The organism is Salimicrobium humidisoli (genome assembly GCF_002295105.1).
Taxonomy (GTDB): Bacteria; Bacillota; Bacilli; order Bacillales; family Halobacillaceae; genus Salimicrobium; species Salimicrobium humidisoli.
Genome location: NZ_NSGH01000001.1, coordinates 1 through 56,809 on the forward strand (window position 1 = coordinate 1; position 56,809 = coordinate 56,809).

The 56,809-nt window shown below is 44.6% G+C and carries 61 protein-coding genes (1 of these 61 cut by a window edge); 40 read left to right on the forward strand and 21 right to left on the reverse strand.

Annotation, left to right across the window (positions count from 1 at the left end):
* Positions 1 to 427: 427 nt before the first annotated feature.
* Entirely contained in the window at positions 428 to 703 is a 276-nt protein-coding gene (locus tag CKW00_RS00005) for a hypothetical protein (protein ID WP_095820812.1), read from the reverse strand.
* 18 nt (positions 704 to 721) lie between these two features.
* Entirely contained in the window at positions 722 to 1,255 is a 534-nt protein-coding gene (locus CKW00_RS13545; protein WP_143544206.1) for a hypothetical protein, read from the reverse strand.
* A gap of 525 nt (positions 1,256 to 1,780) precedes the next feature.
* Here CKW00_RS13545 and CKW00_RS00015 point away from each other — a divergent pair.
* Positions 1,781 to 2,353: a type II toxin-antitoxin system PemK/MazF family toxin gene (locus CKW00_RS00015; RefSeq protein WP_233129677.1), complete on the forward strand. Its 573-nt coding sequence runs from the start codon at positions 1,781 to 1,783 to the stop codon at positions 2,351 to 2,353.
* A 394-nt stretch (positions 2,354 to 2,747) separates the two neighbouring features.
* On the opposite strand, the gene CKW00_RS00020 is transcribed toward CKW00_RS00015, so the two are convergent.
* Entirely contained in the window at positions 2,748 to 2,960 is a 213-nt protein-coding gene (locus CKW00_RS00020; protein WP_095820813.1) for a hypothetical protein, read from the reverse strand.
* A gap of 157 nt (positions 2,961 to 3,117) precedes the next feature.
* Between CKW00_RS00020 and CKW00_RS13550 the strand changes: the two genes are divergently transcribed.
* Positions 3,118 to 3,576 carry a hypothetical protein gene (locus CKW00_RS13550; RefSeq protein ID WP_143544207.1) on the forward strand — a complete coding sequence of 153 codons (459 nt, stop codon included), beginning with the start codon at positions 3,118 to 3,120 and terminating at the stop codon, positions 3,574 to 3,576.
* A gap of 433 nt (positions 3,577 to 4,009) precedes the next feature.
* Here CKW00_RS13550 and CKW00_RS00025 read toward each other — a convergent pair whose 3' ends face one another.
* Together CKW00_RS00025 and CKW00_RS00030 are read right to left on the reverse strand one after the other, a co-directional pair.
* The gene (locus tag CKW00_RS00025) at positions 4,010 to 4,222 is read right to left on the reverse strand and encodes a hypothetical protein (protein ID WP_095820814.1); all 213 of its coding nucleotides are present in this window, start codon (positions 4,220 to 4,222) and stop codon (positions 4,010 to 4,012) included.
* 382 nt (positions 4,223 to 4,604) lie between these two features.
* Entirely contained in the window at positions 4,605 to 5,342 is a 738-nt protein-coding gene (locus tag CKW00_RS00030) for an ABC transporter ATP-binding protein (protein ID WP_008592142.1), read from the reverse strand.
* A 265-nt stretch (positions 5,343 to 5,607) separates the two neighbouring features.
* Between CKW00_RS00030 and CKW00_RS00035 the strand changes: the two genes are divergently transcribed.
* The 8 genes from CKW00_RS00035 to CKW00_RS00075 all read left to right on the forward strand — a co-directional run bounded on the left by CKW00_RS00035 (position 5,608) and on the right by CKW00_RS00075 (position 12,100).
* On the forward strand, positions 5,608 to 5,847 hold the full coding sequence (locus tag CKW00_RS00035; protein WP_008592141.1) for a hypothetical protein: 240 nt from the start codon (positions 5,608 to 5,610) through the stop codon (positions 5,845 to 5,847).
* A gap of 107 nt (positions 5,848 to 5,954) precedes the next feature.
* Positions 5,955 to 6,227 carry a hypothetical protein gene (locus CKW00_RS00040; protein WP_008592140.1) on the forward strand — a complete coding sequence of 91 codons (273 nt, stop codon included), beginning with the start codon at positions 5,955 to 5,957 and terminating at the stop codon, positions 6,225 to 6,227.
* Between the two features lie 947 nt (positions 6,228 to 7,174).
* On the forward strand, positions 7,175 to 7,675 hold the full coding sequence (locus CKW00_RS00045) for a DUF4825 domain-containing protein (protein ID WP_008592139.1): 501 nt from the start codon (positions 7,175 to 7,177) through the stop codon (positions 7,673 to 7,675).
* A gap of 413 nt (positions 7,676 to 8,088) precedes the next feature.
* A complete protein-coding gene (locus CKW00_RS00055) occupies positions 8,089 to 8,352 on the forward strand; it encodes a hypothetical protein (RefSeq protein WP_008592137.1) in 264 nt (87 codons plus the stop codon).
* 128 nt (positions 8,353 to 8,480) lie between these two features.
* Positions 8,481 to 9,041, forward strand: a complete 561-nt coding sequence (locus CKW00_RS00060) for a rhomboid family intramembrane serine protease (protein ID WP_095820815.1) — start codon at positions 8,481 to 8,483, stop codon at positions 9,039 to 9,041.
* Between the two features lie 69 nt (positions 9,042 to 9,110).
* Complete coding sequence (locus CKW00_RS00065) at positions 9,111 to 9,317, forward strand: hypothetical protein (protein WP_008592134.1); 207 nt, start codon at positions 9,111 to 9,113, stop codon at positions 9,315 to 9,317.
* A gap of 393 nt (positions 9,318 to 9,710) precedes the next feature.
* Positions 9,711 to 10,493, forward strand: a complete 783-nt coding sequence (locus CKW00_RS00070) for a hypothetical protein (protein WP_095820816.1) — start codon at positions 9,711 to 9,713, stop codon at positions 10,491 to 10,493.
* Positions 10,494 to 10,792: 299 nt separating this feature from the next.
* On the forward strand, positions 10,793 to 12,100 hold the full coding sequence (locus tag CKW00_RS00075; RefSeq protein ID WP_095820817.1) for a lipopolysaccharide biosynthesis protein: 1,308 nt from the start codon (positions 10,793 to 10,795) through the stop codon (positions 12,098 to 12,100).
* A gap of 208 nt (positions 12,101 to 12,308) precedes the next feature.
* Here the strand turns inward: CKW00_RS00075 and CKW00_RS00080 are convergent, their stop codons facing one another.
* From CKW00_RS00080 to CKW00_RS00090, 3 genes are all read right to left on the reverse strand, one after another.
* On the reverse strand, positions 12,309 to 13,520 hold the full coding sequence (locus tag CKW00_RS00080; RefSeq protein WP_095820818.1) for a cytochrome P450 family protein: 1,212 nt from the start codon (positions 13,518 to 13,520) through the stop codon (positions 12,309 to 12,311).
* A gap of 186 nt (positions 13,521 to 13,706) precedes the next feature.
* A complete protein-coding gene (locus CKW00_RS00085; RefSeq protein WP_095820819.1) occupies positions 13,707 to 14,285 on the reverse strand; it encodes a DUF6036 family nucleotidyltransferase in 579 nt (192 codons plus the stop codon).
* Positions 14,269 to 14,490 carry a hypothetical protein gene (locus CKW00_RS00090; protein WP_143544208.1) on the reverse strand — a complete coding sequence of 74 codons (222 nt, stop codon included), beginning with the start codon at positions 14,488 to 14,490 and terminating at the stop codon, positions 14,269 to 14,271. Before CKW00_RS00090 ends, CKW00_RS00085 begins: the two co-directional genes overlap by 17 nt.
* A gap of 392 nt (positions 14,491 to 14,882) precedes the next feature.
* Here CKW00_RS00090 and CKW00_RS00095 point away from each other — a divergent pair, with 392 nt between their 5' ends.
* Positions 14,883 to 15,302: a YrvL family regulatory protein gene (locus CKW00_RS00095; RefSeq protein ID WP_008592124.1), complete on the forward strand. Its 420-nt coding sequence runs from the start codon at positions 14,883 to 14,885 to the stop codon at positions 15,300 to 15,302.
* A gap of 465 nt (positions 15,303 to 15,767) precedes the next feature.
* On the opposite strand, the gene CKW00_RS00100 is transcribed toward CKW00_RS00095, so the two are convergent.
* Positions 15,768 to 16,418 carry an HAAS signaling domain-containing protein gene (locus CKW00_RS00100; protein ID WP_095820820.1) on the reverse strand — a complete coding sequence of 217 codons (651 nt, stop codon included), beginning with the start codon at positions 16,416 to 16,418 and terminating at the stop codon, positions 15,768 to 15,770.
* Between the two features lie 9 nt (positions 16,419 to 16,427).
* Positions 16,428 to 16,766 (reverse strand): PadR family transcriptional regulator, encoded by a 339-nt coding sequence (locus tag CKW00_RS00105; protein ID WP_008592121.1) that lies wholly within the window; start codon positions 16,764 to 16,766, stop codon positions 16,428 to 16,430.
* Between the two features lie 199 nt (positions 16,767 to 16,965).
* Between CKW00_RS00105 and CKW00_RS00110 the strand changes: the two genes are divergently transcribed.
* From CKW00_RS00110 to CKW00_RS00150, 10 genes are all read left to right on the forward strand, one after another.
* Positions 16,966 to 17,712 (forward strand): SDR family NAD(P)-dependent oxidoreductase, encoded by a 747-nt coding sequence (locus CKW00_RS00110; protein WP_095820821.1) that lies wholly within the window; start codon positions 16,966 to 16,968, stop codon positions 17,710 to 17,712.
* 57 nt (positions 17,713 to 17,769) lie between these two features.
* Positions 17,770 to 18,006 carry a DUF1659 domain-containing protein gene (locus CKW00_RS00115; RefSeq protein WP_095820822.1) on the forward strand — a complete coding sequence of 79 codons (237 nt, stop codon included), beginning with the start codon at positions 17,770 to 17,772 and terminating at the stop codon, positions 18,004 to 18,006.
* Between the two features lie 135 nt (positions 18,007 to 18,141).
* A complete protein-coding gene (locus CKW00_RS13620; protein ID WP_158221248.1) occupies positions 18,142 to 18,309 on the forward strand; it encodes a hypothetical protein in 168 nt (55 codons plus the stop codon).
* 117 nt (positions 18,310 to 18,426) lie between these two features.
* Positions 18,427 to 18,747, forward strand: coding sequence for a hypothetical protein (locus tag CKW00_RS00120; RefSeq protein ID WP_095820823.1), 321 nt, complete (start codon positions 18,427 to 18,429; stop codon positions 18,745 to 18,747).
* Between the two features lie 67 nt (positions 18,748 to 18,814).
* The gene (locus CKW00_RS00125) at positions 18,815 to 19,747 is read left to right on the forward strand and encodes an NADP-dependent oxidoreductase (protein WP_095820824.1); all 933 of its coding nucleotides are present in this window, start codon (positions 18,815 to 18,817) and stop codon (positions 19,745 to 19,747) included.
* A 265-nt stretch (positions 19,748 to 20,012) separates the two neighbouring features.
* Positions 20,013 to 20,243: a DUF1659 domain-containing protein gene (locus tag CKW00_RS00130; protein WP_008592118.1), complete on the forward strand. Its 231-nt coding sequence runs from the start codon at positions 20,013 to 20,015 to the stop codon at positions 20,241 to 20,243.
* Between the two features lie 14 nt (positions 20,244 to 20,257).
* Positions 20,258 to 20,470, forward strand: coding sequence for a DUF2922 domain-containing protein (locus CKW00_RS00135; protein WP_008592117.1), 213 nt, complete (start codon positions 20,258 to 20,260; stop codon positions 20,468 to 20,470).
* A 48-nt stretch (positions 20,471 to 20,518) separates the two neighbouring features.
* Positions 20,519 to 20,653: a YvrJ family protein gene (locus CKW00_RS00140; protein ID WP_008592115.1), complete on the forward strand. Its 135-nt coding sequence runs from the start codon at positions 20,519 to 20,521 to the stop codon at positions 20,651 to 20,653.
* 181 nt (positions 20,654 to 20,834) lie between these two features.
* Positions 20,835 to 21,884, forward strand: coding sequence for a 2,3-butanediol dehydrogenase (locus CKW00_RS00145; protein ID WP_095820825.1), 1,050 nt, complete (start codon positions 20,835 to 20,837; stop codon positions 21,882 to 21,884).
* 134 nt (positions 21,885 to 22,018) lie between these two features.
* Positions 22,019 to 23,362, forward strand: a complete 1,344-nt coding sequence (locus tag CKW00_RS00150) for a DUF2254 domain-containing protein (RefSeq protein ID WP_095820826.1) — start codon at positions 22,019 to 22,021, stop codon at positions 23,360 to 23,362.
* A gap of 64 nt (positions 23,363 to 23,426) precedes the next feature.
* Here the strand turns inward: CKW00_RS00150 and CKW00_RS00155 are convergent, their stop codons facing one another.
* From CKW00_RS00155 to CKW00_RS00165, 3 genes are all read right to left on the reverse strand, one after another.
* Entirely contained in the window at positions 23,427 to 23,777 is a 351-nt protein-coding gene (locus tag CKW00_RS00155) for a DUF2200 domain-containing protein (RefSeq protein WP_095820827.1), read from the reverse strand.
* Between the two features lie 56 nt (positions 23,778 to 23,833).
* Complete coding sequence (locus CKW00_RS00160) at positions 23,834 to 24,349, reverse strand: DUF421 domain-containing protein (protein WP_095820828.1); 516 nt, start codon at positions 24,347 to 24,349, stop codon at positions 23,834 to 23,836.
* Positions 24,350 to 24,517: 168 nt separating this feature from the next.
* A complete protein-coding gene (locus CKW00_RS00165; RefSeq protein WP_095820829.1) occupies positions 24,518 to 25,015 on the reverse strand; it encodes a DUF1097 domain-containing protein in 498 nt (165 codons plus the stop codon).
* 321 nt (positions 25,016 to 25,336) lie between these two features.
* On the opposite strand from CKW00_RS00165, the gene CKW00_RS00170 reads away from it, so the two are divergent.
* The 6 genes from CKW00_RS00170 (at position 25,337) to CKW00_RS00195 (ending at position 32,809) form a co-directional block, all read left to right on the forward strand.
* Positions 25,337 to 27,055 (forward strand): hypothetical protein, encoded by a 1,719-nt coding sequence (locus tag CKW00_RS00170; protein ID WP_095820830.1) that lies wholly within the window; start codon positions 25,337 to 25,339, stop codon positions 27,053 to 27,055.
* Positions 27,052 to 28,068 carry a membrane dipeptidase gene (locus CKW00_RS00175; RefSeq protein WP_008592107.1) on the forward strand — a complete coding sequence of 339 codons (1,017 nt, stop codon included), beginning with the start codon at positions 27,052 to 27,054 and terminating at the stop codon, positions 28,066 to 28,068. Before CKW00_RS00170 ends, CKW00_RS00175 begins: the two co-directional genes overlap by 4 nt.
* A gap of 2 nt (positions 28,069 to 28,070) precedes the next feature.
* Complete coding sequence (locus CKW00_RS00180; RefSeq protein WP_008592106.1) at positions 28,071 to 28,844, forward strand: hypothetical protein; 774 nt, start codon at positions 28,071 to 28,073, stop codon at positions 28,842 to 28,844.
* A 21-nt stretch (positions 28,845 to 28,865) separates the two neighbouring features.
* On the forward strand, positions 28,866 to 30,332 hold the full coding sequence (locus CKW00_RS00185; RefSeq protein ID WP_095820831.1) for an aldehyde dehydrogenase family protein: 1,467 nt from the start codon (positions 28,866 to 28,868) through the stop codon (positions 30,330 to 30,332).
* 31 nt (positions 30,333 to 30,363) lie between these two features.
* Entirely contained in the window at positions 30,364 to 31,137 is a 774-nt protein-coding gene (locus tag CKW00_RS00190; RefSeq protein ID WP_008592104.1) for an IclR family transcriptional regulator, read from the forward strand.
* Between the two features lie 283 nt (positions 31,138 to 31,420).
* Positions 31,421 to 32,809, forward strand: coding sequence for an alkaline phosphatase (locus CKW00_RS00195; protein WP_158221249.1), 1,389 nt, complete (start codon positions 31,421 to 31,423; stop codon positions 32,807 to 32,809).
* A 170-nt stretch (positions 32,810 to 32,979) separates the two neighbouring features.
* Here the strand turns inward: CKW00_RS00195 and CKW00_RS00200 are convergent, their stop codons facing one another.
* Entirely contained in the window at positions 32,980 to 33,276 is a 297-nt protein-coding gene (locus CKW00_RS00200) for a hypothetical protein (protein ID WP_095820832.1), read from the reverse strand.
* A 117-nt stretch (positions 33,277 to 33,393) separates the two neighbouring features.
* Between CKW00_RS00200 and dcm the strand changes: the two genes are divergently transcribed.
* On the forward strand, positions 33,394 to 34,386 hold the full coding sequence (dcm, locus tag CKW00_RS00205; RefSeq protein WP_095820833.1) for a DNA (cytosine-5-)-methyltransferase: 993 nt from the start codon (positions 33,394 to 33,396) through the stop codon (positions 34,384 to 34,386).
* Complete coding sequence (locus tag CKW00_RS00210) at positions 34,373 to 35,542, forward strand: type II restriction endonuclease (RefSeq protein ID WP_158221250.1); 1,170 nt, start codon at positions 34,373 to 34,375, stop codon at positions 35,540 to 35,542. Before dcm ends, CKW00_RS00210 begins: the two co-directional genes overlap by 14 nt.
* Before the next feature lie 17 nt (positions 35,543 to 35,559).
* Here CKW00_RS00210 and CKW00_RS00215 read toward each other — a convergent pair whose 3' ends face one another.
* Complete coding sequence (locus CKW00_RS00215; RefSeq protein WP_095820835.1) at positions 35,560 to 35,970, reverse strand: very short patch repair endonuclease; 411 nt, start codon at positions 35,968 to 35,970, stop codon at positions 35,560 to 35,562.
* Between the two features lie 323 nt (positions 35,971 to 36,293).
* Between CKW00_RS00215 and CKW00_RS00220 the strand changes: the two genes are divergently transcribed.
* From CKW00_RS00220 to CKW00_RS00245, 6 genes are all read left to right on the forward strand, one after another.
* Positions 36,294 to 38,981: a Z1 domain-containing protein gene (locus tag CKW00_RS00220; RefSeq protein ID WP_158221251.1), complete on the forward strand. Its 2,688-nt coding sequence runs from the start codon at positions 36,294 to 36,296 to the stop codon at positions 38,979 to 38,981.
* A 5-nt stretch (positions 38,982 to 38,986) separates the two neighbouring features.
* On the forward strand, positions 38,987 to 41,005 hold the full coding sequence (locus CKW00_RS00225) for a hypothetical protein (RefSeq protein ID WP_095820837.1): 2,019 nt from the start codon (positions 38,987 to 38,989) through the stop codon (positions 41,003 to 41,005).
* 145 nt (positions 41,006 to 41,150) lie between these two features.
* Positions 41,151 to 41,936, forward strand: a complete 786-nt coding sequence (locus tag CKW00_RS00230; protein WP_143544209.1) for a hypothetical protein — start codon at positions 41,151 to 41,153, stop codon at positions 41,934 to 41,936.
* Positions 41,936 to 42,625 (forward strand): hypothetical protein, encoded by a 690-nt coding sequence (locus CKW00_RS00235; RefSeq protein WP_095820839.1) that lies wholly within the window; start codon positions 41,936 to 41,938, stop codon positions 42,623 to 42,625. The genes CKW00_RS00230 and CKW00_RS00235 overlap by 1 nt, the downstream gene beginning before the upstream one ends.
* A complete protein-coding gene (locus CKW00_RS00240) occupies positions 42,606 to 43,994 on the forward strand; it encodes a DNA cytosine methyltransferase (protein ID WP_233129679.1) in 1,389 nt (462 codons plus the stop codon). The genes CKW00_RS00235 and CKW00_RS00240 overlap by 20 nt, the downstream gene beginning before the upstream one ends.
* Positions 43,994 to 44,914: a PD-(D/E)XK motif protein gene (locus tag CKW00_RS00245; RefSeq protein WP_095820841.1), complete on the forward strand. Its 921-nt coding sequence runs from the start codon at positions 43,994 to 43,996 to the stop codon at positions 44,912 to 44,914. Before CKW00_RS00240 ends, CKW00_RS00245 begins: the two co-directional genes overlap by 1 nt.
* Before the next feature lie 528 nt (positions 44,915 to 45,442).
* Here the strand turns inward: CKW00_RS00245 and CKW00_RS13625 are convergent.
* A complete protein-coding gene (locus tag CKW00_RS13625; RefSeq protein ID WP_158221252.1) occupies positions 45,443 to 45,616 on the reverse strand; it encodes a hypothetical protein in 174 nt (57 codons plus the stop codon).
* Positions 45,617 to 45,797: 181 nt separating this feature from the next.
* Between CKW00_RS13625 and CKW00_RS00250 the strand changes: the two genes are divergently transcribed.
* Positions 45,798 to 46,025, forward strand: coding sequence for a hypothetical protein (locus CKW00_RS00250; RefSeq protein ID WP_143544210.1), 228 nt, complete (start codon positions 45,798 to 45,800; stop codon positions 46,023 to 46,025).
* Between the two features lie 17 nt (positions 46,026 to 46,042).
* On the opposite strand, the gene CKW00_RS00255 is transcribed toward CKW00_RS00250, so the two are convergent.
* A complete protein-coding gene (locus CKW00_RS00255) occupies positions 46,043 to 47,977 on the reverse strand; it encodes a DUF2075 domain-containing protein (protein ID WP_095820843.1) in 1,935 nt (644 codons plus the stop codon).
* A 283-nt stretch (positions 47,978 to 48,260) separates the two neighbouring features.
* Here CKW00_RS00255 and CKW00_RS00260 point away from each other — a divergent pair, with 283 nt between their 5' ends.
* Genes CKW00_RS00260 through rbsK form a run of 3 tightly spaced genes read left to right on the forward strand, consistent with a single transcriptional unit; the run spans position 48,261 to position 51,385 of the window.
* Positions 48,261 to 49,493 carry a NupC/NupG family nucleoside CNT transporter gene (locus CKW00_RS00260; protein WP_095821040.1) on the forward strand — a complete coding sequence of 411 codons (1,233 nt, stop codon included), beginning with the start codon at positions 48,261 to 48,263 and terminating at the stop codon, positions 49,491 to 49,493.
* 24 nt (positions 49,494 to 49,517) lie between these two features.
* A complete protein-coding gene (locus tag CKW00_RS00265) occupies positions 49,518 to 50,462 on the forward strand; it encodes a nucleoside hydrolase (RefSeq protein ID WP_095820844.1) in 945 nt (314 codons plus the stop codon).
* Between the two features lie 38 nt (positions 50,463 to 50,500).
* A complete protein-coding gene (rbsK, locus tag CKW00_RS00270) occupies positions 50,501 to 51,385 on the forward strand; it encodes a ribokinase (protein ID WP_095820845.1) in 885 nt (294 codons plus the stop codon).
* A 55-nt stretch (positions 51,386 to 51,440) separates the two neighbouring features.
* On the opposite strand, the gene pstB is transcribed toward rbsK, so the two are convergent.
* The 4 genes from pstB to CKW00_RS00290 are packed head-to-tail and all read right to left on the reverse strand — an operon-like array spanning position 51,441 to position 55,104.
* Positions 51,441 to 52,262 (reverse strand): phosphate ABC transporter ATP-binding protein PstB, encoded by an 822-nt coding sequence (gene pstB, locus CKW00_RS00275; protein ID WP_095820846.1) that lies wholly within the window; start codon positions 52,260 to 52,262, stop codon positions 51,441 to 51,443.
* An 18-nt stretch (positions 52,263 to 52,280) separates the two neighbouring features.
* Positions 52,281 to 53,159 (reverse strand): phosphate ABC transporter permease PstA, encoded by an 879-nt coding sequence (gene pstA, locus CKW00_RS00280; RefSeq protein ID WP_095820847.1) that lies wholly within the window; start codon positions 53,157 to 53,159, stop codon positions 52,281 to 52,283.
* Between the two features lies 1 nt (position 53,160).
* Positions 53,161 to 54,087 (reverse strand): phosphate ABC transporter permease subunit PstC, encoded by a 927-nt coding sequence (pstC, locus tag CKW00_RS00285; RefSeq protein ID WP_095820848.1) that lies wholly within the window; start codon positions 54,085 to 54,087, stop codon positions 53,161 to 53,163.
* Between the two features lie 45 nt (positions 54,088 to 54,132).
* The gene (locus tag CKW00_RS00290; RefSeq protein ID WP_095820849.1) at positions 54,133 to 55,104 is read right to left on the reverse strand and encodes a PstS family phosphate ABC transporter substrate-binding protein; all 972 of its coding nucleotides are present in this window, start codon (positions 55,102 to 55,104) and stop codon (positions 54,133 to 54,135) included.
* Positions 55,105 to 55,441: 337 nt separating this feature from the next.
* Between CKW00_RS00290 and CKW00_RS00295 the strand changes: the two genes are divergently transcribed.
* Positions 55,442 to 56,809 carry the 5' portion of a cobyrinate a,c-diamide synthase gene (locus CKW00_RS00295; RefSeq protein ID WP_095820850.1) on the forward strand. Its footprint extends 45 nt past the window's final position, so the window shows 1,368 of its 1,413 coding nt (coding positions 1-1,368); its start codon is at positions 55,442 to 55,444; its stop codon lies beyond the right edge, outside the window.

Consider the following 56,809-nt stretch of genomic DNA (forward strand, 5'->3'; position numbering starts at 1 on the left):
GTTTACGGTAAAATTAAGTTGGGTCATCATCAAACCTCCTGTGTTGGTTTTTCGTGGTTGAAAACATTGTAACACAGGGTTGATGAGGCCCTTTTTTTCTTTTTACACAATTATATGGACTCAATCTATACATGACTAATTTCGGCCTTCATGCACGATGGGCGATTCTTTTTTTATACTTTTTCGCTCACGAAATGTTGTGAGAAAGACATAAAGTAAACCAGGTATAGATTATGTTCACAGTTAGGAGGGTTTCTACACCTACAAATAAATCGAAAATGGGAGTCATCTTCGGAGTTTTTGGAGGGTGGGGGAACGACTGCCTACCTATTGTGAAAAAAGAAATAAAAATAAGCTACTCCGATTTAATATAAAAAAAGGATATGCCTTAAAGACATATCCCAAATTAACTTATAATTCTCACTTTCTATTGAGTTGAGGATTTTATGGACCGAGTATAAGTTTTCATTTTAAAGGCTACTACTAGTGCAACCAACAACGTTAGAAAACCAATACCATAGAAAACCAGAGCCCACGTGCTATTGAAGAAGACTAATCCCAATGAGTTTGAAGAAATGCTTACAAATATAAAGCTAATTACTTCATTCGATTTTTTCTTTTTGTAATTCTTATTCTTTAAAGTTAAGACACTTACTGCGGCGATTAAAATAATAATAAACGCTAAAAGCGATACTTCTAACATTAGACTGTGCCCCCTTTATTAGAAGTCTACGTTACCTCCGACACACGCAGCTACAGTACCGGTTCTAACCCCTAGGAAAGTGGCAGCACAGACAATGCAGGCTGTTCCAGCAGTGAAGGCACATGCCACCGCGCATGCTCCAGCTATAACACTTGCTCCAACTCCAGTAATACCTAAACAATCAAGTAAGCCGCCCCAATTCATTCCCAAAGTTGAAATTGGTGAATTAGCTTGCTGCTGCTGATAATCTTTAGCTGTAGTAAAAGTTTCATTTGTAACTTCATCAGTGTGCGTTTCTCCATTTAAGTATAACACAATGTGGAAAGTATTTTTGACTGACTTTTTAACGATTAATTCAGTATACGATTCGATTTCATTAGTATTATTAAAGTAAAAAGCAACATTACTAATCTCATGATGATTCTCACTAATAACCGGTACTACTAAAGTTTTAATTTCACTATCATTAACTTCGAACAATTTTGCTTCATCGTACTCTAATTTTTCCGTGTGTATTTCAGCTTTACCTTTTTTAATCTTATTCTTAGTCAAAGTACTATACTTTTTAAGTTGACCAGTGAGCCGAGGGCGGTTCAGGTGGCCTTGAGGTCCATATGTATGACAAGCTGTTTCGAGCGCTCGGTATATCGCCGCGGGAGTACGCGGCTCTCTTTGGCCATTCGTAAGTAGATACGTAAGCATATAAAGGCATATACATGACTAATTTCGGCCCCTTCTCTTTAGAGGTGGCCGTTTTTTATGAGGAGAATACCGACCTATTAAATTGTTGAAATTTTTGCTCGGGAAACTAAAAAGTCTTTATCATAAAATTTTACAGAAAGCTTTTTCACATGGTGATATAATAAGGGAAAGTTCTCTGAAAAGAATATTTAGGAGGAGAGAAAAATCAAATATAAAATCCTTGGTGTTGTTGCTGTAACTGTTATCTCTATTTCTTTTTACAACACTTTTCTTGGTACTCAAAACCATTCTTCCTCCCCGCCATCCACGGAAGTGTAACTGCTAGACTAAAGTGAACAGTTTTTGATTGATAGAAATGAACAGGGGAGATGAGTAGTGAACAAGAAGAAAGTTCATGAAGACGCAGATTTAATAGCGGATATGAACAAAACCATGCAAAAGTTAGAAGGCGTCATCGAACATATGGACGAGAAACGAGGGAAGATTTTCATCGACTGGCTAAACACTCAGAGTACATATCTCCAATGGGAAGAAGGGTTCGATCCGTCTTACTTAAAAGCTTATAAACGCGGGGAAATTGTATTTGCTCACTTCGGTTTCAATGTAGGAGCGGAATATGGCGGGATGCACTACGCCGTCGTTGTAAGTGACAGTTCAAAAATGAACCCCAACGTGAATGTAATCCCTATGTCTTCGTTAGAAGAGGGGCAGACCGAAGAAGATATACATAAAAGCAGAGTGTTCCTGGGGGTCATCAATGGACTGAACGACAAGAAAGCTATGGCCATTCCAGATCAATTGAGACCTATTAGCAAAATCCGGATTGTTCGACCGAAGAAAGCAAAGGAGACCGTCTACAAGCTAAATTCTGAGCAAATGGATGCTATCGACGATAAGGTAAGAAGAATGTTTACGCGGCTCAGAAGCGAAGATAAAAAAGAGAAGTAACCTACGAATTCGCTACCGATAAAGCACGATTACGAGCGCAGTGGTTCACAAAAACGGTGAAATGTTATATACTAAGTATAGAAATCAAAGAAGTACTAAAAATAATATTGCCCTTTGAGTCTTGACTCAAATGCGGCCCTAAAAACTTTAAATGATCACCTTAGCGTGATCCGAAAAGGAAAAGCCACTCCAATTACGGGGTGGCTTTTTACGTTCTTTAATTTTTAGGAATCCTCGGTGACCCTCTGGTTCTGCCACTTGTGGCAGACATCACCCTGTACTTTTGCAGAGTGCCCATTTACACATTCACTAAACTAAGTGTTACGTAAGTACATCCAACAATAAAATAATTTGTTTTGACGATTTGAGCCAAGTTTTTAAAAAGGATAACCGTTTAATCTTTTTCTCTCTGAGCATTATTTCTTTTGATATTTCTAAATTTAAAAAAGACCAATATAAAAAATACTATGTAAAAAATCCCGACTAAAAAATACTCATAGCCTTTAGGTTGCTGCCCTAATATTACTTGGTAAACAATCGTTCCTGAAAATATTAAAAAAACGATCAGCGCAATCACATTAAACTTCAAGCTATTCTTCAGTTCCACAAGTAATTCTCCTTTCGACTATTTTTCTTAAAAGTACAATAACATTTTATATTTAAAGAAAAAATAATTATAAATATTTACTTTTTTTAAAAAAATCGTAATATTCATTTAAATCCATCCGGAAATCATGGTAAAGTATCCCTGTAAAATATTTTACATGAGGCTAGCTATCAAGCTACATAAGAAATTTTTGTCAGTTATTTCAGTTTTGCTAATGGTGATGTTACTACCGATTTCTGGAACAGTATCAGCAGCTACTGTCGGTACAAATGCGTATGTCCCTAGTGGCCCCGGAACAAGTTGCCCAAATAGTTACTACTTAACAGAAAATGAAGTCGAGGAAATGTACCATAGTAAATCTAATTACGAATCCGCCGCCGGTTGGGCTTCATTGATTTTCGGAGGAGCTAGTTATTTTGTTGCTTCCGGAGCATTAGCAGTAAGTTCGGGACTGTTGGGTGGAGCGAGTTTAGGTAGCTCATCCACTGCTAATTGGATAAATGAAGCTTACTATAAAGACACAGGCGTTTTGTTTTGTCATGAAGGATTAGAAAAAGATACTTCAACAGTTATTAATGATGCTTATTACGAAAATCCACATAGGTATTATTACTAAAATAAGTTCCCCCCTCTCGATCTTCGAAGGGGGGATTTTAACTGTAAAATTAAATTTTGGATAACCCACCATTTCTTTTTTTATCTGAGTGCCCATTTATACCCACCCCCAAACGGGGAGGGGACATAGGAAAACATCCTTGACGACCTAACTTCAAGTTAGACCGTTCACTTTCATCCGGATTTAGCAATTAAGCGCAGCTGATAACTCTTCGAGAAGGACGGCGCAAAATTGCGCTGTGAAAATGTATTCCGAAAAGTTAAGTTTTCGGAAATTCTTTTAAAGTTAGTGAGAAAGTGTGGCTTGGACCATGTTGCGTTAAATGCACGGTGGTTTCTTATCTTCATCGAGAAGTCTTAATGGATACGAGGTGACTAAGTTAAACGTAGGAGGCCTCCACACTCAGAAACGTTCTATTCCAGGACAGATAGGATCAGTAATCTTCGTTCGGCACCCATACTAACTCTTCATCCATAACAGCAAAGAAAACAGTCACTTGCTGAACTGCATACTCCATAGCTTCCGTTTCTGTGTCGAGCCTTTGCGAAGAAGAAATATATGGTCCAGCCTGAGTAGAGCTTTTGCAGTAATGACTGGTATCGTAATGATACTTCCCTTCATGGTCTATTTTAATTTTGACTTTCACTTTCTGCTCTCCTACGTTATTTATCAAAAAATATATTATGGAACTTCTTTCCGTTCATTGCTTTCGGTCAAGTAACTGGTCACCAACAACAGTGCAGTGGTGGCAAGATTATTGAAATGACTCAGCTAGTGCTGGAACGCGATTTAATAAAAGGGGTGTGAACTTTTGAAGAATTTGCCTATCGGTTATTTATGAAAGCCTTAAAAAAAGAAGGAAAAAGGCTTAACGAGTTGAAAGGGTGAGGTTGTTGTAACGGTAGCCCCTTATTAAATACCGGCAGATTACAGTGAAAATAACATACATTTGATTAAAAAATACCAAGTGCCGGTTTTCTTAAATCCCGACGCTTGGTATTTTTCTATTTGCATCCCCACAGATGCTCCTATGCCTTTTGTTTGTCCCGAAACTTCTTAACAACCGTAATGATGGCCACAACTACCAGCACGATACTGGTGATCAGCAGCGTTATATTCAAACTGCTATATGCACTGTCATTGACTACATAAATACCGTAGAACGGCCAAAGAATGACGAGCGGATAGAGCCAGTCGCTATAGCGGAAGGCGACGATACTCCCGATGAGGGTTGCCGCCGCAAGCATGATAAGCGTCCAGTCCAGCTCGCCGAAACCTAGGATGGTCTCTACCTTCATGCTGGCTGTCACCGCGAACACGTTGACGATCGTCGCAACGGTCACCCAGGCGAAATAAATGGAGAACGGCAACCGGTCGAACCAGTTATAGTCAGCCTTCGTGATTAATGTATGCATGAGGACAAGGGTAGCGAGAAGGCCCGCAATCACCAGGGTCGATGCAATCAGCCACTGCTGGGTAAATACGACGATCCAGAGCCCGTTCAAGAGAAAATTGAGAATCGGCCAGAAGGTTAAGCGCGACGCTAATGATCCTTCCCACGTGTTATCAAAAAACCGTTTGATAATCCAGATAAAAAGCAGGACGTAAATCAGCCCCCATATAGAAAAGGCGAACCCTGCGGGCTGGATAATCGCCTGGTTATTGTCGGCTACGATACCGACATTCGTGGCGCTCCAGTAGTTCAAAAAAATCATAAGACCAAAAGCTATCAGATAGGCGATAGCACATATCCGTTGTTTCGGCATCGATATCCACTCCTTTTTCCCGTCACCAATCGTTGTGTTTTGTTGTGTGCATTATTTTGGGTTTTCCTTTTCTGGAATTTTTAAAACTCTTTTCCGTTCTGCAATGATTTGGCAGGGAAACCAGTAGTTTACTAGAAGATAACAAAGACAGTCGTTTACGCGGTTTAGAAGAAGTCATAGACATTCATTCTCTAAGAACAGTAAATGTAGCGTGAGAAGTGTTATTCCCTTTTCTTTTATTTACGATGTAAAAAGGAGAGATAAAATGAATCAAAGTAATATTTATGATTTTCTGAACGTCGACCAGGACCCTTTATACCAAAGCCTCCAATCGTTACAAACAGGGGATCGTTACCGTCTTGATGACCAAACAGAAATTCACTGTAATGTTCATGGTCTGTATGAAGTTATAGCAGAAGAAACGGAACAAGCATTTTCTTCTCTTGAAGATTGTTATTCTTATATTTCTGCCTGTGGCTTTGAAGTAAAGTCCGATCGTTTATAAAACGTTTGATACAATGGCATTATCTAGCCGAATTGTGATAATACAACAAAACGAGCCATTTTGTTACATAATTTATGTTGAGATTGAAAATATGGGAGGCAACTGTCTTGCCAAGTAAACGTAGTGTGGGAATGCTTTCTTTTTTTATTCTGATTGTTGGGCTTGTTTTTCTTGGTGTCTATATTTTTACAGGTGATTCGTTTATTGACGACGGCATAACAATGCCACTCGGTTTTATCTTCCTGGCACTTTCTTTTGTTTTATCCTTGTTCAGCAGAAAGGACAAGTTCGGAAGGGTACCACTTTTCGTTTTTCCGATAATTGCGGTCATTTATTTATTGTTTTTCGGAATTATTTCTTTATTTTGGAATACATCCTAATAATACAATTACACAGAGGGGCGCGTTTGTTACAAAGCAGAGTTGGAAGATGGTCATTCGTAAACAAGTGACAATCCCTTTTCAACCAATGACTCAATGATTTTGGATATACATTAAACCGGCATCAGTTTGAGTTATTGCGACATTGAGTTACTAATGGCTTAACGAACAAAGAAGTAGATGACTAGGATCTTTTGCACAAAACCTCCATTTGGTAAAAACAACAAATAGTTACCATCTTGAGACTAAAGCAGAAATTCGCTCTAACGCTTGTGGTCTATACGTGATTATAGTAGAGGAGCGGTTACACTCCTATATTAAAGTTCGAACAGTTAAACACAATGTACTAAGTGTATACATTGGTTTCGCAATAGGACTAAATTGCAAGAAAGGGGCAATTTAAATGTTATACATAAAGGTTAGTTCCTTACTCTTTTTAATAAGTTTATGTCTTTTGCTTATAGGTTTATTTTTGGGAGGTATAAATGCTTCTTTGATTATTTCAGGTGTGATTATGAACTATGCAGGACTTGCTATATTATTTAGTGGGGCAATTAAAAAGCATAGCAAGGCTGAATAGGATTGTACTTCAATCACGTCCTCGACAGAAAGACCAGTTATTCACAAACGAGCGCCTGCTGCAAATGACTAGGTGATTTCAGATCTACCCTGGCAGCCTATGCTCCAAGAACATTCGCACAATATTAAACTGTATGGAGGTATAGAAAAAGAAACCTCGAAGATTGTTATTCTTATATTTCTACCCATGGCTTTGGAACAAAGTGCGATTATTTATAAAAACGTTCGATATAATAGCATTATCTAGCTGGATTATGATAATGCAATAAACAAACCATTACGTTTTATAATGCGAGAAAGATTGGTGAAGTTAGTAATAATAATTTTAAGCTAAAACAGAAAAGTTTTTGTGTAAAGGGGGAATGAAAATGCCAAAAATAACAAGGTATCTATTTTTTTCAATGCTAATATTACTTTTCCTAAATGGATGTGGTTCTATTGGTGACGAAAACGTTAATAGCAGTGAAGATATATTTCAATACAAGGAATCTATGATTGGTGATAACAGTGCAGTAGCCAGTATTATCAGGCAATTAAAACACAATGAAGAATTTCAAGAAGTTTCACTTGATACAAAAGAAAAGCCTTATGGAATGACTTTAAAGTATGGAAATATTGATGTAGCAGAGATAGAAAAAGAGTACAAAGAAACAGCCATTAATAATGCTACCTGCCTATTTGCGTTAATTAATAATGCGGAATGGGTTACATTTGATTTCGAAGACAATAAATATAAAATTACTAAATCGAAATTGCAGGATTTTTATAGTAAAGATTTAAGTGGATTTTCTAATGAGAAGGAGTTGAAAGCCTTAGTACAAGAACAGTTGAAAGATGAAAGTAAAGTGAACCAGCTTTTTACACGATAGAATTTTTGTTCAACTAACGGGCGCGATTGCTGAATAATACCATTTGCTTCAAGGCTTAGGGGTCTTCATGAAGGTAGCCTCTTTTTTATTAGGAAAAAAACAGATAAAACAAAGGAACTGTTTACTAAGCAGAAGAAATGGAACAAGCATTTTGTTCTCTTGTAGATTGCTATTCCTATATTTCCACCTATAGGTTTGAAGTGAAACCTGAGCGTTTATGAAAACGTTTGATATAATAGCATTACCTAGCTGGATGGGCATAGATATCTCTTTATTTGCGGGGATAAGTGTCATATTTATAAAAACAAAAAGATAATAATAAAAATAGGATAGTTAAGCAATCGGGTGCGTTAATTTAACAGTGCATCCTTGTAGGATGTATTTTTGATAAAGATTAAAAAGGAGCGAAAAAAGTGTTTAATGATATTAAAGTCGAATTCGAAATAAAAGCTTATGGAGAAGAAAAAACAGATGATTATAATGATTCATTTAAGGGATACGAAGTTGCGAGAAATAAGGTTTTATCAAAAGAAATAACATTGGGGGAACTTGAAAATTACGTATCAACCATCTTTGAAGAGGTAAAGGGTGATTATGGACAACCACCTGAACAACTAACTGCAAAAATCACCATTAGAGCAAAAGAAAAAGAAGGCGAAATTACTTATCTCGGTTGAGCCTTATCTATTCTTCAATCGGGTGTGATTGTTGTAAAACAGAGTTAGAAAACGATCAACCTTATCTATAGAAATCGTTCCGCACTCCATAAAAGAAGAATTAAACTTTAAAGGGGTGGTACAATTTCGTGAAAAGTATTCCGAATGTTTACATAATACTTATTACCCTATACGTGTCATTTTTTATATTAGATAAATTAATATTCAAAAATACGCTTCTAGAGTGGGCTGGCGGGAAGAGTTTTAATAATATGCAGGAGAGAGAATGGTACCGACTACTTACAGGGTCATTTTTTCACCAAAACATATTACATTTGTTAGGGAATGCTTACGCCATATATTTTGTCGGAGTTATCCTTGAAGATAACATTGGAAGTTGGAGCTTTTTAGCGATTTATTTAATCGGAAATATAGCAACATATACTGCTTACTCTACCTTCTCAAACTATTCGAATGGAACAGGAGCCTCTCCAGGAATATATGCGCTCATAGCTTGCGTAATTATCTTACACCTATACGATCCATCATTTCTTAATTTGGAATTTGGGGGTTGGCCTGTAAATTATACATTTGCTTATTTAATTTTAGGGAATCTTTATGGAATGGGCGCATTTATCGTACATATTCCGGGTTTCGGTTTTGGTTCGATTATCACGTTACTACTTTTACTCTTTAAAATTATAATTTAAAGCAAAACTCGTTAACAAAGTATAATAATCGGCGCATCAAGAGCATTAAGTGAATAGAGGGGACTTAAAATGCAACAAGGTAATGCTTATAAAAAATTCGATACTATTTTTCACTCAGGTTTTTTAATACTTGGTTTAGCTATGATCATCGGATTTGTTTTCGATATCTTGGTTCCCGTTTACTTTGTTGTATTAGGGGTTTTGAATTTGATAGCCGGTATAGCTGGCATTTTCCATACTAAGAAAGATAGATATGATGAAAAGTATACATCTTAAGTAATTGGGCGTAGTCGTTGAATAAGCAACGTTCCTGAATATGGGGGGGTCTTGGAAAAAGATTTAACTAAGGTTATCTCTGTATATCTGTAACTGTTGTAAGTTCGCCTATGGTAAAAACAACACTTTTTTTGGAAAAATAAGCGTTTCTGAAGCGATGTCCATACGTCAGGCATCGCTTTTTTTTGGAGTAAATCATTCTTTTTAAAGAATGTACGTTTCTTTTAATGTTGTACTGGTGTATAATTTATTGTAGTTAATCATAATGCTATGTTCCATCATCAATAAGATATCCGAAGAATTGAAAGCATCGATAGGGAGCGAGGACAAGAACACCGGCTTCCGAATCGATAAAGGGTATGGTCATCACACTACAAAGGATGAGGTGGGGTTATGATTGAATGGAAAGTATTGATACCGTTCTACTACACTGTGTATACCAGATTGAAGGATACGATGAACAGAATATCTTATATTACTACATTCTTCATACCGGTCCTCTTTGTTATATATTATTTTGATAGGAATATCGATTTTGCAGCTGTTCTCTCAGGTTTTGTCGCATTGTTCAGCGTATACGAAATCGGCTATTTAAAAAATGACATAGTAACGACGAAATTCGAGAAGAACCCGACCCTCAGGTTAGACAAAGAATCATATAGCATTCTTGATGAAAATCTGAAACGAATCGTTTTATCAAAATATATTATTGCTTTAGTTTCTCTCGTTGCGATCTGGCTGATGGGATACCAGGTGCTCATTCTCGGTGCTTTCTTGTTACTGATCGATGTAACTTACAGAATCCATAACAGAGTCAGAGGGAGAACAGCTCTTATTACATTTATGGTTTTAAGTGTTCTGAGGTATTCTGCCGTTCCTGTATTGTTCGTATCTGATTTATTTTCCGTTTTAATGATTTTCACTGTTACTATCGGTATCCTGAGGTTCATTGAAAAAGGTTCGAGGAAGAAATTTCATCTCAAATGGCTGCAACATTTGTGCAAGGAAATAAATCAGTTCAGGGTTCTATATTATCTGTCTCTGGTTATAGTGGCTTTTGTCATCGATTTGAACAGCGTTTATTCTATTCTGGCTATGTATTATTTAATATACAGAACAATTATTTACCTGATGATAAGGATTAAAGCGAATAAGAATCAGATCGGCTACACGTAATAGACCGATGTCTTATAGTTAAACGGAAGGTCACTCCTTGCAACGTATCGTACTGCACTGCAGGGAGAATTTCATCGCAGTGAAGGGAATTAACTTGTTCTTAATAGAATAAAAGTAAACATTATTTAAAACAAAAGCTGGGATTATACAGGTTATTGTTGTATAATCCTAGTAAGAAATCAAAATTATTTACCTTCAACTTCAATAATGAATAAAAAGAAGCGTATTTTTTTATCCTTTTACGTTCTTTAAAAAGAACAAAAAGATATTTATAAAAAGTTTGTTGATAGGGGATGCCTATGGAAAACATATTAGTCAGAATCTCACGGAAATCGTTCGTAAGAAATGTAGCTATAGTGGCTTCCGGCACCGCTTCTGCACAAGTGATCATGGTTGTCAGTTCACAGTTTCTTACGAGAATCTATGGTCCGGAAGCTTTTGGGATGTTCGGTGTATATTCTTCAATTATTGCCATTATAACTCCGGTAGCTGCCCTGACATATCCGGTAGCTGTCGTTTTACCTAAATCGAAAGAGACAGCTATGGACCTGATGCGTCTTTCTTTTTACATTACTTTACTGGTAACGATGGTTACGGCGGTTTTTCTGATGTTATTCAGTGACGTGGTAGTGTCTGCCTTCAATTTGGAGGAGGTCGCTTCCTTTCTTTACTGTCTCCCTCTAGTTATTTTTTTTACCGGGTGTCTTCAGATTATAGAACAATGGCTCATCCGTAATGATCAGTTCAAAATTACCGCTCGTGCCACCCTGGGACAGACGGCTATCATACAGACGGGTATGGTGGGAGCTGGTCTATTTAATCCTCTGGCTGCAATACTTATACTATTCACTTCGATGAACCAGGCCTTACGTTCTTTTATCATGATGGTAGGGGCGGGATACTTTAAACCGGTCAAGGTGATAAGTTTTTTAACAGAGATTAATGTACAAAAGATGCAGAAACTGGCGAAAAGATACTATGATTTTCCGGTATTCCGGAGTCCTCAACTGCTGCTGAACGGATTTTCGCAAGGGTTTCCTGTCCTTATGTTAAGCAGCTTCTTTTCTCCAGTCGCAGCAGGCTATTATGCTATAGGAAGAATGGCCCTGGATATGCCGACCAACCTGATCGGGAAAGCTATATCGGACGTTCTTTATCCCAGGATCTCACGAGGAGCAAATAATTTTGAAAAAATCACCCCGATACTGCTGAAGGCGACAGCGATGATGGGAGGAATCGGGCTCTTACCTTTTGGCCTTGTCATCCTGATCGGCCCCTGGCTATTCGAACTTGTTTTCGGGGAAGGCTGGTCGATGGCGGGAGAATATGCTGTATGGATCGCGGTCTGGGGCTGGACCAGGTTTCTGCGGGCGCCAAGTGTCAGTACGCTTCCCGTTTTGTCGGCGCAGGGATTTCATCTTGGATTCACCATCTGTTCGCTGATTGTCCGGATCGCTGCGATGTTTGCAGGATACCGGATATTCGGGGACGACCTTACAGCTGTAGCATGGTTCTGTATAAGTGGAGCATTCATGAACATCCTTCTCGTATTGATTACCTGGAAACGAACCCGTAGATTTGATGCACAGCAGAAGGAGACGGTATGAGAAGGGGAATGGCTGCTAAAGAATATATGAAGCGGAATAATAGGAGAAAAGGAGCGGAATTTATAGATATAGCTGGAGGGTTCCAAAGAAAGTGAAATTCATCCGGCTATAAAAAACAGGCTTGCGGGGACGGGCAAGGAATTAAAGGACTGCCGGCGATTTAGCCGACAGCCTTTTTTCTTCTATATACACGTACTGTCGATACGACTTACTTCAGACGGACGGGGAGTTCCGTAAGTCCGCGCATAAGTATGCCGGGACGCCACTCGAGATCGGAGGCGTCTGTACTCAGCTGCAGGTCAGGGAAGCGTTCCAGTAGCGTCTGCAGGGAGACTTCGGCTTCCACCCTGGCAAGCGGAGCTCCGAGGCAGAAGTGCATGCCTTTCCCGAAAGCGAGGTGCTTGCTCCGGCCGCGTGTGATATCGAAGACGTCCGGGTCTTCAAATGCTTCCGGGTCACGGTTGGCTGCATCAAGAGCTACGAGTACATGCTCGCCCCTTTGTATCGTCTGCCCCTGCAGCTCGACTGTTTCAGAAGCCCAGCGGTCGGTACTGAATTCGACCGGTCCTTCGAAACGGAGCATTTCTTCGATAGCCGGGCGCAGAAGACCAGGCTGTTCCTGAAGCTTGCGCATCTGTTCAGGGTGAGTCATTAGGGCGTACATACCGTTCGAGATAAGGTTCACCGTCGTTTCGTGCCCGGCGATAATTAACAGCGACACCACGCCGTACAGCTCCTGTTCGGAGAGGCGATCCCCGGATTCCTCTGCCTGAATGAGCTTACTAATCATGTCGTCCTGAGGGTTTTCCTGTCTGGATGTCATCCACTCCTGAAGATAAGCGGTGAATTCCTGCATATGCTGCTGCACTTTTTCAGCTTTCTCCGGATCGTTGGATGCTTCCACGAGGGTGTTGGACCAGGTACGGAATTTATCCCTGTCCTCACTCGGTACGCCGAGCATTTCACAAATAACGATAATAGGGAGCGGAAAAGCGAAATCATCGATCAGATCGATCTGGGAACGGTCCTGCATATCGTCGATAAGCTCGTTCGCGATTTCTGTAATTCTGCCACGGAGCTCTTCAATCATTCGCGGAGTAAAGGCCTGCTGCACGAGGCCGCGCAGACGTTTATGGTCCGGCGGATCGGCAAATAGCATATTCCGGGAGAAAATACTCTGATGCGCCTGGGCACGACTTTCTTCATCCAGAAAAACGGTGAAATCCTTAATAAAGCGCTGGTCTTTCAGAACTGTTACAGCATCTTCATACCTCGTTACAATCCAGGCATAATGCCCGTCCGGCATCAAGGTCCGGTGCACGGGAGCGTGCTGCTGGAGAGAATGGAAAGCGGGGTATGGATTCTGATTGAAAGCGTGGGTAAATAAATCGGCTTCCTGAGAGTTGGAATGATTCGTCATCTTGGTAGTCTCCTTTGTAGAAAGCGTTCTCATAATTGTTTGAAAAAATACAGGAACATCCATTCCTGGTGAAGATACTGCAAATAATAGTTGATGACGGGGTGATTGTAAAAGAAAGGGGCTTGAATTAAATAAAATTTGCAATAGGAGACAAAATAAAAAACGAACTAACCAGACCTTTATCTGTCAGTTCGTTTCCTGCCACCACTTTTCTATAAGGTAGTATATATTTTTCTGTTTTGCTTGTTCAATTAGATAGTCTATATCCATATCCTCTTTATGAATCAGGAACATTCTATAAGCCCATTCATAATCTTCGTCCTCTTCAGGAAATTGTACAGAGAAGGCTACCCCTTCGAGCCGATGAATAATAATATCCTCTACTCCTATTACATAGATATTCTTACCATCAGGGAGAATGATTTCATAAACCCGGTCTTCATTTCCTTCAAGATAATTTGAAGGAATTTCCACTGCAATTTCTGTATCCAAATGATACCATGCTCTTTCTGTTCGAGTGAAACCCAGATTTTGAGTAAGAAGATGATCAAACAAATGCCACCCATCACTTACAAAATCTATATCATGGGTATGATAATCATTTCTTGTATAAATTTCAACAGATAATCCACCTACGATTATAGGTTTTATACCTTTTTTTTTAAAATAATCAGTGAGAAGTGCTGCAAATTCTAATTGACGTTCAAATTTGGGTTTATTCTCTAAAGATTTAAGGGCTCTTTTAAGGTTATTCACTGTAGTCATAATATAACTTCCTGTCTCCGAGTCTGGAGATTTTACCGGCTCTTACAGCCTTCTGCCAACGAGCCACAGATATTTCGTTCAGTGCCTGGACTTCACCGGGGGCACGGGTACGGGATTTCTTTTTTCTTTTTGAGGTGGAAGAAGTACGTATTGCAGCGTCAGCACTTTTAGAATGTTTTAAGATATTTTCATTAATCCGTTCCAAAGTAATAGTCCGCATTAATCTCAACACCCCTTTCCTCGATAAGTTTCTTTTCCTTTATGATACAATACTTTTCAGTTATTTAGAAGTTGTGAGCCTTTTGTTCACTTGAGTATATCGGCGTTTCTTATTGATTGAAGGGAGCCCGCCGTTTTGTGAATAATTAAGTGGTTTCCGGTCTTTATGTCAAAACGTATATTCATTCAAACCTTTTTTGATATTCTAGGAGCGGTTTTATTGAGTTTATTTCCTGTCTTGCTGGTCGTTTTCACTATATTTTATCCGTTTTTAGTCGAAGTAAGCAGCAGAAAAACCGTATGACTTTTTAGGAGAAGCAGTAAAAGAACATTCCGGGAATAAATTGCTATTGGCATAGTAAGGAGAAGATTCATTTTATGGAGAAAAAAACAAAAAATATCATTGGACCAACACTATTTGCCTTAGTAATAGTTGGAATGATCATAGGAATGTACTTCCTTGGAATAGTGGGCTTGTTTGAAATACTTGGTGTCCAGTATCAATCGAGCTGGTCTTTACTCCTTTTTGTAATAAGTATATTTATTCTGGGGTTGCCAATTGACCTGGTTTCAGGGGCTATGGCTGATTTATCTGTTGAAAAGGTAAGGGGAAAGACATCGGTGTTTGTCGTGCGATTTCTTTTTGGTTTTGCAACAAACTGGATCGCTATTTACATAGTGGATGTGTTCATGAGCAGTGTGGAACTGGCACTTGGGACAAGGTTGGTCATTTCCCTGATGTTAACGCTTTTTGAGATGGTAGTGGGGGCGGAAGAAATAAATGAAAAGAAGAAATAGGCTGAAATAAGATTCCCTCCCTGTTTATTCATTTTCGTATAAACCATTCCGAAGATAAGAAGGTGAAAAATGCTTATAAAAACAACAACAGCCTCTTTCATAGCTGGAATAATTCACATGATAATTATGGGTATCTTTGCCAGAAGGGATAATATAAACACTACTAGAGTATGAGGGAGCCGAATAATGTTTATTGTTTTAGTTACATTCTTATTACTGGAAGTATTCTAAAGAACATATCAAAATCAAATTAACAACCGGTTCTATCACTTATTGACTATGCGTGATAATGAGTCAGTTTAGTGCTGGAACTTACTTCCATACGAAGGTATCTTCGTATAGAAAACAATAACCGAAGTACCACTCGTTAGGAATGCCCTGTTAAAGAAAAATTTTTAATAAGTGCTTATCTTCTTCAATAAGATATTCTCCTTTTCAATAATAACTAAATGAAGCATGTAAGCCTTAATCTTGTTTATTCCTCCTATACATCATCGTCAGGAAAAACAAATAACAGCCTGTTACTGTCAAATATGCTATTAAGTAATTTAGAGTAAACAGCTCAATCTTGCTGGTTATTATTATTCGAATAGCGAAAAAAGCAAGTGGGAGAGCTACCAGTGCAGAAGCACAAAAACGAATCATTTTCTGGAAGTAGTGCAGTAAGTGATGATTCCATAATATTTTTCTGTTCGAAACAAACCATATATTGCTGCCCAGAAAAAAAAGAATCAATGGAAGGGAAGAGGAAATATTCATCTCTCCGAACAATATCGGAAGAGAGAGACCTCCCAAAGTAGCTATCGAAAACACTGTGTAGTATTTAATTAAATTATTATTCGACTTGTGATAATAACCAAGCTCGTCTTTATACTCTTCTGTTATTTCGTCTGCAATGACTTTAGGAGGAGCGAAATTATTTACGACGTCCTCAGGTATTTCTCTATCATTTACACTTTTTGAAGCGTCCAATTCAAGAGCATATTCATACAGTTCGGATTTTATTTCCTCGATATGTCGATAACGGTCGTCATTAGGCAGGCTCTTGAGATAGTAGCTCAATTTGTTTAGAAAGTTTTTTACTGTACTGCTTGAAAAAAACACGTCTTTGTTCATAGCTCGTAATTATTCTCCTTCCTCTAATAAGCTGACCAGTGCTTCATACACAGACTTTTGACTACGAAATCGATAGTCTAGTACTTCGCTCCCTTCTCTTGTAATACGATAATATTTTCTCTTCGGCCCATCTTCAGAGTCTTCCCAATAAACGTCCGCCCACTTGTTATTTGTGATTCTCCTTAGAATAGGGTAGATAGATCCATTTGGAATTTCAAAAACGGATGTTCTTTTTAACTCTCTGATAATTTGATACCCATACATCGGACGTTTACTGATCAAAGCTAGCACAGCGACTTCAAATACACCTTTTCTTAATTGAATAACCCATTTGTCATTTTCATCCATAATTTAATTTTACAATGAACTTAACTATATTTCAATGATATATAGTAAGCAGTTATGAGGTCATTAAGATGAGTATGTAGATGCTGTGGATTTCTTTTCAATTCACGTTTTATCTCCCCTTGTTTCCATTATTATAAAAAATCTCGTACTCAACCGCGTCGATGCTATAATGGATACCAATTAAAAGGGAGGGATCCTGATGCCGGATTTAACGGATAACGTCGTACTCGTCACAGGCGCAAACCGGGGGCAGGGACTGGCGATCGCCGCTCACCTTGCCGACCTTGGTGCCATAGTGGGCGTCGGAGCAAGAAATTATGAGGAAGCGAAAGAGAAAGCGCGGGAAATTGGCGAAGAACGGGCTTTCCCTGTCCGGCTCGATGTTACGAAGCAGGAAGACTGGAGAGACGCCGTTGATTACATAGTGGATGAATACGAGCGGATCGACGCTCTCGTCAACAATGCAGGGCTACTGATACGCAAACCGCTGGAAAAGCTCACTATGGAAGAATACGAGCAGATGATTCAGGTGAACCAGCTCGGCGCTTTTATGGGAATGCAGGCGGTCATTCCACAGATGGAAAAGCAGAAGAAAGGCTCGATTGTAAATAACGTATCGATTTCGGCATTTGCTCCTATCAGCCAGTCTTCTGCCTATGCAGCTACGAAGGCGGCGGTCGTGGCCATGTCGAAAGCGGCCGCTATCGAGCAGGGGCCAAAGGGAATAAGGGTAAACATGATCCATCCCGGAGGCGTTGAGACAGAAATGGCTACGGAAGGAAAAGGCGTACCTGCTTTCTACGATTCGGTACCGCTCGGGCGGATCGGTCAGCCTACAGAAATCGCCCGCGCCGTCGCCTATCTGGCTTCGGACGACAGTTCCTACTGCACGGGAGCGGAAATTACTGTCGACGGAGGCATGACGCTCGGTACCGCGGACAGGTAACGCCGACACCGGAGATCCCCTCTCTTTCGATTATAAAGAAGAAGGGAGGGATTAAATATGGTGATTACCACAACACGTACCGGTTCAGCGTTGAACATCCAGTTCCGTACAGGCAGAACCGAAGAAGGGAAACCCACGTACAAAACGAAGTCTTTCCGAAATGTACGTACCGATGCCACGACGCAGTCGCTTTACGAAGTAGTGCTTAAGCTGAAAGATTTACAGCAGCACTCCATCATCAAAGTGACGAGAGAAGATGAATCTCTTCTCCGCGAAGCAGAACAGCAATCGTAAAAGGAGAAGTCGTCCCTCGGGGCGGCTTCTTACTTTGAAGAAATAGCCTGGACAAGGTGTCCCTTGTGCATTTATGTTCGAACAAATCATTGATTCTACTATATAAAATGCCATTTCCAGGATAAGGAGGTAACCATGATTATAAAAACAGTTGCAGCCTCATTGATAGCTGGAATATTTTACACAATATTTATGAATATATTTGCTAAAAAGAATAATATAGATACTTCCAGAGTATATGTGAGCGGAATAGCATTTACTGTTATCGTTTTCGCTGCATTCCTATTACTGGGAGTGTTTTAAAGTGCTCTCTTGATTCAGCATCTGTAATCTATTTATGTTGCCAACGGCTGCGTGCTTCACTATGATGGTCATATTGCCAACTGAAATACGAAAATAGCATAAGTGGAGGGACGAACAATGAGAAACATGATGAAAGCAATGATTACATTGTTTCTGGCTGCTGGAGTGTTAGCTGCTTGCGGAGGAGACGATAAAGAAAAAGCTGACGTTTTTGCCGAAAAAGATTGGCCGGAGCTCGAAGTGGTTAAGGAAGAAATAGGTACCGATTTCGAATCTGCAGATGTGGAGAATGACGAAGGAAACAGCAGAGTGATTCTTTATGAAAACGAAGGAAAGCCGGAATATAAGTCTGTATACATTTTAGATGAAGAGCGTTTGAAAATTATCAGCACTCAGGATGATGGCGAAGGGCAAATTTATAATGAAGTGATCCGTTAATTCTTTTATAACCGCTATGTTTCCGTATCAAATCACTGCTTATACACATACGGCAAGGAGGCCAAAGATGGAAACGATGAAAGCTTTCGTTCGAAAGAATGCACGGAATGATGATGTTGAATTGGAAAACGTAGCAATCCCCTCTATAGACAAGGGGGAAGTACTGGTGAAGATTCAGGCGTTCGGGGTCGGCGTTCACGACCGGTATTTTACTCCGCCCGATGTCCGGTTCCCTTACCCGATCGGCATAGAAGGGTCCGGCATTGTCACGAAAACCGGCAGTGATGTCTCCGGTCTTCAGGAAGGGGACAGGGTGATACTTTCAGCCAGTATGCAGCAAAAAGGGGGAAGCTGGGCCGAGTACGCCACTGTTTCATCGGAAATGGTCGTTCCGTTTCTGGAGGAGATTGATTTTCTTCAGGCAGCTGCTCTTCCGGTGGCCGGTAAGACGGCCGTTGAAAGTATGGAGTCCCTGGATCTTAAACAAGGAGATACGTTGTTTGTAGCTGGGGCTTCCGGTGCCATTGGTACGTTACTTATACAGTTGGCAAATAAGCAGGGAATCCGGGTGATCGGCTCTGCTTCTGCCAAAAACCACGAGTACATGCTCTCTCTGGGAGCAGAAGAGACAGTCGATTATTCAAATCCTCAGTGGAAAGATAACGTTACGGCATGGGTGTCAGGCGGTGTCGATGCGGCTTTAGCCATCCAGCCCGGTACAACGAGAGACAGTATAGACGTGGTGAAAGAGGGCGGCAAAGTTATTACGGTTTCCGATGATAGTGTTGAAACGGAAAGAAACGTCACGGTTCACCAATTGCAGCACAAGTTAAGTTTTCCCTATGCTATCAACGTACTTGTTAAAGCCATTCTTGCAGGAGATATACGCCCCGTTCTCGAGAACGTGTACGAATTTAAACAAGCGCTGGACGCGTTGAAAAAGACTGAGACAAGACACGCTCGAGGAAAGCTTGTCGTTTCTGCAATGAGAAACTGCTAGACACCGGAGACTTCTTCCCCTGCGATTATAGCGTTGAGGGGGAATACGGCGGTTACGACCACACGTACCGGTTCGGCGTTAAATATCCAGTAGCAGCACCCCATCGTCACAGTGATAAGAGAAGATGAATCTCTTCTCTATAAAGCAGCAGAATAATAGTTAGAGTCGTCCCTCAGGGCGGCTTTTTTTTTCAAAAAATATCCGGCAGAACTGACACCGGATGCGGTAGCGTTTCGATTATAGGTGTGAAAGGAGGGAAACGCTGATGGCTCTTATGACACAACGAATCAACTCGACATTGAAACTGGATTTTGAAACAGGAGTGGACGAACTCGGCCAGCCGGTCTACAAGACGAAATCGTTCCGTAATGTCCGCACAGAAGCTACGGCCGAAGCACTTTACGCCGTTGCCGAAAAACTCGAATCACTGCAACAGTATCCGCTTTACGAAGTAACAAGAGACGATGAATCATCGATCGTCCATATCCAGGACTAAGGAGGAAGTAGAAAATGAAGAAATTAGAATTGAAGTTTCTTAATGAAGAAGAAAAAGTCGTCACCGTTTCTCTGGATGCCCCGGCAGAACCGGCGGACCCCGTGGCTATCAACGCTGCGATGGACGAAATCATCGCCCAGGACTGTTTCTTATCCTCAGGCGGCGGTCTCGTTTCCAAGAAACAGGCCCGCATTGTAGAACGTAACGTCAACGATATTCAAATCTAACACTGGGAAGCCGCCGTACAGGCGGTTTTTCCTGTAGGAGGGACCATTATGGACATGGGGGTACAGTTTCTGACGGACGTCGGTTTCCCGATTGCGGTCACATTTTACCTGCTGCACCGCATCGAAGGAAAACTGGACGTTCTCATCGAAACGATCCATCAGTTGCCGGGAGATAAAGCCTGATTGAACTATTCAATAGTAAAACCCGCCTCTTTTCCACCGCGTTTATACGACGTGGAGGAAAGGCGGGTTTTTCACATTTAATCATCTAAATTTTTAGATTATAATGGTTCTTAGCGGGAAGACTGTATATATATCGGGATTATTCCCGACATTCATTATTCTCAAAGGAGGAGTATCACCCATGAAAGCAGCAGTATGGTATGGAAAAAAAGACTTGCGTGTAGAAGAGAGGGAAGAGAAACCTCTGAATGATGATGAAGTGAAAGTCCGGGTCGGCTGGGCAGGTATTTGTGGAAGTGACCTTCATGAATATGAAGAAGGTCCTGTCTTCGTACCGAATGAAGAGAAAGATGAGCTTACAGGAGAACAGGCACCTCTTACCATGGGCCACGAGTTTGCCGGGGTCGTTGAGGAAGTTGGTGCGAATGTAAAGAATGTTAAAAAAGGGGACCGTGTAGCAATAAATCCTACGTTGACTCACGGCGATAAACCGGAAGACGTGGATATCTATGATGGGTTCAGTTTTATAGGCCTCCACGGTGATGGAGGATTTACGAAGTATGCCAACGTTCCGGAAGAAAATGCTTATCTTTTACCGGAGTCCATGACCTTGCAGGATGGCGCACTCGTAGAACCAACCGCAGTAGCTGTACAGGCAATAAAAGAAGCAGATATGTCGTTCGGTGATACGGTTGCTGTGTTTGGAGTCGGACCTATAGGTCTTGCTACGATTCTGGCTGCGAAGGCTGCAGGAGCTACAAGGATTATTGCTCTGGACCTTTCTGAAAAGCGTCTTCAGAAAGCGGCAGAGGTCGGGGCGACAGACGTTATCAATTCCGGAGAGAAAGATCCCGTAGAAGCAGTTCATGAACTGGAGTCGGACGGAGTAGACACAGCTTTTGAAGTAGCCGGAGTAGAACCTACCTTCAATCAGGCCATAAGCGTAACGAAGGCAAGAGGAACAATGGTGATTGTGTCTATTTTTTCTAAGGCTATTGAGTGGAACCCGATGCAGTTAACTGGAAGTGGTGTGAAACTGACCTCAACTATCGCCTATTCGCCGAGCACATTCCAGCGAACTATTGATCTTATGGGAACCGGACAGTTAAACCCTCGCGGAATAATTACGGATAAGATTAAACTCGATGATATTGTAGACAAAGGATTCGAAGCTTTGAGCAACGATAAATCTCAGGCGAAGATTCTTGTAGAATTGAGTGGAGAAAAATAATAAGAATATCTGAATTCTATAAATCACAGGGCGTCTGATGCTCTGTGATTTTTTGTGTACAGTCGGAATTGGTAGGTGTAACCGCGAAGAGTGTGTATAATGAAAGGTTAGATGCAAAAAAAGGAGTTCTGATGATGAATAAAATGCAGTTATGGATGAGAATGCGGGACAGCTTCTGGTTCCTTCCTACGGTTTACAGTTTACTGGCACTCGTAGTAGTGACGATGACCAATACGATCGATACTTTTCTCGTGCCGGTTATTACCGACAACGTGCCGTCCACTTTTTTCCTCAGTAAATCGACCGCCTCATCTATGTACGGCTCCCTCATCACAGCTGTACTGACGATGACGACGATCAGTTTTTCGACTATTATGGTTGTACTTACGACGTATACTACCCAGTTCTCTCCGAGGACGCTTCAGGACTTCATGAAAAGCAGAGTCACCCAGCACGTGCTCGGTGTGTTCTCGTTCGGGTTCGTCTTTACGCTGATCAACCTGTTTCTGCTCGGAAGCAGCAGCAAAAAAGAGTTTCTCGGACCGTTCTTCACCGTTCTGGTCGCTATCATATGTCTCGGTTTCTTTATTCTGTTCATCCACCACTCTTCCCGTTTCCTTCAGGTGAACAGCCTGATCGGTAAAATACGAGGAGATGCTTCTGCTCTTATTGCGAATACGTTCCGGGAAAAAGAGTACAAAGAGGCTGTAGAGTGGGACGAACAGGAAATCGCCAAGTGGGAGGATAAAGAGCCTTACGTCATTAAAGCGAAACAGTCAGGTTACCTGCAGGGGATAGAAATCAAGAGTCTCCTGACATACGCGAGAAATCACGACGTGCTGTTCGCGGCTGTCTTCCGTACCGGTGACTACATTCAAAAAGGTGCCCCTTTGTTTTACTACTGGGAAAAGAATGAGACAGAAGAGGAGACGGATGTGGAAGCAGCCACGGATTACGTTCTGGTCGGAAACGAGCGGACGGACGTGCAGGACATCGAGTTTTCCATACAGAAGCTCGTGGAAATCGCGGTTCGCGCTATTTCCCCGGGAATAAACGACCCTCATACAGCCGTAAACTGCATTAACCGTATCGGATCTCTGATGGCAGAACTTGCAAGCGTCCATCGCCCGGTGCGTTATTATGCGGATCGGGACGATGAACTCAGGTTCATGATGGAACCGAAGAAGTTCCGCGACTATCTGTACAAAGGTTTCTATCAGATCCGTCTGTACGGAAAGCAGGATCTCACCGTCATGGATGCAATGCTTGAAGGACTCTATAAAATAGCGATCGTCCATCACGGCCACATTAAAGAAGAGACGTGGGAGTTCGCGAAGTATATCATCGAGTCGACCGACACTGATGAAATGCACGAAATCGATTATGACCGCTTCTATGAAACGTGCAAAAAAATGGCGGACGAGTGCGGGAAAGAATTACCTCTCGAGCGTGTAACAGGAGGTCGCCCGGCCATCTAATAAAGACAAAGTTTAAAAAGTCCTGAACGGCCGAACGCCTTCAGGACTTTTTAAATGAATATAACTAATCCCGCAAAATCTTCTCCATCGCTTTCCCTTTCGCCAGCTCATCCACCAGTTTGTCCAGGTAGCGGATTTCCTGCATGACCGGTTCTTCGATATCCTCTACACGTACTCCGCAAATAACGCCCGTAATCATTTTCCTCGAAGGGTTAAGAGCGGGGGCTTCCTCAAAGAACGTTTCGAAATCTGTTCCCTGTTCGAGCTGCTCGTCGAGCTGTTCCTGACTGTATCCTGTCAGCCAGCGGGTGATTTCATCGACTTCTTCCCTGGAGCGCCCCTTTTTCTCCGCTTTCGTAATGTAATGGGGATACACTTTCGCAACACTCATAGTATAGATTTTGTGCTTCGCCATCCTCCCGCCTCCTTTTACCGTTTCTTATTCTTATCATATCACAGCACACCGGGGTGCTATTCCTTCAAAATTTTTACGTTCGCCAGTACGTTCAACGGATGACCGTCCACTTTTTTGATGATGGAGAGTCCTCCGTTCGTCTCAAGCACGACGGCTTCCACGAGGGAGAGCGAGCCGATCCCGTTCTGCCGCGCTACCTGCAGAACCTCGACTTCGGCGATACGTGTTTTCCGCAAAGCTTCCGGATAAAATTCTCCTTCGTAAAAAAGCAGGACCGGCTGCGATTTGACCAGCTTCGCGAACGTTTTTGACCTCACGCTTATCCACGTTACGAGGAACTGCAGCAGGTTAAGCAGGCCGAGTGCCAGAAAACCTTCGGCAAGCGATATGTCTTTCGTTATTAAAAACGAGCCCACGAGCGTACCGAAAGCGACCGTGATGATCCAGTCGAATATATTGAACGTCGACGGGGTCCGTTTCCCCGTAAGCCGGAGGAGAAGAATGACGGAAGGGTAGATGATGATTCCTTTTAATAGTATATTCCAGAGTTCGGTCCAGTTGTCGAAGAACATAGTACATCTCCTTTTGATAAGTCATGCTCACGTATTTTTTCCATTCCCGTCTAAAAAGAAGAAAATCCGTATATTTCATGACAGATAAAAAATCATGCAGTCTCTATCCGCCCCTCAGCGCTGAGCTGATACGACAAAGAGTACCGCATGATTTTTTATTTTTTCCCGTTATCGCAAAGCCTTCGCTTTCTTCTTTTCATCCCCGGCCAGAGCCTTGCCGGGGGCGAGTTTCCGGTAGAGCGCTGCAAACTTCATACCGAGTTCCGCACTGAAGAATCCGAGGAAGACACCGCACAACAGGGAAATCGTTATGACGGACCAGTCCCCGCCGGAAGCGAAAGTGGAGAAGGCTCCGACGAAGATTCCGGGTGTGTAGTTCATAGGTTTTACGGAACCGAGCAGGACCATAATCGTCGTGACGATACCGCTCAGTATTGCCATCCCGGCGGAAAAGTCGGCAGCCGAGGCGAGCACGAGAATGACCATGCCGCAGGCGACTCCCGTTATGTTCGTGATGGTGGCAGTGGCAAGCGCCCGCCATCTTCCTGTCCCTACCGCGAAAAACGTGGTGCATCCGGCAAATCCTGCCCAGATCAGCAGGCCGAACAGAGGTGCTATATATGTCCAAATTCCACTCAGCAGGCCGGTAGCCAGTGCAGTGGCCATAGTTCTCATCTCCTTCTTTATCCAAACCGTAAATTGCTGATGCAAAACTATAATATATAACGCTTCCCTCCGGTTGTAAATCATTATTTATTACACCTTCCGTCACGAAGAAAAAATAAATGGACGATATCGCACGGACCCCTGCCATGAAAGGAAAAAAACGGACGATGAATTATCGATGCAGAGGGAACGATTCGTTCTATTTAAAATAATCAGAAAAATAACACAATATCTATTGACGTATCTTTAGTTACCTCCTATTCTAGAGTTAATTCATATATCGAAATCGAATTTCGTATATTAGAAAAAGGTGGTGAAGTTATGACCTTGTCAAAACCTCGCGTGCGCTACGGAATAGAAGATGCCATCCGGCCGGCCCAGGAAGTGATGAGTCCGGAACGGATCGGATCGTTCCGTATAACCAGTCTGAGTTTCTCCCGAAGTATTCTGCGACGCATGAAGAAGGAAAACTGGAAAGTGGAGCAGTCCCGGTTCAACTTGAACGGAGACGGGCACGGCGAAGCTGTTTATCATATAGAAACGTCTCACGGTACGTTTTCTTTCATAGCGGTTTCGCAGGATCTCGAGGAACATGAGCGCAGCGACCGGGTGATTTCCGAAAAATGGGATATTACGTTCGCTTTATGTGAAGGAGAGCTTTCCGAGGAGAAGATTGAGCACCTGAAGCAGGAACTTCCGAAACAGGAAGCGGGAAGAGGGACGGTCCAGGACCTCGTATGGTCGAGGGCGAACCGCAGCTCACGAATTTTCGACTATATTTTGAAGGCGCTTACAAAAGAACGGCAGCCAGATCCTGATTCGCTTGCCGAAGTCGGGTACATTCTGCGGACGACCGCTTTTTACGGGAACGGGAAGTTCGGACTGGCCCCATTTGAAAAAATGATGGAGGACCACCCTTTCGAAGGTGCTTTCCGGGCCCAGATGTTCGCTGCATTCATGCTGCGGCAGTTCAGTTTCGATATGGTCGAGCATATGGCCAGAAGCCGGAATCCGGACGCTCCTCCGCTCGACAGCCGTCTCAAACGTTATCTCGGTATCGGCAATGCCACGGGCCTCGGGATGGTACCTTTTCTGATTTTCCACCCTAAACTGATTCATCAGTGGGTGTATTTGCGGGAACTGGCGCTGGCAAGGTCCAAAGTCGAGGAGATCACGCTTATGAAGGTGGACTCCCTGCTGGAGTGGCTGCGCCCGGCGATCGACTACTTCACTCACTATCCGGTGAAAGAGACGGGCATTTTTGAAAGCGGGGATACGATAGCGGAAGAATTGAGAACGGTCGAACGGGAACTGGTTCTCCTTAAAGAAGAGCTTCCGTTCCGGGAAGGGCGGCAGTGGGTTCCGTTCATAGAGAGCCTGCTCCCCGGACTGTCCGCGGAGACTCAGGAAGTTCTGAACTCCCTGATGATCGAAATCTATCCGGAGAAGAACGAGGAACTGGAAAACTATACGGTCGTCAGCGAAGAGATGGAGCTGGATCCTGCGATGAAAATAGGTCAGCTGCTGGCTCTTATCAAATATCAGTACGAATGGTGCTTCCAGTATGATTTCGCAAAGCGGGACGAGAAACATTTCTTCTGGTACCGCTCCATAGAAAAAGAAGAACCGCGCATCGCGGTACGGGGCGAGGAGCCGGGGGATGAACACGAGATGAGGATGAACATCGCCGAGCTCGTCCAAAAGGTCACGGTGCTTTTGGAGGAGTGGAACCGGGAAGATAAAGTGGCGAAATTCATTTTCCGCTACCCGGAATTCAAAGGCGTCATCCGCCGCGTCCAGTCCCTGGAAAACCACGACTATGCGGAGATCCACGGTAACCTGCTTCAAAAGGACATGATTCCTATTTATCTGATGAGATGCAAACTGTCCTTTTTCGGCGGGGAACGGTTCGATCCGAAATCCAACCGGTGGGTGCGGATCACCCTCTTTCAGGGGGCGCCGTTAGTGGAAGATGTGGAAAACGACGAACCGGTGGAATGGATGTTTCCGAAACTACCAGCATTGGAGGAAGAAGCATGACGTTGATAAAAGAAGAAACGGCAACGGGAACGATGATGGTAATCGATGGTCTGGAGCTGAGTAACTGGGACAGGGATTTTCTTCTGGAACTTCAAAAAGGCGGCGTCACCTGCGTGCACGCCTGCTGCGGGCTATGGGAGAACGCCCGGGAAACGTTGAGCAAAGTATCCGAGTGGTACCGGTTTTTCCGCGAGCATGACGATCTCGTTCTTCCCGTGAAAAGGGGAGAGGATATACGGAAGGCACAGGATGAAGGAAAGATAGGCATCATTCTCGGTACGCAGAACACTTCCGCTCTGGAAGATGAACTCGGCCTCGTGGAAGTGTTCGAACAGCTCGGCATCAAGATCATGCAGCTGACGTACAACAACCAGAACCTGATTGGGAGCAGCTGCTACGAGGAAAACGATGCCGGTCTTTCGCGGTACGGTAAGCTCATCGTGGAGGAGATGAACCGGGTGGGTATGGTGATCGATCTTTCTCACGTCGGCGAACAGACCTCACTCGATGCCATCCGTCACAGCGAGCGGCCGGTCGCTATCACCCACGCCAACCCCGACTGGATTTATCCGAGCCGGAGGAACAAGTCGCGTGAGGTGCTGCAGGCGCTGAAAGATAATGGAGGCGTCCTCGGTCTCTGCGCCTACCCGCACCTGATCAACGGACCGGAAACGAGTATCGATGAGTTCGTCGATCTGATCGTAGAGACGATCGATTTCATGGGCGTCGAGCACGTCGCCATCGGAACGGATCTGACCCTGAACATGTCCGACGATTTTCTCCACTGGATGAGGATGGGACGCTGGACGCACGACATGGACTACGGCGCAGGATCGAAAAGTAACCCGTCCTGGCCGACGTGGCCGTCCTGGTTCAAGGGACCGGCCGACTTCCCGAATATATCCGACGCTTTACTGGACAGAGGGGTGAGCCGCGAAGATGTAGCATCCGTGATGGGCGGGAACTGGTATCGTTTCTTCGACGAAAGTTTCCGCCGCCAAAAGGAGATGTAAGTATGAGAGTAACATTTCAGGAACTGTTTGATTTATGCCGGAAGGTGCTCGATTCATGCGGACTGCCGGACGGGTGCCGGGAAGACTGTGCGGAGCTGATCACCTGGTCCGAATGTGTCGGGTACGGCGGGATGAAAGTACTGTGTGAGGACATCGACAGGCTGAAAGCGCGGGAGATCCACCAGATCGACTACAGGGATGTGACGGAAGAACTTATAGAAGTGGAGGGGGCGGGATTTCCGGATTACGTACTCGCCAAGATCTCCCTCGACCTTGTCGAGTCTCAGATAAGTTACCGTCCGCAGACGGTGCACGGGGTGATCCGCTCCTCGAGACCGACGGCCCTTCTCTGTTATGAAGCCGTCCGGATAGCCAAGCGGGGCAAAGGGGGGCTCGTTCACTGGAAAGAGGGAGGGGAATCCTGGTGGGCTTTCGCGTTCCCGGGAGACGCCCATCCGATCGTCATGAGCGGGGAGGCGGTCCACGACTCCCTGCCGGCCTGTCATCACATTACGGAGGAGTCCTATGACTATATTCTGCAGGCGACGACGGAAAGGAAAGATTTGAAAAAAGCGGTGAACAGCATTCTTGATAACGAAACGTTCGACCGGCTCATATCCTATGAAGAGCACGAGCACGTGTGGAACGAGTCCCGGAGAGAAGGGGCTCTCGTAGACGAAGGACAGTGGAAGATACTGAGTGAAGAAGCGAAAAACGTACTGGTGGAATCGTCGGAGCGTTCGAGACTATTCGGAACGGGCGATCAGGCCAGGTAATACCGAAGGAGGATATATAATATGGCACTTACAAAAACACAGGAACTGCAGAACTACATCGGAGGACAATGGGTCACACCGAGCAGCGACGACACGTTCGAAGATACCAATCCGGCGGACACAAGAGAAGTGCTCGCCATCGTCAGGCAGTCCAATGAGAGTGATGCGGATGCAGCTATCGAAGCGGCTGCCGGGGCAGAAGCTTCCTGGAAGAACACGCCGGCTCCGGCCAGGGGCGGATATTTGAACAAGCTTGCAGAACAGATGCGCGAGCGTCAGGAAGATCTCACCCGCGCCATCGTCCAGGAGATGGGCAAGACGTATAACGAAGCGAAAAAAGAAGTGCTGTTCGCAGCCGGCATCGCCGACTTTTATGCAGCGGAAGGACGGAGAATCACCGGTAAAGTCATCCCTGCCGATATGGAGAACATCCAGATCCAGACAGTACCGGAACCGCTCGGCGTCGCACTTATCGTAACACCGTGGAACTTCCCGCTTTCGATTCCGACGTGGAAGATCGCCCCGGCTGTCGCCGCAGGGAACACGGTCGTATTGAAAACGTCCTCGGAGACACCACTTCTCGGGAAGATGTTCATGGAAATGATAGAAGCGTCCGGGTTCCCTGCAGGGGTCGTCAACCAGGTGATCGGACCCGGCAGGCTCGTAAGCCATATGATTGACCATCCGTCCGTGGACGCGGTATCCTTCACAGGGTCCAACCCGGTAGGAAAGAAAATCTACGAACAGGCCAACAAGCACATGAAACGTGTCCACATGGAAATGGGCGGAAAGAACCCGCTCCTCGTACTGAGCGACGCGGACCTTGACGAGGCAGTGGATGTAGCTGTGAAAGGAAGTCTCGGCCAGACGGGTCAGGCGTGTACGGCTACAGGCAGAGTGATCGTCGAAGAGGCGGTCTACGATGAATTTGTACAGAAGGTTAAAGCGGAAGTGGAGAAATTCAAACTCGGAAGCGGCCTGGATGAACAGGTGCACATGGGACCTCAGGTAAGCGACTCGGAGAAGCAGTCCACGCTTGAGCTGATCAACAGCGCCGTCGAGGAAGGTGCCGAGCTGCTCGTCGGAGGAAGTGCTCCGTCCGGTGAGGAATACGAGCACGGACATTTCGTACAGCCGACTCTCCTCGCCGGAGTAACGAGAGAGATGAGGATTGCGCACGAGGAAGAGTTCGGTCCGGTCATCTCGGTTATGAAAGCGTCGGACCTGGATGAAGCCATCGAGATTGCCAATGACACGGACTTCGGTCTGACGGCTTCCGTCTGCACGAACGACTCCAACAGCATGACGAGAGCCCTCAATGAAATCGAAGCCGGGCTCGTCAAAGCGAACATGCCGACGACGGGCACGTTCTTCCAGGCACCGTTCGGCGGGTACAAGCAATCCGGTTCCGGATCATTCAAGGAGCTGGGCCGTGAGGGTATGGACTTCTTCACGAAAACGAAAACGAAATATATCAAGACGAAGTAAGAGTGACTCACGATAAGGGTGTTCCCTTGTCGTGAGTACTATTCATTTAACGGAAGAAGGTGAGTATATGACGACAAAACCGGCACATTCTACGACAGTGCTCAGAGCGATCCATATCATCAACGTGTTATCGGAATCAAGAGGACCTCAGAGTATCAGTGACATCAGTGAGCAGCTGGGCTATTCCCAGACCGTCGTCCACCGCCTGCTGCAGACGTTGAAATCGGAAGGGCTCGTCATCCAGGATTCCAAATCGAAATTGTATTCCCTCGGGTCCGCATTTTTGAGCTATGCGAATAAACTGCTGGCGGATATGCCGCTCGCTCCCGTCATCGACCCGTGGCTGACGGAATTAAGGGATGCGACGAAAGAGACGGTCGGCTTCTATGTCCCGGCCGGGCAGTACCGGGTCTGTACCATTGAACACGAAAGTCAGGAAGAAATCCGCAGATCCGTCGGCGTCGGCAAACGGCTCCCGGTGTATAAGGGAGCAAGCGGCCGGGCCATCCTTGCATTCGAGCCGAAAGACATTCAGGAAAAAATAATACAAACGCTTCCCGAAGAAGAGCGGGAGGATCTTGTATATAAGCTCGAACAGACCGCAAGAGACGGATTCGCCACGAATGAAGGGGAAATCAGTGCGAACGTATCCGCCTTATCGGCTCCGGTCCTGGACCACAAGGAGCGGGTCATCGGAGCTATGTCGATTTCGGGTCCTTCTTTCCGGTGGAACAGGGAAACGATGCAGGAGTATATACCGCAGCTGCTGAAAGCGACCGCGGAAATTACGGATTCGCTGCGATAATAGAATATATTGAATCGGGCGCGGGGGCATCTTTCTATTATAAGGTGTCCCCGTGCCGTAATTTTACCCTGTACAGTTGTCTGAACAATCAGAATAATAACTTGACAGACGTAATCGCTCACTTTACGCTAATGGTAGCCGGTCTCCGGAACGAGACTCAATTTTTTTGAAAGTTTATGAATGCGATTTCAAAAAGTTTTACGTTTTCTTAACAGCAGCTTCAACCGCCTATTACATTGTACCTGTATCATTCCGGATGACTCGTTAATAAGGATGGGGAGGAATGGAAGTGCTCTACAAATCGATTGTGAAGAAACTGGCTCCGCTTGTGCTGGTATCGGGGTTAGCCCTGGGCGGTTTCGCTCTTGCGACTTCTACAGAGGATCCGGCTCAGGCAGATCCGGGGGGTAAATCGAATGCTAAAATCAAAAACGTCATCTTTCTGATCGGGGACGGGATGGGGTCGCAGTATACGTCCGCCTACCGTTATTTCCAGGACAGACCGGATTCTCCCTACACAGAAGATACGGCTTTTGATGACTATCTGATCGGTATGCAGGAAACATACTCCTGGGATGAGGAAGAAAGCGTGACGGATTCGGCGGCAGCGGCGACTACGATGGCTGCTGGAGTAAAGACATATAACGGTGCCATAGGAGTGGACGTTGAAAAAGAAAGAGTGAAGACAGCTCTCGAAATCGCGAAGGAGGAAGGGAAATCGACCGGCCTGGTCTCCACGTCCCACGTGAACCACGCCACCCCTGCATCGTTCGGAACCCATAACGAATCCCGGAAAAACTACGATGAAATCGCCGACGACTATTATGATGAGATGATTGACGGGGAGCACAAAGTGGACGTCCTTTTAGGTGGAGGAACGGACTACTTTGAGCGGGAAGATCGTGATCTGGCACAGAAATTCCAGGACGACGGCTACAGCTATGTAACCTCCCGTGACGAGATGATGTCCGATAATAACGAGCAGGTTCTCGGTCTGTTCGCTCCCGAAGGAATGGATAAAATGATTGACCGGGACGAGGACACCCCTTCTCTCGAGGAGATGACGTCGAGTGCCCTCGACAGACTCAGTAAAGAGAAAGACGGTTTCTTCCTGATGGTGGAAGGCAGTCAGATTGACTGGGCCGGACACGACAACGACGTGGTGGCTGCGATGAGCGAGATGGAAGACTTCGAAAAAGCGTTCGAAGAAGCGATTGCGTATGCCAAAAAGGATAAGCACACGCTCGTCGTAACGACAGCCGACCATTCGACCGGAGGCATGACGATGGGCCGGGACGGCGAATATAAATGGGATCCGGAACCGCTGAAAGCGGCGAAACGGACGCCGGACTTCATGGCCTCGGCCATTGCGGATGGTGCCGATGCAGAAGAGACGCTGAACAAGTACGTGGACCTTTCCTTTACGGAGGAGGAAATTGAATCCGTAGAAGAAGCGGCTGATGGGGAAACGGAGGAGATCGATGACGCAATCGAAAAGATTTTTGACCTCCGCTCCGGTACCGGATGGACGACGGACGGTCACACCGGGGAAGACGTGAACGTGTACGGATACGGGCCGCAGTCCGATGCCTTCAGTGGTCTTCACGATAACCACGAAGTCGGCAAGATGATCATGAATACTCTTGAGAGTGGTCGCACACAGATGAAATAACATAGAAAGACCTTCCGCTAAACATGATGCGGAAGGTCTTTTTAATCGTGAAAGATATCTTCCGCAATTAGAGGGGGTCGCGAAAAGAAAAGCTGAAATGATTTTCAAACCCAAACAAATTCATGTAACCGGGACAGAAAAATTTCTATTCATCATAGAAGGAACTTTTATTACACCTCAAATTCTGATAGATATACTATCTTAAAGCTCTCTCTCCTTGATATCTCCTTCAATAAAATTTCATCGAATTCGTCGCTGAGATGCCGGTTCAAAATAAGTATATCCAAAAAGCTTAAATCCAATTGAATCAAATTTTCAAATTCTTCTCTCGAATCACTGTCGTCAATATAGATTCCTTGTATAGAAAAATTTTTTTCCAGAGAGGGGAGACTATCTTCAATATATTTAATTACCTGCTCGTTGCTTTGATCTTTTGGGGAGCGATAATATATTAATGCTTTTTTCACGATGTCCCTTCCTTTCTGTTCAAAAATTTGACTTTGTAATTCGTCTTTCACATTTATACAGATGTTATTTGTTATAATATATTATATTAGCAGTAGCCGAAGGGTGAGTGAACCTTAATGTTATACAGGTATATAGATCTCTTTGCGGGCATCGGAGGAATAAGGCTGGCTTTCGAACCGTATGGAGAGTGTGTGTTCAGTTGTGAATGGGATAATAAGGCTAAAGAAACTTACGAGGCTAACTTCTGGGAAAAACCCGCAGGAGATATTCGTGAGGTAGAGGCCGGGGCAGTCCCGGATCATGAAATTCTGCTTGCCGGATTTCCATGTCAGCCTTTTTCTCTGGCAGGAGTGAGCAAGAAGACAAGCCTGGGTAAAAAACACGGTTTCCTTGATGAAACCCAGGGAACTTTATTTTTTGATATTGCCAGGATCATAAAAGAAAAACAGCCGCAGGCTTTTCTATTGGAAAATGTTAAAAATCTCAGAAGCCATGATAAAGGCAGAACATATAAAGTAATAAAAAAAGTTTTGGAGGAAGAGCTGGGTTATACAGTTTACGATAAGATTATAAATGCTAAAGGTCTGGTGCCGCAAAATAGAGAAAGAATTTATATAGTCGGTTTTAAAGATCCTGTAAAGTTTGAATACCCTTCCATACCCGAGAGCGGTCCTGCCCTAGGAGACATTTTGGAAGAAACGGTAGATGATAAATATACTTTATCCGATAAGTTGTGGAGTTATTTGAAAAGTTATAAGGAGAAACATTCAAAGAAAGGTAACGGTTTTGGTTATGGCCTCGCTGATTTTAGCTCCCATACAAGGACCCTGTCCGCCCGGTATCATAAAGATGGCAGCGAGATACTGATTCCCCAGGGAGAAAATAAAAATCCCAGGAGACTCACTCCGAGGGAATGCGCCCGTTTACAGGGCTTTCCGGAAGACTTCAAAATACCGGTCAGTGACACTGCAGCATATAAACAGTTTGGAAACAGCGTAGCCGTACCTGTTGTAGAAAGGATCGCCCGGAATATGATTTACGCTATTGAACGCAATGCTCCAATAGAAAAACCGATGGAAGAGGAGCGTGGAGAACGTGTGGCAAAGTAAACCGGAAACTCTTCAAAAAGCTATAAAAGCGTCCCAGAATCAGGGGCGTTTTTTCTGTAAATTTTTATCAGCAAATGATGTCGGTGCTAACGGGTCACATCAAAGCGGCATATACTTGAACATTCACTCATGGGGGATGTTCTTTGATGCAGAGATTCCCGCAACCGGTAAAGCGGAGCGCGAAGTAAAGATCCATATGGAAAACCACTATTCCTTTGTAAGCAGAGTGGTCTATTATACATCAAAAAAAGAATTCCGAATTACCAGATTCTGGAGTAACACTGACATAGAAGAACAGGAACTGGTAGGAGCACTGATCGTGTTCATACCTGAAGGAGAAGGAGAGTATCGGACTTATATTTTTAACACTGAGGAAGAAATTGAAGATTTTAGAAACACATTCTCTATATCTCTTCTACATAATTCTGTGTACTACAAAAGTGAAAACATTGGAGGAGGTCCGCTTTCTTTTGAAGAAATAATTCATGAAAAAATTTCAGATTATGAAGCTTTTCCCGAGACGTCTGTACTGGCTGAACTTTCAAGAAACACCTGGTTTGATTATTACGAGCCGGGCAAAATTAATCCCGATCAGAATATTATTAACTGGATCGATACGGAATATAAAGTTTTTAGGGAGATAGAGAAAAAGGTGTATAGAGAGAAATTAACAAAACCGTTTGAGGATATGCAGCCACTTATCGATTTTGCCAATAGTGCACTTAATCGGCGTAAAAGCAGAGCCGGGAGAAGTTTTGAACACCATGTAAACTACATTTTTAATCGCTTCAATCTTCCCTTTGATAATCCCGGGATAACGGAAGGAAATAAAAAGCCTGATTTTCTGTTCCCTTCTTCCAAGGCCTATAAAGACCCCATGTATGAAGATGAGAAACTTATAATACTGGGTGCCAAGACCACCTGTAAAGACCGGTGGCGTCAGGTACTTTCCGAAGGGGACAGGGTTAAGGGAAAACATCTCATTACTCTTCAGCAGGGGATATCCAAAAATCAACTTGACGAAATGAACAGGGCTAATTTGGAACTGGTAGTGCCCAAACCTTATCACAAACGTTACCCCAGGGAATATCAATCACAACTTTGGTCTCTCGATCAGTTCATAAGATTCACGCAGGAAATGTACGGGACGGAATAGGCAGCAGTGTTAGAGGTTCACTTACGCCTATCTATAAAGGCGGCTATTTTATCAATTGTATTATCCAGATTTTCTTTAACTTCATGCTCCCATATTCTCAGGATGTTCCAGTTGTTCTGCTCATAGTAATTATTAACCTCCCGGTCCCTTTCCACATTTCTATTGAGTTTCTTTTTCCAGAAATCTGCATTAGTCTTCGGTAAGTTACCGTGTAGAGGACACTGATGAAAAAAACAGGAGTCAATGAAAATAACTATCCGGTATTTCTTTATTGAAATATCCGGTGTGCCAAAAAGATCTTTAGTATTTCTCCGAAAGCGATACCCTTTTCTCCAAAGCTCGCTCGTTACTATGCTTTCCAGCCTGGAAACTGAACGAATTGCTTTCATGTTGTTTTTTCTTTGTTCTTTGGACATTACATCTGCCATAATGATTCTCCTTTTTTGTACCATTTCCTGTCCGGAGAAGTTTATAAACCATGCAGATATCAAAAAAGTAATTATTATGGCTGCAACTTTTTGTCAGCGCTTTCATTTATTGACGTAACGGGATGATCTTTAGTTGTAATCTCCTGCAATAATTAATAAAATTACAGTAATAGTAAAAAAGGGGTGTCGGTATGCCTAACATTCATGCAAGCAATTTTGACGTCGTTCGCGCCTATGTTTCAAATGCCCGTAAAAATAATAAAAGCTGGGAAGAAATCCTCTTCCAAAATTCAGAAAAGTATACTCTAGAGCAAATTATAGATATGAAGGTTGACTTAGGAGAATTCCCTGAGGATACCACTCTGGAGAGTTTTCAGCAGATTGTCGAAGAACGAAGAGAAGCAGAGAAGGAAGAGGAAAAGCTCAGAATCTCAGAGGAAGAAACAATCATTATTTCCGATGAGGGAGAGGAGAACGAGATCACTGTTCCTGCCCACGAAAACTCTTCCTGGCAATTATATAAGCGCAAACTTATTGAGGACGGGTTCACGGATGATTCTATAATCAAACTTGAAGACTCCACCCTTCAAATACTGAGAAAACTGAATAGCGGGGCGACTTCTTCGAAGGTTGTTAAAGGCCTGATGGTGGGACACGTCCAGTCGGGTAAAACAGCGAGTATGGCTGCGTTAATGGCTATGGCTGCGGACTGGGGATGGAATTACTTTGTCATCCTCTCAGGAATGATTGAAAACCTCCGTTCTCAAACGGAGAAAAGGCTCTGGGAGGATCTGAATCATTCCGGTAATCTTAAATGGAATATTATAAACAAACCTTCAAGGAATTCACCGGAAAATGAAAGGCTGCAATCTTTGCATCTGAATAAAAGGGACACCCAGAGATATTTCACAGTCAGTCTGAAGAATCAGGGCAGACTTAAAAACCTGAACCAGTGGCTGAAGGAAGACGAAAATAAGTTGAAGAAAATGAACATGATTGTAATTGATGATGAAGCGGACCAGGCAAGCATTAATACAAAAAACATTGATTCCGATGAACGGGCAAAAATTAATCAGCTGGTAGTGAATCTGGTGGAAGGCAATGAGAGGAAGGTCCAGCCAAGTTCCACCAACTATATAAGTTATACGGCTACCCCCTACTCAAACTTTTTGAATGAATCAGCCCCCGAATCGCTGTACCCGAAAGATTTTATAGGTGCTCTTCCTACAGCAAAAGAATATTTTGGCCCTAAAGAAATCTTCGGTATGGAAGAAGAAGGGTTTGAAGGAATGAACGTTGTACGGGGAATCAGTGAGGAAGAAGTGACAAGAGTGAAAAATCTGGAAACCGGGGAGTCCGGTCGACTTCCCCTTTCTATGAAGCACTCCCTGGCCTGGTTCATAATTTCAGTGGCCAGTTTAAGGCACCCTTCCATTGATTATATTAAGCCGGTCAGTATGCTGGTTCACACCAGCCAGAGACAGGAGCACCATGATCGTGTTGCCGCAGCAATACACAATTATCTGAAAGAAACCCCGCTGGAGGAGCAGATACAGTTCTGCAGGGAAGTTTATAAAAAAGAGACTGCAGCTTTCACCCCGGCTTCCCTGAAAGAAAGTGTGCCTGGTTACCCTGTCGAAAAAGAAGATTTAAATAATTATCCTCCGTTTGAAGAAATAGAGGAAGAGATTAAAAACATTATTGAAACAAATGTTTCACACATTATGCTTGGGGATGATGGTGATCTCCATTATCACGAGGGCATGCATCTCTGCATAGATAACTGTTCAAAAAACGGTATCAACGATGACTTTCATATTAGACTGGCTTATCCTGATAAACGAAGCAGGAATTACCCGGATAAAGCCCCTGCTTTCATTATAATCGGCGGAAGCACTCTTTCCAGAGGGCTTACTATTGAAGGGCTTGTCAGCACGTATTTTCTGAGAGGACCTAATGCTTCCGACACTCTTATGCAGATGGGAAGATGGTTCGGTTTCAGAAAAGGATATGAAGTTTTCCCCCGTATATGGATGACAGCTGACACCAGGGAAAAATTCCGATTTTTATCTAACCTGGAGGCGGAACTGCGTGAAGAGCTGGATGATTTCGCAAAAACAGGAAGACGTCCTGCAGAATATGGACCAAGGGTTAAAAACACCCCCAAGGTCAGCTGGATGAGGTTAACCGCGGCTAACAGAATGCAGAGTGCTCAGGCTGTGGACCTTGATTTCTCCGGTACTTCCAACCAGATGATTCACTATCATGAGGACAGTTCGATTCTTTCAAGGAACGTGGCAGCAACTGAATCTCTAATAAAAGAATGTCCGGCCCCCTATCAGTCTATTCTAAAAAATTCCATTGTGCATGAAGGGGTGGACTTTTCAATAATAAAGGAATATCTGACAAAAGGGATGACCTTTCACCAGCGTTCCACTGTTTTTAATCGGATAAATGAATTTTGTGAATGGTTTGAGAAAGCTGACCGGGAAGACAACAGCTTCACCGGATGGAACGTAGTGGTCTCAGGTACCGGGAATCCCCTGGAAGCCGGAAGCGATAAAAGAAAGGTGTGGAATTTGTCAGGGTTCAACATAGGAATGGTAAACCGCTCTGCTCTTGGCAAGGAAGAGCAGTACGAAAACCTTAATTTCAAAAATATTGGTGTTTTACGGGCTCCTAGTGATTTAGTTGCGGATATTCCAGAAAAGCATTTCGAAGAATTTAAACATGAATCTAAAGCCACTTCCAGACTGAAAAATAGCGAAGTAAGCAGGCTCCGGGAAAAGTATTCACTGGGAAATACTCCTCAATTGTTAATTTACCGTATCGATAAAGATTCGAAACCACGGGCCGGGCAGGAAACATCAAACAGAAGTAATCTGAATCTGCCCGTGGACCCGGTCGGGATTTGTATATATATCCCGGGAGATCAGAGAAAAGGATCTAAAGCAAAAGCCCTGCAGATTAAAATCGATCCTGCGCAGGAAAATTTTGAAACCGAGGAGTGATTAATTTGACAGAACTCAGTATTGATATTGCTGAAGTGGAGAGAATGGGTCAGAGGGGAAGTTCACTGTTACGATCAATTCAGAACGAAGAGCTTCCTGCTCTTGACCTGCTGGTGAGAGAAGCTCTCCAAAACAGTCTTGATGCCAAAAGGGAAGGGTTCTCGAACGTCCAGGTGGACCTCAACCTCAAAACTTTTAATAAGAACGAAGTTCTTCAGTATTTTGAAGGGCTGCAGGACACCATTGGGAATTTTTTTACGGAGACCAAACAGAAAGCTCTGACTATAAGCGATTCCAATACTGAAGGTTTAACGGGGCCGTTAAGTTATGAAGAAATGGAGAGCAGGGATGATCAGGGTAACCTGCTTAATTTAATATATGAAATAGGACGCCCCCAGGAAAAAGAAGGTGCCGGAGGTTCCTGGGGTTTGGGTAAAACAGTTTATTTCAGAGCAGGGATCGGACTGGTTATATACTATTCCAGAATCCTGAAAGAAGATAACACTTATGAATCCCGTCTTGCTGCATGTCTTATCGAAAATGAGGAAAAAATAGAAGAAGAAACGTTTATTCCGTATTCTTCCGACCATAAATTAAAACGGGGCATAGCCTGGTGGGGGAGAAGTGAAGGAGACAAAACAGTACCGATTACTGAGGAAAATGAGATCGATCTTATTTTGCAGTCATTCAATATTGAACCATATAAAAATGAAGAGACAGGGACTACTGTAATTCTCCCATTTATTCAGGAAAAGAATTTACTTGGCGAAAACGGAGACAGACAACAGCTCCCTTGGGAAAGTTCCATTGAAAAGTACTTAAAAATAGCTGTGCAAAGATGGTATGCCCCGCGACTGAATAACACTTATTATCCCTATGGAGGGAGGCTGGAGTGCGCAGTTAATAATGATTTCGTAACAAGAGAGAAAATGGAACCGGTTTTTCTTTTGATGCAAAATTTATACAATCTAACCGTAGATGAAGACGGCCATAAAGAAAAGCTTCAGGAAATTGAATATTACGTGGAAGATATAAACACCCGGGGTATATTAAAAGAATCGGAAGCCGGGAAACTTTCATTCGCGATCGTACACGAGGACAAACTGAGAATGGCACCTCCCGATAACCTTCCTTCTCCTTATCGATATTTTGATATAGTGAACTACGGAGAAAATGAAAATTATCCCATTATCAGTCATACACGGATGCCGGGCATGATAGTAAGTTATAATACTTCCGGCGGGTGGGTAAATAAAGTCAACACTCAGGATGAACACCATTACCTGATAGGTATTTTCGTTCCGAATTCTACCAATGAAATAACTGACGTTCACTTCAGAGAATGGACTCCTAACGTTGAAGCTTACTTAAGGAGCACCGAAAAAGCCGACCACCGGTCTTGGGCAGACGCCCCCTATAGGGGACACCGGTTAAACCTGGTGGACAGAATACAGAAAACACTTACTAAACGAATAAACAATAAAATAGGACGTAAAGATAAGCCAACTGACACTCAACGGGATGCCCAGCTTAGTAATATAGTCGGTCAGGCCATTCTGCCCCCGCGGGGATATGGCAAGAGCAGCGGTAAGGCCGGAGGTAAAACCGGGGGAGGGACCTCTTTTGGCGGCAGAAAAGATTTCTCTTACAAAATTCAGGATATAAATATTCATTCAATAAACGAAACGGAAATATCTTTTTCCATTAAATCTTCCGGAAATAATGCGGCTATGCTTGAGATATCGGCACTTTCGGAGCAGGGAACTGTACGTGCCGATAAGTGGGAAAAAGATATAGAAACCCGCTTCCCTTTCTCTGTAAAACAAATTACTCTGGAAGAGGATGTGGGAGTTGAACCAATTGTTACGGAAGAATTCGGGAGATCCTACGGGGAAGTTCTCGATTTACCAGAAAGTAAGGATGAAGTCCATGGGAAAATCCTCGTGGAAAATGATGATCCACTAATACAGATGAAGATTTCAATTAATAAAGCCACAACTTTGGAGAGAACGGAAAATGAATAATATATCATTTTTTAAAACACTTAACGACGATATGCTTGCAGACACAGGTTATCAGGAAACGCCCGCAAAAATATACTTCTTTAAAGAAGGAAGAGAGATCGTGTTTACTCCTGAAATTCTTACGGAGGGAGCCACGAAAGAAGCCTTGCTTAAAGAAGAGACGTATAGTTTTGATTTTTCACAGGATGATTTACATTACAGCAAAAGAATCACCTTTCAAAATCACCAATATCTTTTTGGGAAAGAAGGTCTCGTAAGCGAGGAGGGGGAAATAGGCCTCGGAGTTAAATATTTCTCCAAGGAATCACAGCAGCAGTACACTAAAGTTCTTGCAAGTTTTAAAAAAGACACTCCGCCCCTTACTGACAAGCTGATCGATTTTGTTATACCGGGTGGTTATTTCCGGGGAAATATAGTAATTGAAATTATTCTTTTTGCTGTCACGCCTATAGCGGAGCACTTCCCTCTTACCAAAGGTACAGTACTTGGAAAACTGGAAAGTACAAAGTTTCTGCTGGAAGGGGAAGGAGGGTCATTCCCGATATTGCATCATGAGGATCCGAACGAACCGCTCTGGTGGGTGGACTGCAACTGGGAGGATGCGGCCATAGATACATTTCACGAAGACTACGTGTCCTTGAACATAAACCGGCAACACCCGGATGCCAAAGATTTAAAGTTAGATGCTATGCCGCAAGTTTCACCAATGTTGAAAAATGTCATAACTTCGGCCCTGTATATTATTGCTCAGAAGGTAATACAGGAAGAATATAATCTGACGAGTGAAGATGACACCTCAGATTTTGAAGAGGGTTCTATTGCTTCTGCTGTTTCCTACTTTCTTAAAGATATCGAAGAAGATAAGTCATCTCCGGAAATTTTAGCCAAGGAAATTCAAAAGTCAGTACACGAGAGATTTGAGGGAATGTAATGTGGAAAGAAATGTCGAAAAAAGAAGCTGACAAAGAATATAAAAAACTGATTGCCAGTAATTTTACCCCTTCCCTGAGAGATAATGAATTCGATGAAAAGCTGAGAACAGGAATTTGGGAACTTCATGAAGAAACACTCAGGGAAATGGATATTTCCGAGGGATCTAAATGGGGATATAAATATGACTACGCTTTTGGCTTGAAACTTTTTGATTTTCTCCAGAGAGGAGAATTCTTTCTTCCGATTCACCTGGCTGCTTCTACAGGAGTATGGCGTTTTCTCTCTGTTAATATTATGCCGGATATCGTTCACAGAAGGTGGGGAGATTCGCCTGTACGCTTCTATTTGCAACCGAACAGAATTTGGCTGAAAACTTTATGGTGGTACAGCTTTCTTTCTTGGCAGGGTGATGTTGAAAGCACCAAAGCGACCCTTGAACTTAACAGTACGGATACCATTGTGCAATTAGTGGAAAGGGCCGGGGCCAACGGCTACAGAGTAGATATGTCCAGAGAATTAATGAAGCAGTTCGGCAGGTTATTAAAAGAAGAGAATATCGACAGAGAAGAGACTTTTAGGAAAGTCATGAAGCTTAACACAGCCAGAACCAGATCTGTGGAACCGGGTCTGATTGAAGGCGGAACTGAGAGCTATGTGAGGGATCTTATTGAGTACGTTAAAAAGTAGCAGAGTAGAAGAGGAGAAACATTTGTCGCATAAATCAGATATAAGTGTAATAGATCTTTTTTCGGGATGTGGAGGTATGGCACTCGGGTTTGGACTCCAGAACTTTCATATAGCGGAGAGTGTGGAATTAGATCCTGCTGCCTGTCGGACAGCAAATTATAACCTTCACATTAAATCGAGTGGTAATTCGGCAGCCTGCAATTTAGATGTTAAAAATTACAGTTTTTCCGTACCGGAAAAGCCGGGTTCCAGGGTGATTACTATAGGAGGCCCTCCGTGTCAGGCATATTCAAATATTGGTAAAGCAAAAATAAGATCATTGGGAGAAGACCGTTTTGGATTGAATGATTCCAGAGCTTTTCTCTATGAAGAATTCTTAAGGGTAGCACTGGATGCTTCTTCTGATTTTATTGTCATGGAGAACGTTCCTGAGGCAGTAAACTTTTTCGGAAAAAATTTAGGGGAAGAAGTCTGCGCAGAATTGAAAAAAAGGGGATACAGGGCTTTCTGGACGATTCTTAATGCAGCAGACTACGGTGTGCCTCAGATTAGAGAAAGATTATTTGTATTTGCAGCCAAAGAGGAATACGGTGAGCCCTGGTTACCGGAACCTGTATGTCAAAGACCTGACAGGGGTTTCAGAACTCCAAACGAAAAAAGATTTAAGACATTTCTTAACTATTCTTTTTTTAAGGAACCAAAGCAACCTTCTGAAGCAGCTCCTTTATGGGTAACAGCAGGGGAAGCTGTGTCGGATCTTCCGTCTTTATTTAAAAGTGCTGATTCCAACTATCATTATTATAAATCAAATGTGCGGTTGCCCTACGAGTCTTCTCCTTTAAATTATTTCCAGAATAAGATGAGGGAGAACACAAGAGGGGCTGCATATGTTTCGGGGAATTCTTTCAGGTACACAGCACGGGATTTTCGTATATTTGAAGAAATGGGTTGGGGAGACGATTTTCGGCAGGCTTTCGACATAGCTGATAACCTTTTTCGAAAAGAAGCCGCAAGAAAGAATCTTACTAAGAAAAACAATCCTGAAGAATATAATTTGCTTCGGAAAAAGTTTGTTCCCCCTTATGATCGGGAGAAATTTCACAGTAAGTGGAAAAAACTGCACCCGGATAAACCTTCACACACACTTGTAGCTCATTTGGGTACAGACACTTACAGTCACATACATCCTTATGAACCCAGGGGGATAAGTATCAGGGAAGCTGCAAGACTTCAATCTTTCCCGGATGACTTTATGTTTCATGGAAGTATGGGGGATGCATATCGGCAAATTGGAAACGCGGTTCCCCCTCTTTTAAGTGAAGCGATTGCAAAGGCAGTTAAACGAAGTATGAAAATGGAGGAAGGATAATGGAACTGGTATATGTGTTAAGGGAATATTTTGCCTCTCTTGAATTAAACAGAATTCGTGAACTGCCGGTGGAACTGCTTGGCGAAGACTCCAAAGGTTGGGTAATTAAAGAAAAAAACGAGGTTGGAGTCGGCGTAATTATCAATAAGGATATTAATGTTAATGAAAGGTTCACCAATGTAAATTTTTATAATCGTCATATTGTAATTAACAATAGTACGGAAAATGTGCTGTTGCTGACTTGCGAAAACAACGATCAGCGATATGAATTTGCAAGTATTGCAGCTGTATTTCTTGATCCCGGTAAGGAAGGTATGGACCGAAAATTGCTGGAAACGGAGCCGCTTACCTGGTGGAAAAAATGGAAGGATTTAATCGGAAACGCCTCCGTAGAAAAAAGTGTTCACAGTATTTTGGGAGAAATGTTGGCAGTAAAGTATCTTGCTGAACAAAATTCCAAAGCATCTTTACCTAACTGGACAGGAGCTAAAGGACAGTCTGTAGATGTAGAACACGGGGATAGAAATTATGAAGTGAAAACCACGACAAATAAGTATGAAAATATAGTAAATATAAACAGCCAATTTCAATTGAGCAGTATATTTAATGCTGATCTGATTTTTGTCAGGGTAGAAGAAGTGTCCTCGGGCGTAACGTTAAACGAAATGGTGGAGGAACTGGAATACCTTGGTTTTGACAGAAAAGAAATAGAAGAGAATATGGAAAGGCTGGGGGTACCGGAGAATTCTTCTGCGAGGGAAAGAAACTTTGCTGTACTTGAAGGAAGAATTTACAAAGTTGCCGATAAATTTTCTGCTCATAAACTTAAAGATTCCCTGGGAGAAGCCTCCCCGCATATTTTAAAAATACAATATACTATAGATTTGACAGGCATACCGCATGAAGAAATTAAATTATAAAGGGCTGGTTTAAAAGAAAACCGTCAGAAACTTTATGAACTATACCCCGAACAATGCACTTAAATAAAAAGTGTCCATGTTCGGGGTTTTTGGTATGTTGAGACTCCAAATATATCTCATGAAAAAATTAACCAAACGATGCAGGAATATCGAATGCGCTAAAATAAATTGAAGTGTAATCGCGATTACGGAGAACCAGAAGTATTTTCTTAATGGCTACCGTATACGTTTATTACGTAAAGAGACAGGGATTGTATTTTTCTATCATCAGAAAGAACAGTCTTCTTCCAATTGCGTGCACCATCTGCCCTCCAGGAATCCAAAAGAAAGTAAGCGAGCCTGAATTGAAACAGTAGATGTCTCGACCGGGAAACCGTCGGGATCGAACAAGCAATTCAGGGCCCCTGGAGTATTAAAAGAACCATCTATACCGGGAGAGGCTTACAAAATGAACGATTGTCTTATAATAGTTTGATACTCTTATTAAATTGTTTATTATAAAGTCACAGCTCAGTTATCCGTTTTTGTTCACTTCAGTTGCTTAATTATAGCCTGAGCAGCAACCCGGGCGATCAACCCGATAAGAAGCATCACTCCCAAAACTACGAAAATATTATCTGATAGAACCATCCCTAATTGAACCCCTAAAAATAAAGCTACCCCAATCACAAGGCCTATAATGACTTTGTCTTTTCCTGTCATAGATTATCCTCCTCAAAAGTCAAAGCTCATTTCGTGAATCATTTTTTCTGACACGACTGATAGTTAATTGAATAAAGCTGCTCCCAAAATAGTTATGATCACGAGTGGCAAAAATACAAATACTGCTATAAGCACCTTTATATTATCTTTGTCAGTGAATAGAGACTTACGGTATATGTATATGAAAACTCCTATAAGAAGTAATGCAATGATTGTGATTGCCAAATCCACTGTTAACCCTCCAATAGCTCTTCGTAAGTCAATCTCCGATTTCAGTGTAGACAAAGCTTTATCCGGGAGACCGGACCTGGAACTCGGCAATACAGAAGGAAAGTATCCTCTGGGCCGCTCCGGTGCCTTCTACTGTGCCGATAAACGTTTGACTAACAAAATAACAGCCTTGCTGTAGAAAGTCGCTCTCATGTTTTAATTTCCATACTCATCATTTCTTTCCGCAACTTTCGAATATTCCGGGGAGAGATTTTCATAAACCGTCGCTTTTCTTAGCCGTTCCTGAAAGTATGCGTTCAATTCGGGATCCGTGCAGAAAATGAAACAGCCTTTCTGGCCCCGTGTCATAAGGGTACGGTACGTGTTCCGGATAATGTCATCAGCTACCTGCTGTGCTTTAATCGGATTTTCTTTGGCCATTTTTTTAATGCCGCGCAGGGACTGATCCGACTTGGCCCGTTTCGTGTAATCCGTCTTCACTTCTCCGTCTTTGAAATAAAGGTCGGGACCGATGATCACCCCCACATAATCAAACTCCAGTCCCTGGGAGGTATGGATACATCCGGCTTCCGCGACTGATTCCTGATCGATCGCCCAAATACTGTCCGACAGATTCCAGCTCATCTCAAACCCATATTCGGGCAGCGTGATATCCTTATAGGCCGTGTCTTTCCGCTGTTTCACCGGCCATTCCCAGCAGTAGCCGGCCAGCATGCGTGATTTATTATTCTTTTTGTTCAGTTCCTCGATATGACGAAGCATCCGGTGCGGGTCTTCATACACCCGGAAGTCATAGTCCACTCCGTAGTCGTTTTTATTGGCCGTATCACGGATTCCGAGAGTGTCCTCGAGCCAGGCGATGTAGGCTTCCGAGCCGTCACAACGGAACTGGGAAGCCAGTTTCCCCGTAATCAGTTCGGCTCCCGCTTCTTTTGTATACTGCTCGATCAGTTCCATGCTTCCGATGTCCTTAAGTGTGACCCGCTGCTTTTCGTCAATGAAGAACATAGTGAATTTGGCGGCATTAATCAGTTCTTTCACCTGATTTTCTCCCTGGTTGCCGTAGAAACCGGACTTTTCATTAAGCCGGTGCGCTTCATCGACCACGATGACGTCGAATTCATCCGGTTCGGATGTGGTGAAACTGCCGGAACCTTTGAACAGATTATTGATATGCGTCTTCTTCATCGTTCCCTGCAGCCGGGAGGCATAGACGGTACGGGGAGCTGAATTTTTGGAAACATACAGCACATTCAGCCCCTGGTTGATCAGGTTCACTAACAGATGAACGGCCATAACTGATTTGCCGGTGCCGGGGCCGCCTTCGATCGCCATAACGTGTTTCCGTTCCGAGTGTACGCCTTCGAGAGCCAGCTGGTAAGCCTGTTCGTAAAAAACCTTCTGTTCATCGATCATCCGGAATTCTTCGTTGCCTTCGAGCATGCTGCTTAAGGAATCCTGAAGAGACCTGGAAGGACGGATTCTGCCATGTTCTATTTCATAGATCAGATGGCGGTCGTCTCCGTGTACGATATATTTCTTGATGAAGGAGCGCAGCTTACTGATTTCTCCTTTCGTAAATACGGGGGCTCTGTCCAGATGTTCCTGGTAGTGCGCATCCGTCAGGGGATCGTCCGCTTCTTTCCGGTAGTTGTGCAGGTAGGCACAGGGATTGAGGGAAATATGTTTCCCCTGAACGTTTTCATTAAAATCTTCAATGAGAGCGGCGTAGGACCACGCCTGATAGGAAGGGTGCGGGAGAGGTCGTTTCCCTCCGCCTACGTAAGTGGATACGATAGCATCCTGCTCCTCGACTTTCTCCACCTCCGACCACTGTTTCAATTCAATGATGATGACGTGATCCTGGCTGCCATTGTTTCCGGATATAAGAAAGTCGACCCGTTTTGAGGTGTTGGGAATATTGAATTCAATAGCGACAGATGCATCTTCCGGTATGTCCTCATCCTGCATGACGTTCGACATGCGCTGAAGCGAGTTCTCCCACGATTTGATTTCCTGTTTGGAGGTCCGTCCGATTTTTTCCCGGTAGGAATGGTACAGGCGTTCCACGAGTTCTTCATTGATTACGTCAGAGACGAAGTCTGTTTTGGTGGATTCATAAATGATCATGAGGGTGCCCCTTTCCCGGTCCGCAATATTCGACCCTTTTACTTTCGTTACTGAATATCGTATCAGTACACTGGAATTTTTTCTATTCTTTTACATCTGCGCATCCCCTTGAGTGGATTCGATTTCCCTCTTTCAAAACAATTGTTTTTTTATTGAACTTTTGTTTGTTGTGCGCTATCATTTAAATAATTCTAAAAAATCAAAGGTTCCGGTGACTGACCAGCATGTTGTCTTCAGTGCGGCGTTAATTGTAACCGGTTACATCGAAGGGGTGTTTCAATTGATAAATATTTTGTGGGGGCTGTTAGGTATAGCCACCGTTCTCGGAATTGCATTTCTGCTGAGCGTGAAGAAAAAAGAGATTCATGTGCGGACGATCGGTCTGGCTCTTCTCATTCAGATAACGTTCGCCTTTCTGACGCTGAAATCGACGACCGGACGGGCAGCGCTGGAAGGGTTGTCGAACCTCGTCCAGAATGTCATCGGATATGCGAGTGAAGGGATCTCCTTTCTGTTCGGACCGCTGGTGGCCGGGGACGGGAATATTTTCGCTTTTCAGGTTCTGACGATCATCATATTTTTCTCATCTATGATTTCGATTCTGTACTACCTCGGAATCATGCAGTGGATCATTAAAACCCTCGGCGGCGGTCTGTCCCGACTGCTTCAGACGACCCGGCCGGAGTCGCTGGCGGCCGCAGCGAATATATTCGTCGGGCATACGGAGGCGCCGCTGGTCGTACGTCCGTTCATCAAGAAAATGAACGAGTCGGAGCTGTTTGCCATTATGGTCGGAGGAATGGGTTCTGTATCCGGCTCCATTCTCGTCGGCTACTCTCTCCTTGGTATTCCTCTGGAGTACCTGTTAGCCGCCAGTTTTATGGCGGCACCTTCGAGTCTATTGATAGCCAAAATGATTTTCCCCCTTCCTGCCGAAGTGAGGGAAAGTATAGCGGAAGGACCGGCAGAAGAAATCAATATCGATATGGCGGAAGACGAAAAACCCGCCAACATCATCGATGCTGCCGCAAGCGGAGCCTCCACCGGTGTGAAAATGGTCCTTGAGATTGCGGGGATGCTGCTGGCTTTTGTTTCGCTGATCGCTTTGATCAACGGATTGTTCGGAGCTGTAGGCGGTCTGTTCGGTATGGAAGACCTGACGCTCGAATTGATTTTAGGCGTCATCCTGTCTCCCGTCGCCTTTTTGATCGGGGTGCCGTGGGAAGAAGCGGTACGGGCCGCTCAGTTCATCGGACAGAAGGTGGTCATCAACGAATTCGTCGCTTTCGCCGGGCTCGGAGAAGTCATCGACAGCTTTTCCGCCAAAACGGCGATGATACTCAGTTTCGCGCTGGCAGGGTTTGCGAACTTCGGTTCCATCGCCATCCAGATCGGAGCGCTCGGATCTCTTGCTCCGGAGAGGAGAAACGACGTATCGAGGCTCGGGTTACGGGCGATGATCGGTGGTACGCTCGCCTCATTACTGAATGCGGCTATCGCAGGAATGTTTATTTAATAAAGGTATAAGGAGGAGTAAAGTATGGAAAATTATAAAAAAGTGATTCTGGACTGTGATCCCGGGCACGACGACGCGATGGCGATCATTCTGGCGGCTTCCGGCATAAGTAATCTGAAAATCGAAGCGATTACGACGGTAGCGGGAAACGTGGAAGTCGGGAAGAATACGCTGAACGCGCTGAAGGTTTGTGATATTTTAGGACTGGATGATGTTCCGGTCGCCGAAGGGGCGGAGCGTCCGATGGTGAAAGAGCGGGAAATCGCGGAGGCGATCCACGGAGACAGCGGGTTGGACGGCCCGATCCTGCCGGAAGTGCCCGATAAACAGACGGTGGATATTCACGCAGTGGATCTGATTATCGAAAAGATAATGGCATCGGACGGGGACATCACCCTGGTACCAACAGGTCCGCTTACCAACATAGCGATGGCGATGGTCAAAAATCCCCGGATTGTGCCGAAAATAAAAGAAATCGTCCTGATGGGCGGCGGAACATTCGGCAACTGGACCCCGGCTGCGGAGTTCAATATTTACGTGGACGCGGAAGCGGCGAAAGTCGTATTCGAAAGCGGCGTACCTATTGCCATGTTCGGGCTCGATGTGACGCATCAGGCCGTGGCCACCGACAGCGTGACGAAAGAACTGGACGAAATCGGCAATCCGGTATCCGGGTTCGTCGTCGAACTGCTGAAGTTCTTTGCGAAGACGTACAAAGAAGTGTTCGGGTTCGACGGAGCGCCGATCCATGATGCCTGCACCGTAGCTTATTTAATGGACGAATCTATTTTTGACATGCGTCACGTACGGGTAGATATAGAAACAAAGGGAGAATTTACGTACGGCATGACCGCCGTAGATACGCTGGCGGTTACGGGAAGAGAGCCGAACGTGAATTTCGCCTGTGGTCTTGATTCGGATAAATTCTGGGGGTTGTTCCGGGAGGCGCTCGCTTCCTATAGTGACTGAGGAAACGCCCCGACAGACAGAGAAAGGAGTGGTGCCGGATGAAGCGACCGGCTGTAACGGTAATCGGCAGTATTAACGTCGACATGATAACGAAGACCACTGTCGTTCCCGATCAGGGGGAGACGGTGCTTGGAGACGAGTTCCACATTAAATCCGGTGGAAAAGGCGCCAACCAGGCGATAGCTGCAGCCCGCCTCGGAGCGGATGTCTCCATGATCGGAAGAGTGGGGGATGACGCTCACGGGGAGGACATGATGCGGGTACTGGAGAGAGAATCGATCGACACGGCTGCCGTCGGGAAAACGGACGGGGCCCATACGGGAGTGGCCAACATCATCGTCTCCAATAACGATAACCGGATTACGATCGTTCCGGGAGCGAACAATGAAGTGTCCCGGGACTACGTCCGGCAGTTCGAGAAGGAGATTGCAGCCAGTGACATCGTACTGCTCCAGTTCGAAATTCCTCTCGAGACCGTCATGTACTGCCTGGAAGTGTGTGAAAAACACAGCGTCCCGGTGATTGTGAATCCGGCACCGGCACGTACTCTCCCCCGCGACTACTGGGAGAAAGCGGACTACATTACTCCGAACGAAAGCGAAGCGGCACAGCTGTTCAGTGAAGCGGAAATAAGTGGGGATCTGGCGGATAAGCTGGTCATCACTAAAGGCGAAGCCGGGGTGTCCTATAGCGAAAACGGGAAAACCGTGACGATACCGTCCTATTCCGTGACTCCCATCGATACGACAGGCGCCGGCGATACGTTCAACGGGGCGCTGGCTGTTGCGCTTGCCGGGCGCGAACCGATGGCTTCGGCAGTAAGGTTCGCAAACGCCGCTTCTGCTCTCTCGATCCGGAAGTTCGGAGCACAGGAAGGAATGCCCGGCCGGAATGAAATTCATGCTTTTCTTAATGATCAGTAAGCGTAAAGCTACTGTAAGATTCCACCTAAGCTCAGAGGCGCGGCGGAATGTTGAATCAGCCGAAGCGGCCGGTAATATAATCTTCCGTGCGCTTATCTTCAGGGTGGGAGAAAAGGGTAGCTGTGTCGGCATGTTCGACGACCTGACCGTTCAGAAAAAACGCCGTTTTATCCGAAATCCTCGCTGCCTGCTGCATATTGTGCGTAATGATGACAATACTGTAGCGTTTCTTAAGATTCTGGACGAGTTCTTCAATTTTCCCGGTAGAAACAGGGTCCAGGGCAGAGGTAGGTTCGTCCATCAGAATGACATCGGGTTCAATCGCGAGACATCTGGCAATGCAGAGACGCTGCTGCTGACCGCCGGATAATCCGAAGGCATTCTCGTCCAGCCGGTCTTTTACTTCGTCCCAAAGGGCGGCTTCCTTCAGACTCTTCTCCGCAATTTCCTCCAGGATTTTTTTCTTTTTGATCCCATGTGTCCTGGGGCCGTAGACGACGTTTTCGTAAATCGATTTCGGAAAAGGATTTGGATGTTGAAATACCATCCCTACGTTCGTCCTCAATTCTTCAACTTTATATTTCGGACTGAAAATATTTTCGCCATCGTATTTCACAGTTCCATTCATCCGGACGGACGGAACCAGTTCGACCATTCGGTTCAAGGCTTTTATGAATGTCGATTTTCCACAGCCTGATGGTCCTATGATCGCAGTAACTTTATTCATGGGTATACTCATGTCTATTCCATAAAGCGCCTGATTCTCGCCGTACCACAAGTTGAATTTTTCCACAGCATAAATTGCCTTCGTTTCTTCCTGTACCTTCTCTTTCAGAGAGACGAGTGATAGTTGTTTGTTATCCTTTACTGTGTTCATCATAGATTCCTCCCGGGTTCAGTATCGTTTCGAAAATTTATGCCTGATCAGAACAGCAACAGAATTCATAAGCAGGAGGATAAACAGGAGAATGATAATACCTGTCGAGGCGACCAGATGGAACTCCTCCTGGGGTCTTGCTGTCCAATTGAAAATTTGTATAGGCAGTACCGTAAAACCGGACCAGATGTTTTCTGGCAGATAAGCGATGAACGACAGTGCGCCAATCATCAATAAGGGAGCAGTCTCACCAATGGCCCGGGACAAAGCTAAAATTCCTCCTGTCAAAATACCGGGCAAGGCTGCCGGGAGTACTACCCGGCGTATGGTCTGCCATTTAGTGGCTCCCATGGCGTAGGAGGCTTCGTATTGACTATTCGGAATGGCTCTGATTGCTTCCTGGGAGGCTACCACGATAATCGGAAGAATCAACAGACTCATGGTGAACCCCCCGGCTATGATGCTTCTTCCCATCTCCATCAATCGGACGAATACGGTAAGTCCGAGCAGTCCGAAAACCACCGATGGTACGCCTGCAAGGTTGGATATATTCATTCGTATGAAACGGGTAAACATGTTTTCTTTAGCATATTCTTCTAAATAGATAGCTGTGCCGACCCCGAGCACGACTGAGACCGGTGCCGTAACCGCCATCAGCCATACAGAGCCTGTAATTGCTGCTTTTATCCCGGCTTCTTCCGGGAAACGTGAAGCAAAGCTCGTCAGAAAATCTATGTCCAGATACGGAAGCCCCTCCCGGAATATGCGGTAAAGCAATACGGCAAGGACAACGATTCCGAAGACGGAAGCCGAAAAGAAAATCTGGCGCATGATCCGGTTGCTGAAGAGTCGTTTCTTTCTTCTTCTTTGAACGAGCTGTTTATCGACCAGGTTCATATCAGTACTCCTCCTTGAAGCGACCGGAGATATATTGGGCCAGGAGATTCATGAGCAGGGTGAAGACGAACAGGGTCATTCCTACAGCGTATATACTGTAATAAGTTGTAGAGCCGTAGGAAGCATCCCCTAATGTCACCTGAACGATATAACCGGTCATCGTCTGAATCGATTGTGTGACGTCTGTCGTCAGTGTCGGGGTAGAGCCGGCAGCTACGGAGACAATCATCGTCTCGCCGATGGCCCGGGACACTCCCAGCAAAAAAGATGCTATGATTCCGGAAAGAGCTGCCGGAACGACGACTTTAAGGGCGACCTCCAGTCTGGTCGAACCGAGAGCCAGAGCTCCCTCCCTCATGGAATCAGGCACGGAGCTCATCGCATCCTCAGACAGGGAAGCGATCATGGGAATGATCATTATACCCACAACAATACCGGGACTGAGAGCATTGAAGATAGGTAAGTCTTTGATAAAGAGCTGAAGCATCGGTGTTACGAATGTAAGAGCAAAGAATCCATAGACAATTGTAGGAATCCCGGCGAGAACTTCGAGCACCGGCTTCACAACTTTTCGGACGTTACCCGGAGCAAATTCACTTAAATAAATGGCCGATGCCAGTCCTGTTGGAAGTGCTACAAGCATTGCAATGGCTGTTATTAACAGAGTCCCGGTTATCAAGGGAAGAATGCCATAGCTCGCATTTTCACCAAAGGGCCACCATTCTGTGCCGGTCAGAAACTCTATAATGGAGATACGGTTAAAGAATGTAACCGTTTCTACTAACAGCGTCAGAGTAATGCCGATGGTCGTCAACACGGATATGCTTGCACAAAGCAGGAAGAAGGCCGGTACTGTTTTTTCAAGGATAGAAAGGAAACGTCGATTTGCTTTCTTTTCATTTATCATCCTTTTAATGTTTACTGTCATGATTGTACTCCCCCTTTACAATAGTGGAGGCCTGGTATGCAGATGTTACTTCCCTGCAATGCTATCGAGTTCCTGCAACGCTTCTTCGTAGGCGCTGTCAGGCTTTCCGACATAACCGACCGTTTCCGACATCGCACCGGCATTCTTCAGAGCATATTCCGCGAAATTATATACCGCTTCATTTTCAAGTGCCGAATGCTTCACGTATACGAAGAGCGGTCTTGAGAAAGGATTGTATTCACCGGACTGGACCGTTTCCTGATCAGGTGCCACTGCTTCTCCGCTGTCATTAACAATCGGTACGGCCTTCAATTGTTCTTTATTTTCAGCATAGTAGGCGTATCCGAAGTAACCGATGCCGTTTTTAGAACCCGTTACCCCCTGGGCCAGTACGTTATCATCCTCGGATAATGAGGCATCCTGACGAATCTCGCCTTCTTCTCCGAGGACTACTTCGCTGAAATAATCGAATGTACCTGAATCTGCTCCGGGGCTGTAAAATTGAATTTCTTCTTCCGGCCATCCTTCTCTGACATCCGCCCACGTGGTTACGTCCCCGTAGGAGGACCACATTTTATTCAATTCCTTGACTGTCAGTTCATCGACCCAGTCGTTTTCTTTGTTGACGACGATGGATAGGCCATCAAGAGCTATTTCGAATTCCGTGTAGTCGATTCCTGCTTCTTCAAGAGATGCTTTCTCTTCGTCCTTGATCGGACGTGAGGCATTGGAGATGTGTGTTTCACCGGCTGCGAATTTTTCAAAGCCGCCGCCACTTCCGGAGGTGCCGATGTTTACGCGGGCGTCCGGGTTTTCTTTCTGATATTCTTCTGCCACCGCTTCCATTATGGGGAACACAGTAGACGACCCGTCCACCACGACTTCCGGACCATCACTCTCTGCATTCACGTTTTGACTGTCCTCCTCTGTGCCTTTACTCTCTTCTGTATTTCCACATGCTGCCAAAACGATCAAAAACAGAATTGCTGTTGCGAGAAACAATAATTTCGATTTCATACTTTCTCCCCCTCACGGATCTATGGTTGTCAGAAAAAGAGAATGACCACCTTCTCTGCAAGTTCTATTGTAAAGTATGAATGTTATTACCTTATTAACCCCGGGTAAATGTTCTGTAAAGCTCGCTTAAGGGGAATAAGCGGCAAATTTCCTCTTTCTTTCTTCCTTCCTGAAATTAAGAAAATGCAAGGTATTTATTGAAATTTCACAAAATACAACTACTGTACTATACTTTTATTGGGAAATGAAAAACAGAAATGAAATAAATTTTACTTAAGCGCTTTCAATATAGAGTGAGCTTATTTATATAACCGCTCAGGAAAGGAGGAAAGTAGAAATGAAGGAGAGGAAAATAGTTATTGCCGGAACAGGGAGCGGTATGGGCAAAACGACCGTCACGCTCGGACTGATGGCGGCTCTGAAGAAGCGGGGAGAGACAGTGCAGGGATTCAAATGCGGCCCGGATTACATAGACCCGGCCTTTCATACGGCGGTGACCGGACGCTCTTCCAGGAATCTGGACAGCTGGATGCTGACGCCCTCACAGATGACTGATGTGTTTACGAATGGAAAAAGGGATGCCGACATTTCTGTCATCGAAGGCGTGATGGGGCTGTTCGACGGCAAAAGCCCGGAGTCCAACCGCGGGAGCGCGGCGGAGGTAAGCGCGATGACGAAGAGCCCGGTCATCCTCGTCGTAAACTGTGTGAACATGGCCCGCAGCGCGGCAGCTGTCGTGAAAGGCTTCCAGCTTTTCGATGAGGAGACGGAAATCGCGGGCGTCATTGCAAACGAAGTGGGGAGTGACGGTCACTACCGGTTAGTGAAAACGGCGATTGAACAGGAGTGCGGCATTCCCGTCATCGGCTATTTGAAACAGGAACCCGGCATCCAGATGCCGGAGCGGCACCTCGGACTCGTCCCGGCGATTGAACGGGGGGACCTCGATGCCTTCTTCGACAGGCTCGGGGACCTGGTGCTTGAGACGGTGGACGTGGATAGGCTGCTGGAAATTGCCGAAACAGAAGCGGTTGAAGCCGTGGATGGGCCCACCATGTTCGAAACGAAACGGGAAAGACAGGCCCGGATCGCCGTAGCGAAAGATGCGGCATTCAACTTCTACTATCCGGAAAATCTGGAGATTCTGCAGGCACACGGAGCAGAATTGATCGAGTTCTCTCCGCTCAGAGGAGAGAGGGTGCCGCATGAGGCGGACGGTCTGTACCTCGGGGGAGGATTTCCGGAAGAGTTCGCCTCACGCCTGGCTGCACAGGAAGAAGGGGCGGCTTCCGTCCGCGAAGCGGTGCAGGGAGGATTGCCGACGCTCGCGGAATGCGGCGGTTTCATGTATCTGACGGATTCGATCGAAACGACGGACGGTGAGACGCATCCGATGACGGGAGTGATTCCCGGAAAGATCCGCATGCAGGAGAATCTGGCTGCGATCGGGTACAGAGAAGTGCGCGGCAGAAGCGGCAATTTTCTTCTGGAAGATCTCGTCGTCAAAGGTCATGAATTCCACTACGCCGTTTTTCACCCGGGGGAAGAGCAGGTGCCTGCTGCCTATCATACGGAAGATACGGGTGGTGCGGGCGATGCCGGGTACCTGATGTACAACGCAGTAGCCGGTTTCCCGCATTTCCATTTCGGTTCCTGTCCCGGAGTGGCAGAAAAATGGGTGGAAAAATGTACAGCGTACCGGAAA

What these genes read in the sequence shown, in the direction of transcription:
- CKW00_RS00005 (WP_095820812.1), bottom strand. Translation starts at nt 703, where the DNA reads ATGTTAGAAGTATCGCTTTTAGCGTTTATTATTATTTTAATCGCCGCA.
- CKW00_RS13550 (WP_143544207.1), top strand. Translation starts at nt 3,118, where the DNA reads ATGAGGCTAGCTATCAAGCTACATAAGAAATTTTTGTCAGTTATTTCA.
- CKW00_RS00030 (WP_008592142.1), bottom strand. Translation starts at nt 5,342, where the DNA reads ATGCCGAAACAACGGATATGTGCTATCGCCTATCTGATAGCTTTTGGT.
- CKW00_RS00035 (WP_008592141.1), top strand. Translation starts at nt 5,608, where the DNA reads ATGAATCAAAGTAATATTTATGATTTTCTGAACGTCGACCAGGACCCT.
- CKW00_RS00045 (WP_008592139.1), top strand. Translation starts at nt 7,175, where the DNA reads ATGCCAAAAATAACAAGGTATCTATTTTTTTCAATGCTAATATTACTT.
- CKW00_RS00065 (WP_008592134.1), top strand. Translation starts at nt 9,111, where the DNA reads ATGCAACAAGGTAATGCTTATAAAAAATTCGATACTATTTTTCACTCA.
- CKW00_RS00070 (WP_095820816.1), top strand. Translation starts at nt 9,711, where the DNA reads ATGATTGAATGGAAAGTATTGATACCGTTCTACTACACTGTGTATACC.
- CKW00_RS00075 (WP_095820817.1), top strand. Translation starts at nt 10,793, where the DNA reads ATGGAAAACATATTAGTCAGAATCTCACGGAAATCGTTCGTAAGAAAT.
- CKW00_RS00080 (WP_095820818.1), bottom strand. Translation starts at nt 13,520, where the DNA reads ATGACGAATCATTCCAACTCTCAGGAAGCCGATTTATTTACCCACGCT.
- CKW00_RS00085 (WP_095820819.1), bottom strand. Translation starts at nt 14,285, where the DNA reads ATGACTACAGTGAATAACCTTAAAAGAGCCCTTAAATCTTTAGAGAAT.
- CKW00_RS00095 (WP_008592124.1), top strand. Translation starts at nt 14,883, where the DNA reads ATGGAGAAAAAAACAAAAAATATCATTGGACCAACACTATTTGCCTTA.
- CKW00_RS00100 (WP_095820820.1), bottom strand. Translation starts at nt 16,418, where the DNA reads ATGAACAAAGACGTGTTTTTTTCAAGCAGTACAGTAAAAAACTTTCTA.
- CKW00_RS00105 (WP_008592121.1), bottom strand. Translation starts at nt 16,766, where the DNA reads ATGGATGAAAATGACAAATGGGTTATTCAATTAAGAAAAGGTGTATTT.
- CKW00_RS00110 (WP_095820821.1), top strand. Translation starts at nt 16,966, where the DNA reads ATGCCGGATTTAACGGATAACGTCGTACTCGTCACAGGCGCAAACCGG.
- CKW00_RS00115 (WP_095820822.1), top strand. Translation starts at nt 17,770, where the DNA reads ATGGTGATTACCACAACACGTACCGGTTCAGCGTTGAACATCCAGTTC.
- CKW00_RS13620 (WP_158221248.1), top strand. Translation starts at nt 18,142, where the DNA reads ATGATTATAAAAACAGTTGCAGCCTCATTGATAGCTGGAATATTTTAC.
- CKW00_RS00120 (WP_095820823.1), top strand. Translation starts at nt 18,427, where the DNA reads ATGAGAAACATGATGAAAGCAATGATTACATTGTTTCTGGCTGCTGGA.
- CKW00_RS00125 (WP_095820824.1), top strand. Translation starts at nt 18,815, where the DNA reads ATGGAAACGATGAAAGCTTTCGTTCGAAAGAATGCACGGAATGATGAT.
- CKW00_RS00130 (WP_008592118.1), top strand. Translation starts at nt 20,013, where the DNA reads ATGGCTCTTATGACACAACGAATCAACTCGACATTGAAACTGGATTTT.
- CKW00_RS00135 (WP_008592117.1), top strand. Translation starts at nt 20,258, where the DNA reads ATGAAGAAATTAGAATTGAAGTTTCTTAATGAAGAAGAAAAAGTCGTC.
- CKW00_RS00140 (WP_008592115.1), top strand. Translation starts at nt 20,519, where the DNA reads ATGGACATGGGGGTACAGTTTCTGACGGACGTCGGTTTCCCGATTGCG.
- CKW00_RS00145 (WP_095820825.1), top strand. Translation starts at nt 20,835, where the DNA reads ATGAAAGCAGCAGTATGGTATGGAAAAAAAGACTTGCGTGTAGAAGAG.
- CKW00_RS00150 (WP_095820826.1), top strand. Translation starts at nt 22,019, where the DNA reads ATGAATAAAATGCAGTTATGGATGAGAATGCGGGACAGCTTCTGGTTC.
- CKW00_RS00155 (WP_095820827.1), bottom strand. Translation starts at nt 23,777, where the DNA reads ATGGCGAAGCACAAAATCTATACTATGAGTGTTGCGAAAGTGTATCCC.
- CKW00_RS00160 (WP_095820828.1), bottom strand. Translation starts at nt 24,349, where the DNA reads ATGTTCTTCGACAACTGGACCGAACTCTGGAATATACTATTAAAAGGA.
- CKW00_RS00165 (WP_095820829.1), bottom strand. Translation starts at nt 25,015, where the DNA reads ATGGCCACTGCACTGGCTACCGGCCTGCTGAGTGGAATTTGGACATAT.
- CKW00_RS00170 (WP_095820830.1), top strand. Translation starts at nt 25,337, where the DNA reads ATGACCTTGTCAAAACCTCGCGTGCGCTACGGAATAGAAGATGCCATC.
- CKW00_RS00175 (WP_008592107.1), top strand. Translation starts at nt 27,052, where the DNA reads ATGACGTTGATAAAAGAAGAAACGGCAACGGGAACGATGATGGTAATC.
- CKW00_RS00180 (WP_008592106.1), top strand. Translation starts at nt 28,071, where the DNA reads ATGAGAGTAACATTTCAGGAACTGTTTGATTTATGCCGGAAGGTGCTC.
- CKW00_RS00185 (WP_095820831.1), top strand. Translation starts at nt 28,866, where the DNA reads ATGGCACTTACAAAAACACAGGAACTGCAGAACTACATCGGAGGACAA.
- CKW00_RS00195 (WP_158221249.1), top strand. Translation starts at nt 31,421, where the DNA reads ATGGAAGTGCTCTACAAATCGATTGTGAAGAAACTGGCTCCGCTTGTG.
- dcm (WP_095820833.1), top strand. Translation starts at nt 33,394, where the DNA reads ATGTTATACAGGTATATAGATCTCTTTGCGGGCATCGGAGGAATAAGG.
- CKW00_RS00215 (WP_095820835.1), bottom strand. Translation starts at nt 35,970, where the DNA reads ATGGCAGATGTAATGTCCAAAGAACAAAGAAAAAACAACATGAAAGCA.
- CKW00_RS00220 (WP_158221251.1), top strand. Translation starts at nt 36,294, where the DNA reads ATGAAGGTTGACTTAGGAGAATTCCCTGAGGATACCACTCTGGAGAGT.
- CKW00_RS00235 (WP_095820839.1), top strand. Translation starts at nt 41,936, where the DNA reads ATGTGGAAAGAAATGTCGAAAAAAGAAGCTGACAAAGAATATAAAAAA.
- CKW00_RS00245 (WP_095820841.1), top strand. Translation starts at nt 43,994, where the DNA reads ATGGAACTGGTATATGTGTTAAGGGAATATTTTGCCTCTCTTGAATTA.
- CKW00_RS13625 (WP_158221252.1), bottom strand. Translation starts at nt 45,616, where the DNA reads ATGACAGGAAAAGACAAAGTCATTATAGGCCTTGTGATTGGGGTAGCT.
- CKW00_RS00250 (WP_143544210.1), top strand. Translation starts at nt 45,798, where the DNA reads ATGAAAACTCCTATAAGAAGTAATGCAATGATTGTGATTGCCAAATCC.
- CKW00_RS00255 (WP_095820843.1), bottom strand. Translation starts at nt 47,977, where the DNA reads ATGATCATTTATGAATCCACCAAAACAGACTTCGTCTCTGACGTAATC.
- CKW00_RS00265 (WP_095820844.1), top strand. Translation starts at nt 49,518, where the DNA reads ATGGAAAATTATAAAAAAGTGATTCTGGACTGTGATCCCGGGCACGAC.
- rbsK (WP_095820845.1), top strand. Translation starts at nt 50,501, where the DNA reads ATGAAGCGACCGGCTGTAACGGTAATCGGCAGTATTAACGTCGACATG.
- pstB (WP_095820846.1), bottom strand. Translation starts at nt 52,262, where the DNA reads ATGAACACAGTAAAGGATAACAAACAACTATCACTCGTCTCTCTGAAA.
- pstA (WP_095820847.1), bottom strand. Translation starts at nt 53,159, where the DNA reads ATGAACCTGGTCGATAAACAGCTCGTTCAAAGAAGAAGAAAGAAACGA.
- pstC (WP_095820848.1), bottom strand. Translation starts at nt 54,087, where the DNA reads ATGACAGTAAACATTAAAAGGATGATAAATGAAAAGAAAGCAAATCGA.
- CKW00_RS00290 (WP_095820849.1), bottom strand. Translation starts at nt 55,104, where the DNA reads ATGAAATCGAAATTATTGTTTCTCGCAACAGCAATTCTGTTTTTGATC.